Origin of the sequence: Curtobacterium sp. NPDC089689, from assembly GCF_044749145.1 — a bacterium.
Taxonomy (GTDB): domain Bacteria; phylum Actinomycetota; class Actinomycetes; order Actinomycetales; family Microbacteriaceae; genus Curtobacterium.
This window is the reverse complement of sequence record NZ_JBIVHJ010000003.1, coordinates 144680-202350: the sequence shown is the minus strand read 5'-3', so window position 1 is coordinate 202350 and position 57671 is coordinate 144680. Positions and strand designations below refer to the sequence as shown.

Genomic DNA, 57671 nt, shown 5'->3' with positions numbered 1-57671 from the left:
AAGACGCATGCCCCAGCGCACCTCGATCCGTGCCGCGTTCGCCGTGGCGGTGCTCGCCGCCGGCCTCACGATCGTGCCCTTCGGAACCAGCACGCCCGCGGAGGCCGCCGCCGTGAACGCCCCCCGCGGCAACATCGGGAAGTTCAAGCAGACGTTCGTCCAGGAGTTCCGGACGAACGCGGCCGCCGGCGGGCCGTTCGCGAAGAAGTACGCGAGCAGCTGGCAGCCCTACCCCGACGGCATGAGCAACATGTACTGGTCGGGCAAGATGATCAAGGCGCGCAACGGGATCATGGACGTGACCCTGGACGGCAAGCACGGCGCAGCCGGCACGTTCGGCAGCCCGACCGGAGCGTGGGGGCACAAGGGCGGGAAGTTCAGCGTCCGCGCCAAGGCCACCGGCGGCAACGGCAACGGCGCCGCGTTCATGCTCTGGCCGACGTCGAACGTGTGGAGCGACGGCGAGATCGACTACCCGGAGGCCAACTTCGAGGACGCCCCCATGGCACACCACCACTCCATGAAGCCGGGCAACGAGGTGAACGCCATCAGCACGTCCACGAGGGTCTCGTGGCGGGACTGGCACGTCTACTCGGTCGAGTGGGTCCCCGGGAAGTCCGTCAAGTACCTCCTCGACGGCAAGGTCATCTCGACCGTCACCCGCGACGTCCCGCGGACCGCACACCGCTACATGTTCCAGGTCGGGAACTGGGGCAAGCCGGGACACCTCTTCATCGACTGGGTCGCCACCTACCGCTACACCGGCTGACCAGCGGTCGGACCGACGGACGGGAGGCACGTGGCGACATCGCCCCGGGCCTCCCATCCGTCGTCTGGTCGCGTCGCTACCGCAGCGTCGCTCCGGAACCGCTGGCAACGGCACGGAATCCACGATGGAGGAGTTCGATGGGTCGATGCAGCAGGACCCCGTCGCCGGAGCCGCCGACCGCCGAGGCTGGTGGCACCGCAAGTTCGCCCCGCAGGTCCGTACGGTGGGCCGGGTCGAGCGGGCCGTCCTGCTCCGTGCCGCCGTCGTGCTCGCGATCGCAGGAACGGTCGTCTTCGGGGCCATGCTCGTCGGCGTTCTGACGCACACCGGCTTCCAGCGACTCGACCGTCCCGTCGACGAGTGGTTCGACACGCAGCGCGACGCCGACCGCACGAACGTGATGGTCGTGCTCGCGACCGTGTTCGGGCCGATCGGCATGCCGATCGTGGTCCTCGTCGTCACCGTCGCCTGGGCGTTCCTGGCGCGCCACGCGTGGCGACCGCTCGTCCTCGCGTGCGGGATGGTGCTCGGCGTGATGACCGCTCAGACACTCGCACCGCTCGTCCGACACCCACGTCCGCCGGTCGCGGAGATGCTGCTCGGCCCCGACCACTCGTTCTCGTTCCCGTCGGGACACGTCCTCGGCGCGAGCGACTTCTTCCTCATCGGGGCGTTCCTGATCGCGTAGCGCACGCACCGACGCTTGATCACGGTCGGCCTGTTCGCACTCGCGGCGCTCATGATCGCGTCCCAGGTCATCAGCCGGCTCTACCTCGGCTACCACTGGCTGACGGACACGCTGTCGTCCGTCGGACTCTCGATGATGATCACCGCACTCACGATCGCGGTCGACACCCACCTCACGGCACGCGTCCCCGAGCTCGCGCAGGACCCGGGACCGACGACGGCGACCGGCGACCTCGTCCGGTGACCGGACTCGAGGTCGTCGCGAGTGCGGTCGGCGGGCTCCTGCTCGCGTGGCTCGTCGTCGACCGCACCGTACGGGTCAGCGTTCGGGCCTGGCTCGTCATCCCCCTGGCGTACCTGCTCTCGCCGATCGACCTCGTGCCCGACTTCGTCCCGGTCCTCGGGTGGCTCGACGACGCGCTGGTCGTCGTGATCGCGCTCCGGTTCGTGGTGCGGAGCGCCGGAGCGGACGCACTCCTGCGGCACTGGCTCGGGAGCCCGGGTGGCCTGCGAGCCCTCTGCCGCGTCGCCGGCGTGACCCTGCCCAGCCGAGCGCCCCAGAGCGTCGCACCAGGCCGGTGACCCGCCGAGCCGGTGGCGTAGGACGCGTCGCGCACCGCCGTACTGTCGGTCGGACCGGCACGGGCGGCAGCCTGGGCCACCGACGGAGCGCCAGGACCACCGGGCGACGCGGTCCAGCACCGGCGCTGCGCCGGGACGACACCACGAGACGCGGAGGAGCCGCCTTGCCCGACCGGACACGTTCCGCTGACCGCCGTGGGGGCACCTGGAAGACCATCGCCGCGGGCGCCGGTTTCCTCGCCGCGTTCATCCTCGCGCCGCTGTTCGGCGGCGTGTTCGTCCTCGGCGCGGTCGCCGGCTTCATCGCGGACGGCTACCGGGCGCACCAGGACGACGAACTCCGCGCGGTGGCGATCAGCACGACCGGGACCATCGACGCCATCGACGTCCGCCACTTCACGGAGAACTTCGGCCCGGGCAGGACCGAGTGCGTGCCGCAGGTCTCGGGGACCGCGAACGGAGAGCCACACACGTGGGACCTGGTGGACTACGCGGCGTGCGGCGGCGCGTACGAGGTCGGCCAGCGGCTGCAGGTCATGTACGACCCGTCCGACGTCGACCGGGCGCTGCTCGCCGACCGGGACGCAGGGGGCGTCCGCGCGCGCAGCACCGGGGTGCACGTGCAGCTGCTCGTGGTCGGCGTGGGCCTCGCCGCGGTCGGGACCGGTTGCTGGCTGTGGGTGGTCCGGAGCGGGCGCGGGCGGCGGGAGCAGCAGCCGTCGTCCTGAGCCGTCGCGGTCGGGCCCGGATCAGTGTCCGTTCGGTACGGTCGACCGGTGGGGGAAGCGCGTGAGGAACGCCCGGTGACGGTCCGCGGGAACCGGTTCAGGCCGGCGGCGTGGGCGGCGCTGGGAGCCGGCGTCGTCGCGGCCGGGGCCTGGACGGCGTGCAGCCCGGAAATGTTCGGGTCCGCCCGGTTCACCCAGGTGTGGACGAGTGGCTTCCTGCTCGTCGTCGGCGCGCTGACCGTGTCCCTGGCCGTCGGCGTGCTCCGCACCCGCGTGGAGGTGTTCCCCGACCGTCTCGAGGCGACCCGAGGGCTCCGCCGGACACAGGTCATCGGTCCCGGGGAGCTCGTGTCCTTCCGGGCCTCCGGGAAGGGCAACACCGTGATCAGCGCCGCCACTGCTCGGCGCCGGGGGTTCTCCACGAACCGGTTCCACCGGCACCACGACGCCCTCGTGGAGTGGCTCGACCGGAACACCGGCGAGGAGTGGACGGCGTTCCGGGACTTCTTCGGCAAGCTCACCGTGCAACGGGACCGGTCGCCGGTCCGGGAGTCGCTGTCGATCCTCCTCGTCGTCGGGGTGTTCCTCGCCACGCTCCTGACGTTCCCCGGTCTGTTCATCGGCAACGCGTACGACGCGGCGCACCGGGAACAGGTGACGTGCACCGTCACCGCCGCGGAGGCGATCACCGTCTCCAGCCGGTCCACCAGGGGCATCGGCTCCTCCCGAGCCGGTGTCGGGGTCGAAACGTCGGACTGCGGGCGCCTCACCATGACGCGCGGCGTCACCAGCGACAGCCGGGACGACATCGCGCGCGAGCTGAACCGCACGAAGGGCCCGCACACCTTCACCGTCGGCGGCGGGTCCTTCTGGCTGCGCAAGCACACCCCCGTCACGATCCCGGCGCCGACCGTGTACAGCATCGACGACCTCAGCGCCCGCTGACGATCGAGCCGGGCCGGGCTCGAGCTACCCGTCCGCGGTCTCGATCATCGCCACGATGTGCGGCGTGCTCCACCGGAGGAGCGCCGAGGACGGTGGCGCGTCGAGTTCCTCGCCCCAGACGGCGACCGCCGCACCCGACATCGGCGTGGACAGCCGCGATCCCGAGTCCCCGTCTGACGACCGCAGCGTCCAGTGCCGGCGGAGGTCAGCAGCGCTGTACGCGGCGTCCGCCGGGTCGAGGTCCGTCGGGACCTCGTAGAGGTAGTACGAGTCGTAGTTGAGCAGGTCGGTCCCCGCCCCGGCGAGGTCGCTCGCCCGCGCGCGGTGCTGCCGGCGTTCCCGGCGCTCCGTCGCGTCCTCGGTGTCGCCGTCGAGGCTCCAGTACGTGACACGGATGCGCGGGTCGAGGCGCCGGACCACGGGACGATCGATCCCGTCGTTCCACGCCCACACCGATCGGGTGCCGACCGCGGCCGCCATCGTGTTCAACCAGGTGACCCGATCACCGGCGCTGACGTCCTCACCCCACTCATCGCCGCCGATGTGGACGGCTCGACTGTGCGGGAACGTCCGTGTCACCTCGGCGAGCAGGTCCTTCGCCAAGGCGACGCTGCCGGGCGCCGACGGGTCGAGTTCGCTCTCGCCGCTGCGGATGCGGTCCACCCACCGCTTCCCGTGTCGCGCCTCGAGCAGCGCGAACGTCGCGGCCATGTGCCCCGGGGTGTCGATCTCGGGGACGATCGCGATCCGCTGCTTCTCGGCGTACGCCGCGATCGCCCTCGCCTGGGCGGCGCTGAGGAACGGGCGGCCCGTGACCCGGCTCGTGTACACACCGTCGCGCAGGTCGGCGTTCCCCGGCGTCTGCCCGAGGACCGCGCTCTCGATCCCGACGTTCTGGTCGTCGGTGAGGTGCAGGTGGAGGAAGCGGCCTCCGTGTGCAGCGAGGAGGTCGATGTACCGCTCGATGAGCGCCGGGCGGTAGTAGGCACGGGCGACGTCGAGCATCACGCCGGTCTCCGGCCTCGCCGGGGTGACGTGCCCGGTGCGCACCGTCGACGTCGACGTGCGGCAGGTCGACGCGGAGTACACGCCCGTGCAGGCGACGACCGCGTACTTCCCGGCGGGCACCCGGGACGCTGTGGTCAGCGTCGCACCGACGGTCGCCGTCCTGCCCGCAGCCAGCGCCCGGACCGGCACGTGCCCGAGCGCGTAGCGCCCGCTGCTCGACGCGAGGTACAGCCACGCTGGGAGCGCGGACGTTGCCACCTTCCCGGTGTTGCGCACGGTGACACTGGTCCGGACGGCCGTCCGGGTCGGCGAGCTGGTGCTGCTGGCACCGACCGCCGTGATCGTGGGTCCCGGCGTGGTCGGGGACGCGGCTGCCGCCTGCTGATCGCGGGGGTCGACGGCCCCGGCGACGGCGCCGATGCCGCCCACGACAGCTGCTGCACCGGCGATCGCGATGCCGAGCGCGACGACCCGTCGGACGGTCCGTCTCCGGCCCTCGCGGGCGCTCACCGTCCCGCTCCCCGGGTGACGTCGAGGGCGTCGAACAACGACCGCCCTGAGCGGTCCGTCGTCGAGGCGTCGAGGGTGATCCCGTCGCTGCCCGCCGGGACGTCGATCGGGATCCGGCTCGAGGTCCCGCAGGTGATGTCGGCCTGCCCGAGGAGTGCACTCGGTCCGTCATCGTCGACGGTGAGTTCGGTGATGCGCAGGTGCACCGTCTCCTTCGACCGGCGGACCGCCAGCACGTCGTACGGGCCGTGGAGGTCGTACTCGAGCGACACGAGTGCGCGGGCCGTCCTGCCGCCGTCCTCGGCGATCAGTCCCCCACCCCCTCCCCCGTGGTTCGCCGCGCCGTCCACGCCGAGCTGCGCGGAGGCCAGGCTCATCCACTGGGCGGAGTCCTCCGAGAGGGCCTCTCTGTGGTCGCCGCCGGAGCAGCCGACGAGCACCGACGCTCCCACGACGCCGATGACGAGCGCGCTGACGGAGTGACGACGGAGCGGGTGCACGTGACGATCCTGCCGTGTGCCACCGCCGTCCGGGAACCCCGCCATCGCGGGGTAGCCGTGAGCGGCGTAGTCTCACCGTCGTCAGCACGCTCCTCGACGACGAGAGCAGGTCACACCGTGCGCCGATCCCTGCAGGCGGTCCTCACGATCGCGACGGTCGCGGCACTCGCGACCACGTTCCTCCAGGCCGGCGCCGAGGCGCCACCCGCGCTGGCCGCCGGTGTCACGTCCGCACGCGGCCAGGCCGCGCCGACCCACCAGAACCCCATGACGCTGTCGCTGCCGGACGGGCAGACGGCCGCGAGCTGTGCGGACCCGACCGTCGTGCACGGGGTCGGGCGGGACCGCGACTGGTACCTCTACTGCACGAGTGACGCCCTCACCGCGACCGAGGAGGACCCCGAAGGGTCGCTGGTCCAGCACGTCGTCCCCACCTACCGTTCGACGGACCTCACGCACTGGGCGTACGTCGGCGACGCCTTCACGGCCAAGCCGGCCTGGGTCGGCGAGGCGAACGGCATCTGGGCCCCCGACGTCGTGCACCGGAACGGGCGCTGGTACCTGTACTACGCCGCGTCGGACACCCCGACGGCGACCTCGCCGACCGGTGGCGGATCGGCCGTCGGTGTGGCGACGAGCGCGAGCCCGACCGGTCCCTGGAAGGACTCGGGCGGCCCCGTCGTCGCACCGCAGGCCGCACCGAACGGTTCCGGACAGCGCTGGGAGTTCGACCCCGAGGTCATCACCGACCACGGCGCCACCTACCTGTACTTCGGCAGCTACTTCGGCGGGGTGAACGTCCGACGCCTGACTCCGGACGGGCTGCGTTCGGTGCCGTCCAGCGAGCGCCGGATCGCCATCGACAACCGGTACGAGGGCACCTACCTCATGCGCCACGACGGCTGGTGGTACTTCATGGGGTCCGCGACGAACTGCTGCAACGGCGCGCTCACCGGGTACGGCGTCTTCGTCGCGCGCTCCCGCAGCCCGCTCGGGCCCTTCACCGACCGGAACGGCGTGGCGATCACGGCGACCCGCGTGGGCGGTACCCCGATGCTCGCGCAGAACGGCAACCGCTGGGTCGGGACCGGGCACAACACGGTCGTGACGGACCTCGCCGGTGAGGACTGGATCGTGTACCACGCGGTCGACCGTGACGACCCGTACTACGCCGGTCAGGGCACCTACACGAAGCGCCCGGTGCTCATCGACCCGCTCGACTGGGTCGGTGGCTGGCCCGTCGTCCGGGGCGGAGCAGGTCCGTCCGACTCGGTGCAGCCCGGACCCGTCGCCCAGCCCGGCGAACGCCCGACGTACCGTCCGACCAGGACCCCGGTCGACGTCCCCGGGCGACTGCTCCGCTCTGCCTCGACCTCGTTCGACGGGTCGACGCTGCCGGCATCGCTCAGCTGGATCCGTGAACCCGATCCGTCGACGTGGACGGTCAGCGGCGGCGCCCTCCGCTGGCAGACCCAGGACGCGGACATCCACCCACCGGCGACGCCACTGGCTTCCGTGCTCGCCGAACCCGCACCGCGCGGCGACTACGTCGTCGAGACGACGGTCGCGCTGGACACCCCGGCCACCGGCGACGGTGTGAACTACGTCCAGGGCGGACTCATCGTGTACGGCGACGACGGCAACTACGTCCGTCTGACCTCCAACTCGATCTTCGACACCCGGCAGACGGAGTTCGGCAAGGAGGTGTCGCCGCAGCCGGCGGGAGCACCGAACTACGGGAACATGGTCGTCGGGCCGGTGGGAGACCGCACCACGCTGCGGATCGTGCACCGTCTCGTCGACGGGCTCGACCAGTACACGGCGTCCACGAGCGACGACGGCCGGCACTTCGTCCGGGGCGGCACCTGGACGGCTGATCTCGGCGCGCACCCACGCATCGGGCTGATCTCGCTCGGTGGCACCGGCTTCACGAGCACCTTCGACGGCCTCCGCGTCAGCACGGTCCGGAGCGTGCGCGGCTGATCCCGATCCTCCGGCGTCAGCGCGGCATCCGGAGATGCGAATCCAGGTCTCCGCCGGGCCAGGTCTCGAGGGACCGTCGATCGAGGCCGGTGCCATGTCACGACGATCGTGCTGCCACTTCCTACGCCGGGCCGCTCTACGCAAGGCCTTCGGAGTGAGCAAGGGGCGTCACCGCTCGAGGGTCACCTCCGGGAGCGCGGCGGAGAGTCGGTCCCGGTCCCACACGCGGGTGCCGGCGGGGATGAGTCCGAGTCGAGTGCGTTCCGCGGGCGTCGGTTTCCGCAGCGCCCCTTCAGCGTTGAGCCACCTCCACAGCTGCCCGGCGAAGTCGTCGTACATGCCCTTGTAGGTGGCGTTGTACCAGCGAAGGAATCGGGCACGCGTCTCGGTGCTGACCTCCTCGCTCCCCGCGATGTGTCGAAGCCGGTCGATCGTGTCGTCGAGGAGCCAACCTCGTTCAGGTGCTCCAGCGTTCGTCTCCGGCCGGGACGCCCAAGAGATGATGCGGTCGCGGACGTCGGCGGGCAGCGGGCGGAAGTACCGGTTGAACCGGCCCATCGTCTCCTCGAAACGGTCCACGTCCGTCACCTCCCAGATGCGGTTCTCCGACAGCGGCTTCGGGAGCTCCCTGCCGCGCTGCACGGCCCAGCGGGCGCTCCTCCGTTCGAGCGCGCCGATGGCTGAGGACCGGAGTCGGGTGATGGCTCCGACATCGAGGAGTGCCTGCCGGATGACTGCGAGCGCCGGGTCCGGGTTCCCGCCGTGCCAGGTGTCCACCGCCTGGTACCCGACATCGAACTCGTCCAGGTGCGGTGGGACATCGTCTCCGACGCCCCGCAGGAGCTCGCGGGCCCAGCCATCGGCGACGACGTCGAGGCTCTCCGCAGCGGGAGGGTCGTACGGGTCCACGGTCGTCATGTTGCCAGAGGATGCGGGATCCGACGGTGAGTGAGCTGATGTCGTTGCAGGAGATCCGGGCGTCCGGTACGAACGTCCCCCGGCAGGTGGAGGTCCACGACATCGACCGGTTCCACGAGGTGTTCCCGGAGTGCGACGAGCTGGGCTCCCCGCGGCGCATGCAATCGTCCCGGCGAGAACCGTCGGCGTCCCGTGCAGTGTGAGCAGCGTCGCCTCCTCGGCATCGGGCGAGACGCTGGGCGGCGGAAGCGTTCGCTGATCGTGCCAGAAGCGTGCCACTGCACCTGATCCGAGCGCCGGACAGTGCCGGTAGAAACAGGAAAACCCCCGGATCCCCGGGGGTTTTCGTCTTGTGGGCGATACTGGGATCGAACCAGTGACCTCTTCCGTGTCAGGGAAGCGCGCTACCGCTGCGCCAATCGCCCAGAGGAGTGTGGAGCTGGAGGTGGGGACGGGATTCGAACCCGCGTGGACGGCTTTGCAGGCCGCTGCCTAGCCTCTCGGCCACCCCACCATCGAGGTTCACGTCTCCGTGAGTACCCGAACGGTGGGATACCCTCTGGTGAGTCGTCGCGACCCGGAGGTCGAGACACTCGAGCGGATGACGAGATTCGAACTCGCGACCCTCACCTTGGCAAGGTGATGCGCTACCACTGCGCCACATCCGCATGTCGCTGCTCGGCTGGCCCTTCGTGCTGGCCTGCCGTCTCGGCGACGTCGTAAACTCTATACGAACCCTGGCGCATCCGCCAAAATCCTTCCGGTTCACCGGGCGTGTCCCCCGTGTTCACGCGGATGCACGGGCATCGAAGCGCCGCGCCACACCCGGGCGGCACGTCGTGTTCGGCACCGGCTCGCGCATCCGCTACTATCGACTGGCACGACAAGTGCAGCGGGCGATTGGCGCAGTTGGTAGCGCGCTTCGTTCACACCGAAGAGGTCATCAGTTCGAGTCTGGTATCGCCCACCCGCTGTGTCGCTTGACGACACGACCGAGAGCCCGACGCAGCACGCGTCGGGCTCTCGTCGTTCCGGCAAGCAGACGACGCACGCCGACTCCAGCAATCCGACACCAGCAGAACGATCCACAGGGGCACATGACCGACGTCGACCTCGAGTTCGCCCGCGTCCGCGCCGTCCTCGACCGTCCGACCCTCCGGCTCCTCTCGCGTCCGACCAGCGCCGCGGTCGTGGCCGTGTTCCGCGCGGTGTTCGACCGCGACGTCCAGTACGTCCCCGCCGACCGGATGCACCTCCAGGTCGAGGAGCACGTCGCCCGGCTCCAGGCGATGGGCGCCCGGGTGCCCGCGAGCGAGCAGGGCGGCGACGTCGAGGAGACACGACCGAACGGCCGGGCGCTCTGTCGCGAGTGGGTCGCCGCACAGTGGCTCGTGCGGTCGAACTCCCCCGACGGCGACGAGCAGTACTCCCTGACGAGCCACGCCCTCGAGGCGCTGAGCCTCGTGGACGCCCTGAGCGCGGACCGGGCCCTCATCAGCGAGAGCCGCCTCGCGATGATCGTCGACGCCGTGCACCGCTGGGCGGCACGCGCCGAACCCGACCCCGACGTGCAGATCCGCCGCCTCGACGCACAGATCGCCGAGCTCCAGGCGGAGCGGGACCGGTTGGCGAGCGGTGACACGGTCGAGACCGTCGACGACGACCGGATGCGCGACGGGTACACGAACATCTCCGACCTCATCCGCCAGCTGCCGAGCGACTTCAAGCGGGTCGAGGAAGCGGTGGCGACGATGCACCGCTCGATCGTCGAGGACTTCCGCAGCGAGGTCCGCCCGATCGGCGAGATCCTCGACGACTACCTCGCCCGCACCGACAACCTCATGCAGTCGACGCCGGAGGGCCGCGCGTTCGAGGGTGCGTTCGAGCTCCTCCGCGACGACGCGCTCCTGCTCCGACTCCGTGACGACATCGGCACGATCCTCACGCACCCGTTCGCCTCGACACTCGAGCCGGGTGAGCGCCGCGCGTTCCGGAACACGGTCAGCATCCTGCGGCAGGGCATCGAGGACGTCCTCGCCCGTCGACGACAGCTCACCGCGACCCTCCGCGACCAGATCGTCGCGCACGACGTCGTCCGCGACCGCGAGCTCGACGCGGTCCTCCGTTCGGTCAACCGCGGGCTCGCGGCCTGGATCGAGCGGGGATCGGCACGGGACCGCGTCCCGCTCGGCCTCCTGCCGGAGCCGGCCGAGGTCGAGACCCTCCGCGAACGCTTCTACGACCCGGACAACGAGTCGGTGCCGCCACCGATCGAGGAGCCCGACGACGACGTCTTCGACGACCTCGACGTCGACACGCTCCGGCGCCACGGCGGCCCGCTCCTCGCCGAGCTGCGCGACGCACTCCGGTCCGCGGTCGACACGACCAGCGCCGCCGCCTTCCACGGCCTGCCCGACGAGCACCGCCGACCCGTCGAGCTCTTCGGCCTCGCACACCTGCTCACGGGCCGACCGGACTTCGAGGAGGCCCGGCACGTGGTCGCCCACCACACGGTCCGGCCCGACGGCAGCGCGGTCACCTTCCACATGCCGACCGCCGCCCTCGCCGACGGCGACGCCACGGCCGAGCAGGACGCAGCGCACGACCCAGCACCCACAGCACCACACGCACAGGAGGCACGGTGAGCGACACCACGCCGGCACCGGTCGACGACACGGCCGGGTTCGAGGGCCTCGACACGGTCCCGCAGGACGAGGACCGCGACGAGACGAGCTTCGCCCTCTTCGAGGGCGACGAGGGTCGTCTCGACGAGCCGCAGCGACGCGCGCTGGTCGCGCTGCTCCGGCACACCTACGTGAGCGCCCGGACGCACGCCGACGAGTGGCGAGCGGTCCTCGACGCCGAGGGGCAGCTCCGGTCGCGCCTCAACGACCTCTTCCTCGAGCTCCACGTCGACCGGGACCGCGAGGTCGCCTGGAAGCGCCAGGCCCGCTCGGAGAGCCAGCGCCGGGCCTTCCCGACCCTGCTCCGCGACGTCCCGTACACGCGCGAGGAGACGATCGTCCTCGTCTACCTGCGCATGCGCCTCCGCGCCGACACCCGCCCCGGCCCCGACCAGGTCGTCGTCGACCGTTCGGAGATCCTCGGGCACGTGGCCGGCTTCCTCCCAGCGGGCTCCACCGACCGCACGCGCGACGAGGCCCGCGTCGCGAGCGCCGTGGAGCGGCTGGTCCGCGCCCGGATCCTGCTCCGCACCACCGACCCGGACCGCTTCCGCGTGGCGAGCGTCGTCGAGGTGCTCCTGCCCCTCGAACGGCTGCTCGAGCTCGACACCTGGCTCCGCACCGCGACCAGCGGAGACGGCGAGGCGACCGCCGGAGCCGAGCCGGGCCTCCAGGCCGAGCCGACCGACACCGACGACGAAGGCGAGCCGGCAGCATGACCGACACCGCGACCGGCACGACCGCGTACGAGGAGTACGCGATGCCCGCCCTCTTCGACACGGTGGCGCAGTGGCGTGCCGAGTCGATGCAGGTCGTGAACTGGGGCGGCTTCCACGGCCACCGCCAGGTGGAGCTGTCCGGTACCGCGACCCTCATCTCGGGCGCGTCCGGTACCGGCAAGTCGACGCTGATGGACGCGTACCTCGCGGTGATGATGCCGTCCGACGTGCCCTTCAACGGTGCGTCCAACGACACCACGACCGGTCGGGCACGCGGCGCGGACCAGCGGAACCTGCTCACGTACCTCCGCGGCAAGGTCGACACCCAGCGCGACCCGGAGACCGGCGCGCTCCGCGACGTCAACCTGCGCGGCGACGACCAGACGACGTGGGGTGCCGTCGCGGTGACCTTCCGGAACGACGACGAGCGTCGCTTCACCGTGCTGCGCGCGTACATCGTGCCGAAGCGGGCGCGCGGCGTCGGCGACATCCAGATGACGATGGCGACGGTCGACGACACGTTCGACCTGCGCCGGCTCGAGGAGTTCGTGCCCTCGCGCTTCCACCACCTCGAGCTGACCGGCCGCGTGCCCGGGCTCGTGATCCGCGACACCTACCAGGAGCTCGCGTACACCCTGCAGACCCGGCTCGGCATCGGTGACTCCGGCGGCGGCAACCGGGCGATGCGCCTGCTCGCCCGCATCCAGGCCGGTCAGCACCTCCCGACGGTCGACGCCCTCTACAAGTCGCTCGTCCTCGAGACGCCCGCCACCTACGAGGCGGCCGACCGTGCCCTCGCGCACTTCTCGGCCCTCGACGAGGCGTACGAGGCGATGGACACCGAGGAGCGCAAGGTCCGCATCCTCTCGCCCATCGTCGACCTCCACGCCGAGATCGCCCGGTCGAAGGCGGCTGCCGCGGCGCTCGACGGCATCGCCACCGGCGCCGAGGTCTCCCCGTTCGCACACTGGACGGCCTCCCGGAAGCGCGCGCTCCTCGACGACGAGGTCGCCCGGAACACCCGCGAGCGCACGGCCGCACGCGCGGAGGTCGCCGCCGCGTCCGCTCGGCACGCGGCCGTCGAGATCGAGCTCCGGGACGCCGAGGCCCGGCTCCGCGACCAGGGCGGCAACGCGCTCGCGCAGCTCGAGGACCGCATCGACCGCCGCACGCGCGAGCGTGACGCAGCGGCCCGGTCCCGCGCCGTGTTCGAGGAGCGCACCGCCGTCCTCGAGACCACGGTCGACTCCGAGACCGGGTTCTCCGCGGCGCAGCGGGCGTCGCACGACTTCCTCGGGACGTACGCCACCGCTCGGCAGGAACTCGACCAGCGCCGCGACGCCCTGACCCGCGAGGAGTACCCGCTCCTCGACCGCGAACGCACCCTGCGCCAGGAACGGCAGTCGCTCGAGCACCGCCAGGGCGCCATGCCGCTGCCGATGCACGAGGCCCGGGTCGCGATGGCCCGCGCCGCTGGCACCGACCCCGCCGACCTGCCCTTCGTGGCGGAACTCCTCGACGTGCTCCCGGGCGAGGAAGCCTGGCGGACGGCGATCGAGTCCGTGCTCGCGCCCGTCGCCCGCACGCTCCTGGTCGACCAGGACCACCTCGCGGCCTTCAGCGAGGCCATCGACTCCCTCCGGCTGCCCGTGCGGGTCCAGTTCGAGGGCGTCCCCACCGGGCCGCACATCGACCTCGACGGCGACCCGTCGATGGTGTCCGGCAAGCTCGCGATCAAGCCGTCCCCGTTCAGCACCTGGGTGCGCGAACGCATCGAGTCGGACCGCACCGACGCCCGCTGCGTCGAGGACGCGGGCGACCTCGGCGGCGGGGGCCGTCGCGTGACGCGGTCCGGGCAGCTCCGCGACGGTCGACGTGGCGCACACGGCGACCGGCGCCAGGCGAACGTCATCGGGTTCACGAACGAGGCCAGGGTCACCGCGGTCGAGCAGGAGCTCGCCTCCATCGCCGAGGACCTCGCGACGCTCGAGGCCCGGCGCACCGACGTCGCGCAGGACATCGCCGCGCTCGACGCCCTCCGCACCGCGCACCAGCACGTGGTCGACGCGAGCTGGGACGGCATCGACGTCGCGGGTCTGGACGAGTCGCTCGCGCAGCTCGACGCCGAACGCCAGGCGCTGCTCGCCGCCGACGACGGTCTCCGGACGCTCCGGGCGACGGTCGCTCGGCTCCGGGCCGCCCTCGACGAGGCCTCCGACCGCCGGTCCGCGGCGCGCTTGTCGGTCTCGCGACTCGAGGAGCGTCACGGCGTCCTCGTCGACGGGCAGGACGCCGCCGCCGAGATCCTCGCACGCTTCGACGACGCCCCGGACTCGCTGCCGGACGACGAACAGGCGCAGCTGCTGTCCGAGACGTTCGAGGAGGTCGGTGCTCCCGACGGCATCGACGGCTTCGACGACGCCACCCGTCGGCTGCGACGACGGCTCGACGAGCGGCTGTCGCAGGCGCTCGACGGTGCCGCTTCGGCCTCGAACGCCCTGACCCTGACGTTCCAGCGGTACCAGGACGCCTGGCCGGACCCGAACCTCGGCACCGGGGTCGCCTCCTACGAGGACTACCACGCGATCCTCGAGCAGATCCTCGCAACCGGCCTCCACGCCCGTCGGACCGAGTGGCGCCGCCGACTCTCGCAGTGGAGCGGCGAGGACCTCGTGCCGCTCGCAGGAGCCTTCGACCGGGCCGTCGTCGAGATCGAGGAGCGCCTGGAGCCGGTCAACGAGATCCTCCGCGAGCTGCCGTTCGGCGCGAACCGGGACCGGCTGAAGATCGTCATCCGCCGCGTCACCCGCGAAGAGGTCGCGTCGTTCCGCAAGGAGCTCCGCGCGCTGTCGGCCTCGGTGGACACCGAGCTGACCGACGACGTGCTCGAGACCCGGTTCCGTCGCCTCCGCCGGTTCATGGCGATCATCCGGCCGGACTCCGCCGCACCACGTGGCCGCACCACCGCCCGGGACGCCGTGCTCGACGTCCGGCGGCACATGGAGATCACCGCGGTCCGGTACGACGTCGACGGGAACGACCTCGGCGTGTACTCGTCGCTCGGCGACAAGTCCGGCGGCGAGACGCAGGAGCTCGTGGCGTTCATCGTCGGCGCCGCGCTCCGGTACCAGCTCGGTGACGAGACACGGCCGCGGCCCCGGTTCGCGCCGGTGTTCCTCGACGAGGCGTTCATCAAGGCGGACTCGGAGTTCGCCGGGCGTGCGGTGACGGCGTGGCTCCGGCTCGGCTTCCAGCTCGTGGTGAGCGCGCCGCTCGACAAGGTGACGGCGCTCGAACCGTCCATGGAGCGGCTGCTCTCCATGCGGAAGCACCCCGACACGGGCCACTCGTCCATCACCGAGATCGCGCGGGTCGCGCCCGGCGCCGAGTCCGCGTAGCCTGCGGGCGCCGCGACACGGGGCGCGAATGGTCGCGACACCCCGCCGACATCCGGCCAGGGGTCACGAACGGTCGGCCCGGCCGAGCCCGAACGACGCATCGTGACCGGCCAGCACGTCGCACGCGGGGAGTCGTGACCGCCGTCGCCGAAACAACCTCCGGCAGGCGACGGACAGTACGGTGGGCGGGTGCTCGGACGCCGCTCCCCCAGTCCTCGCCCCGACGACCGCCCCGGCCTCGGGATCGGGGCGCTCGTCCAGGTGGTCGACCCGGGCCAGCAGGGCGGCGAGCACTGGGCCGACGAACCGATCGGCGTCATCGTCGCACCGGGTGGGAGCCAACTCAGTGGGACGCAGCGGACGTGGACCGTCGCGTTCGACGAGCCCGCGTACACGACGGACGGCCGCGGCCCCTTCGAGCGCGCGACCGTCCTGAGTCGTCAACTGGTGCCGGTCGAGCCGGCAGCGGCCACCGGGGCCGGCGAGCGGGCCTAGTACTCCTCGGAGCCGCTCTTCATCATGGCCGCCGTGGCCATGCAGAGCCCGACGCCGCCGAGCACGCAGATCCCGATGATGACGCCTGCGATGACTTCGAGCATGTCCTGACTCCTTGGTTCCGGGGGGCGATCTGGCGACACCAGCCTACCCGGTGCGACCGCCCGCCGTGGCCGGGCGCGCTGGTCAGCGGACGCCGCGCATCAGGCGGAGGACCGGCTTCGCGAACACGAGCAGCAGGACGCCGACCACGACCGCCGCGAGGCCGAGCACGGTGAAGTACGGCGCCTCGTTCGCCGGGTCGTAGTAGCGCGAGAGCACGCCGGTGGCCGCGGTGCCGAGCGACACCGACAGGAAGAACAGCGCCACCATCTGCGTCTGGAACTTCGCGGGTGCGAGCTTCGTCGCGACGGACTGCCCGACGGGCGACAGGAGCAGCTCGGCGATGGTGAAGACGAGCAGGATGCCGACGAGTGCGAGCAGCGGCGTGCCGTTCTCGCCGGAGCGCACGAACGGCAGGAAGAGCAGGAACGCGACGCCCATGATGCCCGTGCCGAGGGCGAACTTCGTCGGGGTCGAGGGCTGACGGTCGCCGAGCTTCGTCCAGATCGCGGCGAACACGCCGGAGAGCACGATGATGAACACCGGGTTGATCGACTGGACCCACGACACCGGCATCTCCCACCCGAACAGCGAGCGGTCGAGCCGCTGGTCCGCGTAGACCGTGACGACCGTGAACTGCTGCTGGTAGAGCGACCAGAACACGGCGCTCGCGATGAAGAGCGGGATGAACGCGAACACGCGCGAGCGTTCCTCGGCGCTGATGCCGCTGCCGAGGATCACGACGAAGTACCCGATGGTGGCGAGGACCACGATCGCGACGACCACGGTCGGGAGGTTGCCGACGTTGAGGAGCCCGGTGAGGACCGCGGCGACGATCACCACGAGCGCCACCACGACCAGGACGGCCACGAGCGGCAGGCGTCGACGGTCGACCGGGTTGGTGACCTGCCGGACGACCTCGGGCAGGTGGCGGCGACGGATGGCGTACTGCACGAGACCCGCGGCCATGCCGACGGCGGCGAGGCCGAAGCCGAAGTGGAACCCGAGCGTGCTCTGCAGCAGCCCGGTCAGGAGCGGGCCGAAGAACGCGCCCAGGTTCACGCCGAGGTAGTACAGCGAGAAGCCCGCGTCACGGCGCGGGTCGTCCTTCGTGTAGAGACCGCCGACGATCGTGGTGGCGGTCGCCTTCAGCCCGCCCGAGCCGAGGGCGATGAGGACCAGTCCGACGCCGACGCCGGTGACGCCCGGCAGGACGGCGAGCGCGATGTGGCCGAGCATGACGACGACGGCACTGCCGAACAGCGTCCGGTCCGCGCCGACGAGCCGGTCGGCGACCCAGGCGCCGATGATCGTGAACAGGTACACCGCGCCGCCGTAGGCGCCCATGATCCCGCTCGCGATGCCCTTGTCGATGCCCAACCCGCCCTGCGTCAGCGAGTAGTACATGTAGATCAGGACGATGCCCTGCATGCCGTAGAACGAGAACCGCTCCCACAGCTCGACCGCGAACGGCGTGGACAGTTCGAACGGCTGTCCGAAGAACGTGCGCTTCGTGCTGGGCTCGTGACCCGGAGCGGTGGTACCTGACATGCCGCACAGTCTGCCCCGGACGAGGCGCGGCGGCACAATCGTCGACGGGTGCTCACAAAACTGTGCGGTGTCCGGTTGGAGGGTTCCCACGAGGACGAGCGGCCTGCCCCGACCGTGGTTTGTCCTGCCTGCACGGCGTTCACGTCACGAGCAGGCGGAATGCATAGCGTGGGTTCTGCAACACCGGACACCGCAGTTCAGGAGGACTCCCGACCATGGTCGACACCGCGCCCGTGCACAGCACCAGCACCCCGAAGGCCAGCACCCCGAAGGCCGACGCCGCCGGTGACCCCGCCGCGGGCACCCCCGTCGGGTCCACCGCTGCCGACGTGCACATCGACGTGGACCTGGTCGCCGAACTCCTGCTCGGCCGGTGGGCCGAGGACCGGCGGATCTCCCGTCGCCTCGCGCTCGACCCGGCGATGCACAAGATCGAGGGCATGCCCTACGCCGACGCCCGGTCGCGCACGCTCGACCAACTGCGCATCCTCGTCGAGGCCGGTGCGATCCAGCGGCCGTACCCGCCGGAGTTCGGCGGCCAGGACAACCACGGCGGGAACCTCGCGGCGTTCGAGGAGCTCACGACGGCCGACCCGTCGATGCAGATCAAGGCGGGCGTGCAGTGGGGCCTCTTCGGTTCCGCCGTGCACCACCTCGGCACCGAGCGGAACCACCGCGAGTTCCTCCCCGGCATCGTCTCGTTCGAGGTCCCGGGGTGCTTCGCCATGACCGAGACCGGGCACGGGTCGGACGTGCAGAGCATCGCCACGAGCGCCACGTACGACCCGGACACGCAGGAGTTCGTCATCCACACGCCCTTCCGCGGTGCGTGGAAGGACTACATCGGCAACGCCGCCCTGCACGGCAAGGCCGCCGTGGTGTTCGCGAAACTGGTGACGCAGGGCGTCGACCACGGCGTCCACGCGTTCTACGTCCCGATCCGCGACGACGAGGGCACGTTCCTGCCCGGCGTCGGCGGGGAGGACGACGGCTACAAGGGCGGCCTGAACGGCATCGACAACGGTCGACTGCACTTCGACCACGTGCGCGTGCCCCGGACGAACCTCCTGAACCGCTACGGCGACGTCGCCGAGGACGGCACCTACAGCTCCCCCATCGCGTCGCCCGGCCGTCGGTTCTTCACGATGCTCGGCACGCTCGTGCAGGGCCGGGTCTCGCTCGACGGTGCGGCGGTCGTGGCGCAGAAGATCGGTCTGCAGATCGCCCTGACCTACGCGATGGAGCGACGGCAGTTCCCCACCGGCGACGGCACCGAGGGCGTCCTGCTCGACTACGGCCGGCACCAGCGCCGGCTGATCCCGCGGCTCGCGACCGTGTTCGCGCAGTCGTTCGCGCACGAGAAGCTGCTCCGGACCTTCGACGACGTGTTCAGCGGACGTGAGGACACGCCGCAGCGCCGCGAGGACCTCGAGACGCAGGCAGCCGCGTTCAAGGCGATGTCGACGTGGTCGGCGCTCGACACGCTCCAGGAGTGCCGCGAGGCCTGCGGCGGTGCCGGGTTCCTCGCGGAGAACCGCCTCACCGGCCTCCGCGCCGACCTCGACGTCTACGTGACGTTCGAGGGCGACAACACCGTCCTGCTCCAGCTCGTCGGCAAGCGGCTGCTCACCGAGTTCCGCGCGCGGGCACCGAAGGACGCGGCGGCGACCGCGCGCTTCGTCGCGGGTACGGCAGCGTCGAAGCTCGCCGACGCCATGGGGATCCGGCGGCTCGAGCAGACCCTCGCCGACCGCGGCTCCCTCGCCGCGAGCGTGACGGACCTCCAGGACCCGACGACCCAGCGCGAACTCCTCGCCGGCCGCGTCGACACGATGGTGACCGAGATCGGCATACGGCTCGCCGGCGCGGGGAAGGACCGGGACCGCGCGGCGCTGCTCCTGAACCGCTCGCAGCACGAACTCATCGAGGCGTCGAAGGCGCACGCCGAGCTCATGCAGTGGGACGCTTTCACCGAGGCCCTCGACGAGGTCCCCGAGGGTGACACCCGGCGGGTGCTCGTCTGGCTCCGCGACATGTTCGCCCTCGGCCTGCTCGAGCAGCACCTCGGCTGGTACCTCGTGCACGGGCGTCTGACCGCTCAGCGCGCCCGGGCCGTGTCCGCGTACATCGACCGACTGGTCGCCCGGGTCCGCCCGGTCGTGCCGCAGCTGCTCGAGACGTTCGGGTACGAGCCCGGACACGTGCGGGCACCGATCGCGCTCGGTGCCGAGCGGGAGCGACAGGACGAGGCGCGCGCCTGGTTCGCCGCCGAGGCCGCCGCGGGGCGCCTGCCCGAGCAGGAGAAGAAGCCGCGCCCGTGATCTGTCCCAGGCGATCAACCTTGTGGGGTTGATTGTGCGTTTGTCAACCTTGTAGGGTTGACGCCGGGAGGGATCATGATCGTCATCACGGCGGACCAGATCGACAGCCGAGCGGGATCAGACCGGGTCGAGGCGGCACTGCGGCGAGTGTCCGACGTCCTCGGAGGCGCCGCGGTGCTGCCGCCGGAACGCACCGCGGGCGACGAGTTCCAGGTGCTCGTGTCCTCCGGGGGCGCGGCGGTCGACGTCGTCCGAGCGCTGACGCGGCAGGGTGGCTGGAGCATCGGTGTCGGCGTCGGAGCCGTCGAGTCACCCCTGCCGACGTCCACCCGTGCAGCCACCGGCCCGGCGTTCTACGCGGCGCGGGCGGCCGTCGAGCGTGCGAAGTCCACGCCGGAGCGCTTCGCGCTCGAGGTGGCACCGGGTGCCTCGCGCGACACGTCCGAGGTGGAGCCGCTCGTCGCACAGACCGTCCGCGCCCTCGGCCGCCGCTCCGCCGAAGGGTGGGAACTGGCCGACCTGCTCGACGCCGGCCTGTCCCGGACCGAGGCCGCGGCCCGCCTCGACATCACACCGCAGGCGGTCGCGAAGCGGTACGCGTCGGCCGAGCTCCGGAGCGACGCCCCGGTGCGCGCCGCGCTGGCCGCCCTGCTGGAGTCGGCCGACCGATCCACCGACGAGGAGCCCACACCGTGACCGCCGCACTCTGGACCACCGCCTCCGTCGTCGTGCTCGCCGCCGCCGTCTGGAGCACCGTCCGTCCCCTGCCCCCGGTCGTCCGGGCCGCACCGCCGGTGGTCGTGCTCCTGGCCCTCCTCACGATCCGCCTCGCGACCGGGACCATCGGCACCGGCACGAGCACAGGAACCGGCACCGGCACCGGCACCGCCGTGGTCGGCCTCGCAGCGACCGCCCCGGACCCCGTGGTCGGCACCGTCCTGGCCGCAGCGGTCTGCCTCCTCGGCATCCTCGCCGGCAGCGCCGTCACCGGGGCCGTCCTCGGCGTCGCGATGCGGAGCGACCTGCGCCGCGGCGACGTCCGCCGGGGCACGCACGGCGGCATCCTCGTGAGCACGACGGACGAACCGCTGGGGAACGCCACGGTCCCGCCGCCCTCGGAGGTCCTCCGCGGCGGCGCGGTCATCGGGTTCCTCGAGCGCTTCGCCATCGTCGGCGCCGCCCTCGTGGGCCACCTCGAGATCGTCGCCGCGGTGATCGCGGTCAAGGGCCTCGGCCGGTTCTCCGAGCTCGACTCCCCCGCGGCGCGCGAACGCTTCATCGTCGGCACCCTGACGAGCACCTGCTGGGCGGGTCTCGCCGCAGCGGTCGTCCTCCTCTAGGAAGAGCGGCGGACGGTCAGGACCCGGCGGACGGACCACCCTGGTCGCCCAGCGCACGGCGGAGCCGGGCCTCGGCGTCGTCGTCGGCAGCACCCGCGGCGGCGGCGGCTTCGGCGTTCGCCTCGATGACCGCCCGGACGACCTCCTCGCGCTGGATCTTCACACCGCGCGGGGCGTCGATGCCGATGCGCACCCCGTCGCCACGGCCGTCGAGCACCGTGATGACGATGTCGTCACCGACGAGGATCCGCTCGCCGACCTTCCGCGTGAGTACCAGCACCCCGTCAGCCTAGCGACAGGACCGGCACTCCCAGCAGGTGCACCGACTCCGGCGTGGCGGTCTCCGCGGAACCGATCGCGACCACGCCCGCGACGGTCGCACGCGCCGCCACCGCCCGGAGCATCGCAGCGGCGTCCTCCGTCTTCCGTCCCGCGTCGACGACGAGCCAGACCTGGTCGGCACCGAGTGCCTCGATCGTCGCCGCGTCGTCCCACGCGGCGACCGCGAGCACCGTCGCGCCGTCGCGGACGCCGTCGGCCCGCGCGAGGATCCCGGAGCGCCGGTCCGCGGCCGCGGTCGGCCGCAGCGCGTGCCGGGTGGCGAACAGCCCGGCGACCGCGTCGACGTCGCCCGCACGGCCGACGAGCAGGACGAGGTCGCCGTCCGCGGAGCGGACCGACGGCACGACCGGGCGCACCGGCGACGCGACGGCGACGGTGGGGACGACCTCGTCGAGGACCGCCGGGTCGTCGAGGAGGCGCGCCGCGCCTCCAGGCAGGGTGTCGGTGACGGCCTGGAGGCGCGACCCGCCCTGGTCGGGCAGGCTGCGGACCACCGGTGCGGACGCCGGTGCGATGCCGTCCGCGACGAACCCGTCGAGGACCGACGCGAACGCGTCGGCGCGGGTCGCGCCGGTGCCGTCGGCTGCGATGATGCGTGCCTCGGCGGCCTCCGCGTCGGCGAGGAGCGCCGCGATGCCCGCGCGCTGCACGGGCCCGTCGGCGATCGCCACCACGGCGGTGGGCGCCTCGTCCGGCGACGGGACCTCGACGGTGGCCTCGACGTGGGCCCTGCGGAACAGTCCGGCGATGCCCGGCGTCGTCACCCGTTCGGCGGCGACGATCCGGGCGGCGGGGCCGAACTCCTCGCGGACGGCGTCGCGCACCGCCTCGAGGGTGGCTCCGTCACGCTGCAACCGCGTCGGTGACACGGACCACCCCCACGGTCTCGATGGTGGAGCCCGCGGCCGTGGCCTCCTGGTACGACAGGACCGGCAGGCCGTTCGACTGCGCGGCGACCATGCGGTGCACGGCGGGCCGAAGCTGCGGCGCGCAGACGAGGACGGCGGAGAGTCCCTGGTCCTCGACCGACCGGACGGCGTCGCGGACCGAGCCGAGGACCTGCTCGATGCGGTGCGCGTCGAGGACGATCTGGCTGCCCTGCTCCGAGGGGCGGAGCCCCTCGAGCATCGTCTGCTCGAGCAGCGGGTCGATCATGATGACGCGGAGCACACCGGCGTCGGTGTGCCGGGCGACGAGCGCGGGACCGAGGGCCGCACGGGCGGACTCGACGAGCCCCTCGGGGTCGGTCGACACCTTCGCGCGGAGGGTCAGTGCCACGCAGATGCGGCCGAGGTCGTTGATCGGGACGCGCTCGGCGAGGAGCCCCTGCAGGACGCGCTGGAGCTCGGCCATCGACAGCATGCCGGGGACGAGTTCGTCGACCGCGGCGGGGTTGACCTGCTTGACGCCCTCGGTGAGGACCTTGACGTCCTCGCGGGTGAGCAGGCGCGCGGCGTTGTCGCCGATCACGGCCTGCAGGTGCGTGACGAGCACGGACACCCGGTCGATGACCGTCGCCCCGGTCATCTCGGCGGCGTGCCGGAGCTCGGCGGGGACCCACTTGCCGGCGAGGCCGAACACCGGCTCGACGGTGGCGGCGCCCGGGAGTCCGTCGAGCTGGTCGCCGAGGGCGAGGACGCTGCGGGACGGTGCGGTCCCCCGGCCGGCCTCGACGCCGGCGATCCGGATCGCGTACGTCGACGGCGGCAGGTCGATGCTGTCCCGCGTGCGCACCGGGGGCACCACGATGCCCATGTCGACCGCGATCTTCCGGCGCAGTGCCCGCACCCGGCCGAGCAGGTCGTCCGAGGCGCCGGACACCATGTCGACGAGGTCGGGGGCGAGCAGGATCTCGAGCGCGTGCACGCGCATCTGCTCGATGAGGTCCTCCGGGGTGTCGGCGGCGGGTGCCGCCGCCTCGAGCGCCTGTGCCTGCGGCGCCGCCGCGGCCTCGCGCTTCGCGTTCTGCCCGATGCGCCACCCGGTGAACAGCAGGAGCCCGCCGACGATGAGGAAGGCGACGATCGGCATGCCGGGGATGAAGCCCATGGCGATCGCGGCGACCCCGGCGATCGTGAGGGCGTTCCGCGACTGGCCGAGCTGGGCGGCGGCGCTCGACCCCATCTCGGTCTCGGCACCGGAGCGGGTGACGATCATGCCGGTCGAGACCGCCATGAGGAGTGCGGGGATCTGCGTGACGAGGCCGTCGCCGATGGTCAGGATGCCGTACTTGCCGAGGGCGTCGGTGATCGAGAGCCCGTTCTGGGTCATCCCGATCGCGATGCCGCCGACGAGGTTGATGACGATGATGAGGATGCCCGCGATGGCGTCGCCCTTGACGAACTTCGAGGCACCGTCCATCGCGCCGTAGAAGTCGGCCTCCGCGGAGACCGCTGCGCGGCGCTCCTTCGCCTCGGCGTCCGTGATGAGCCCCGCGTTGAGGTCAGCGTCGATCGCCATCTGCTTGCCGGGCATCGCGTCGAGCGTGAAGCGGGCGCCCACCTCGGCGACGCGCTCGGCACCCTTCGTGACGACCACGAACTGGATCACGACGAGGATGAGGAAGATCACGGCGCCGATGATGATCGACCCGGACACGGCGACGTGCCCGAACGCCTGGATGACGTCGCCCGCGAAACCGTCACCGAGCACGAGGCGCGTCGAGGCGACGTTCAGGCCGAGGCGGAACAGCGTCGCGACGAGCAGCAGCGACGGGAACACCGAGAAGTCGAGCGGCTTCTTGACGAACAGCGTCGTGAGCAGGATGACGAGCGCCAGCAGGATGTTGCAGATGATGAGCACGTCGAGCAGGAACGACGGCACCGGCAGGATCAGCAGCAGGATGATGCCGACGATGAAGACCGGGACGGCGAGCTTCGGCAGGTCCTTGCGGTTCACGCGGGAACCCCTTCCGTGGGAGCGCCTTCGCGCGGGGTCTGAGCAGGGCGCGGGGTGCGGAGCTTGCGGGGCCGGACGTCGCCCGTGAGCGTCGTCGGGTCGAGCACGGTCGCGACCTCTGCCTCGGTCGTCGGACGCGGCGCGGCGTGCGTGCCGGCAGCCGCGCCTCGGGCCGCGAGCTGCATGACGAACGACAGCACGCGGGCGACGGGCGTGTAGAGGTCGACCGGGATCTCCTGCCCGAGCTCGCACGCGGCGTGCAGGGCGCGGGTGAGGGGGACGTCCTGCACGATCGGCACGCGGGCCTCGAGCGCCCTGTCCTTGATCGCCGCGGCGACCGGCCCCGCTCCCTTGGCGACGACTCGCGGTGCGGACTTGCCCGCCTCGTACTTGATCGCGACCGCGTAGTGCGTCGGGTTGGTCATCACGACGTCCGCGTCGCCGATGGCGGAGATCATGCGGTTCCGGCTCAAAGCCATCTGCCGCGAACGACGCTGCGACTTGATCAGCGGGTCGCCGTCGGACTGCTTGTTCTCGTCCTTGACCTCGCGCTTGGTCATCATCGTGCGCTTGCGGTTCCGGCGGACGACCACGAACACGTCCACGGCGGCGAGCAGCAGCCCCGCGGCGATCGCCGCACGGAGCAGTGTGCCGACCCCGTCCCCGGCGGCCGCGAGCACCGCGGTCAGTGGCAGCGAGCCACTCGTCATGAGCACGGGCACGAGTCCCTGCACTGCGAACCAGAGCACGAGCCCGACGACGGTGGTCTTCAGGAGTGCCTTGACGCCGTTCCACAACGCCTGCACGCCGAAGACGCGCTTGAAGCCCTGCACCGGGTCGAAGTGGTCGGGCTGCGGCGCCATCCGGCGGAAGTGCACGCCGCCCTGGGCGACGGCGGCGGCGAGCACGGCGACCGCGGTGACCCCGAGCATCGGGCCGATGATCGTGCCGACGGACGCCATGGCCTCGGCGAACACCCGGTTCATCGTGCCGATCGTCGGGTCCGCGATGACGGTCTGCACCGCCGCGAGCTGGGACTCCCCCGCCGCCGCCGCGTTGCCGACCGCGGCGGGGATCATCAGCGCCGCCGCCGCGATGCCGACCCACGCGCCGAGGTCCTGCGACCGGCCGAGCTGCCCCTTGCGGTGCACCTCGCGCATCCGCTTGTCGGTGGCCTTCTCGGACCGTTCTCCACTGTCGGACACGCCGTCACCCCCTGCCCGTGATCGCCTGGACGGCGTCGCCGGTGAGCGACGACACCACGGAGGGCAGGGCCATCACGAGCGCCCCCGCGAACAGCACGGTGAGGCCGATCTTGATCGGGAAGCCCATCTGGAAGGCGTTGAGCGCCGGGGCGACCCGGGTGAGCAGGCCGAGCCCGACATCGGCGAGGAAGAGCACGACGACGAGCGGCCCGGCGATCTGCAGCGTCGCGAGGAACATCTGCGTCAGGGCGTGCACGAGCACCCCGGCGAAGCCACCGAGTGCGAAGCCGGCCGGGCTGCCGTCCGCGGCGACGAGCGGCACGGCGTCGAACGACCGGACGAGCCCGGCGACGATGAGCTGGTAGCCGCCCGAGGCGAACAGGAGCGCGAGCGCCGTCATCTGGAACAGCCGCGTGAACTGCGCACCGTTCACCTGCGACTGCGGGTCGAACGCCTGCGCGAGCGTGAACCCGCCGAACAGGTCGATGAGCGACCCCGCGGACTGCACGGCTGCGAACACGAGGTACACGAGGAAGCCGAGGGCGAGCCCGACCACGAGCTGCGTGACCAGGGCGACGAGGAAGGCTCCGGTGTCGAGCGTCGCGTACCCGGCGGTCACCCGCGGAGCGACCCCGATGGCGAGGGCGATGCCGAGCGCGACCTTGACGGTGCCCGGGAACGCCTTGTACGCGAACGGCGGTGCGATGACGAAGAACGCCACGAGGCGCACGCCCGCGAGCATGGTCCCCTCGAGGCGCGCGGCATCGATGCTGAGCTCCATCAGGCTGCCCCGAGCAGCTTCGGGATCATGTCGAACGCGGCGTGCGTGAACGCGATCATCTCCGAGATCATCCAGTTGCCGCAGACGACGAGCGCGACCGCGACCGCGACGGCCTTCGGGACGAACGACAGCGTGACCTCCTGGATCTGGGTCACCGACTGGAAGAGCGAGATCGCGAAGCCCACCACGAGCGAGGTCACGAGGACGGGGGCGGCGAGCTTGCCGGCGACGAGGAGCGCCTGGAGCACGAGGTCGAGGACGGCTTGCTGGTCCATCAGTGCACCACCTGGTACGACTCGATGAGCGACTTGATGATGAGTCCCCAGCCGTCCACGAGCACGAACAGCAGGACCTTGAACGGCAGCGAGATCATCACCGGCGGGAGCATCATCATGCCCATCGACATGAGCGCTGCGGAGACCACGAGGTCGATGACGAGGAACGGGATGAAGATGACGAACCCGATGATGAACGCGCTCCGCAGCTCGGAGATGATGAACGCCGGGATCGCCGTCGTCATCGGCACGTCGGACAGGTCCTTCGGGTTCGCCTGACCGGCCGCGCGGGTGATGAGCGCGACGTCCTCCTCGCGCGTCTGGTGCAGCATGAAGGTCCGCAGCGGCTTCGTCCCGACCTCGACCGCCTGGTTGAAGTCGAGGTGCCCCGCGAGGTACGGCTGCAGGGCGTCGTCGTTGATGTGCCCGATGACCGGCGCCATCACGAACAGCGACAGGAAGAGGGCGAGGCCGGCGAGCACCTGGTTCGGCGGGATCGACTGGAGCGCGAGGGCGTTCCTGGTCATCGCGAGGACGACGAAGATCTTCGTGAACGACGTCATCATCAGCATGAGGGCCGGTGCGACGCTGAGCAGCGTGATGCCGATGAGCGTCACGACGGCCGAGGACGGCGTGCCGTCGGGGCCGTTCACGCTGACGCTGAAGTCGCCCGTCGCGGGCGGGGTCGGGGTCGCCGGCGCGGTCGGCTGGACGACGGCCGCGTGCGCGCCGGACGCGGTGAGCAGGAGGAAGCCGGCGACCATCGCCAGCCCGAGCAGGACGAGGGCGATCAGTCGACCGGACCGCAGCGCGGTCACCCGGCTCGCCGGTTCTTCAGGGCCGCGGCGGCCTGCCGCCAGGTGTCCGCGGACAGGATCGAGCCCTGCAGCTGCGCGGCGGTCGGGACCACGGCGCGCTGCGGGCGCCGGTTGCGCGGGCGCATCGGCAGGTCGGTCGGGAGGCCCGGCTCGGCCCCGCTCTGCTGCTCGAGTTCACGACGGAACACGTCGGCCGACGGGGTCGGGGTCGGGTCGGCGGCCGTCGCCTCACGCGTCGGCAGGACGACGGGTCCGGTGACGATGGTCAGTTCCGGAGCGGGCGCCTGGCCGCTCGTCAGCAGCGACACCCCGTGCTCGGTGACCCCGAGCACGAGCCGCTCCCCCTCGACGTCCACGACGACGACGCTCGCCTTGCCGCCGATGCCCTGACGACCGACGACCTCGACCGACGCGGCACGGCGGCCGTGGGCCTTCCCGCCCACGAGCTTCTTCCGGCTGACGCGGTGCAGCACCCACATGAGGGCGAGCACGACGCCGAGCGAGAGCGCGACGCGGAGGACGATGACCGCAGTGTCCACGCTCAGACCGTCTCGGCGACGTCGAGGATCTTCGTGATGCGCACGGCGTAGTCCTGGTCGACGACGACGACCTCGCCGTGCGCGATGAGGCGGCCGTTCAGCAGGACGTCGGCGGGCGCGCCGGCGCTGCGGTCGAGTTCGACGACGGCACCGGGCTCCATGCCGAGGACGTCGCGGACGGACATCCGCGTGCGGCCGATCTCGACGGTGAGGGTCATCTCGACGTTGTTGATCCGGCCGAGGTTCCCGACCGGCGCCGCGACGGTGGGCACGTGCGACGCCGACACGGTGCCGTTCTCCCGCACCCGGATGCCGAACCAGCCCCCGGGCACGCCACCAGCGGTCAGCTCGAACACGGCGGTCTCGGGGTCCGCGAGGAGCGCTGCGCCGGACTCGAGCCGCGCGTCGCCGAGCACCCCGATGCCGAGGACCGACGCCGCCGCCTCGAGCGAGGGGCGCAGCACGTCGGTGACGTCGACGATCCCGTGCTCGGTACCACCCGCCGCCGTGACGGCCGCGAGGTCGGTGAGGACGAGCACGAGGTCGGCCGACAGGCCGCCGACGAAGGACGCGACCACCCCGGTGGCCGCCGCTTCGAGCGCGGCCGGCGTCGCGCCTCCCGGCTGTGCCACCGCGCTGAGCGGCGCCGCCGTCGGCAGGGCGACCACGAGGGAGTCGGCTGCAGTGGCGTGGAGGGTGGTGGTGGCGGTCATGCGGAGGGCTCCGTAGCTGCGGTGGTGGTGACGACGATGCCGGCGAGGCGCGACCCGTTCGCGCCGACGGCCGCGGTGCCGACGGGTTCGCCGTCGACCGCGATGGTGAGGGGGCGGTGCTGCGGGTGCGGCAGCGGCAGGACGTCGCCGACGGCGAGGCCGAGGACCTGTGCCGGCAGCACCGTCGCCGGCGCGAAGCGCAGCGCGACGCCGACCGGCACGTTCGCCAGCTGTTCGTCGAGCAGGTGGCGGGCCTCGGCGGCGGAGACGTGCGTCGCGGTCTCGCCGAGCTGCGGCAGGACCGCCTCGGCCGGGAGCGCGAGCGTCCCCGGCGCGACGCGGTCGCCGACGCGGATCTCGAAGGAGGCGACGATCATCAGGTCGCCCTTCTGTGCGGCCTGGGCGAACTGCGAGTTGAACTGGAACCCACCGGCGGTCACGTCGTGGACGAGGAGCCCGCCGAACGAGTAGCGGAGGTCGTCGAGGGCGTCCTCGACGATCTTGCGGACGAGTGCCTGCTCGATCGGGGTGAACGTGCGTTCGGGCGTCGGGAGCGGCTTGGACGCGCCGAGGGCGTGCGACACCCAGGTCAGCGCGGCGTCGAGCGGGACCTGGAGCACGCCCTTCGGCACCATGTCGGCGATCGGGAGCAGGACCATGCCGGTGAGCGCGGGCAGCGATGCGGCGTACTCGTCGTAGGTCTTCATCTGGACCGACTCGCACGTGACCTGGCTGACGGCGCGCACCTTCGCGGTGAGCTGGGTGCCCCACTGCCGGGCGAAGGTCTCGAAGGCGAGCTCGAGCACCCGCGCGTGCTCCCGGGCGAGGGTGGACGGGCGGGCGAAGTCGTACACGTCGACGGGTGCGTCGGCGGACGGGCCCGTCGCTGCGTCGGTCCGCGCGGGCACGCCGGACGTCGACGGCGGTGCTGCGGCGGTCTCGATCACGGGTGCGTCTATCGGTCCGCTGTGGACCACCCGTCAGCGCTGTGCCCCCTTCTGGGGCGGCGGCGGCGTCGCGCCTCGGTCTGCGCGCTACCCGTGCGTCACGCCCTTCGCGGTGTCCTGGGCCGCGGCGAGGGCAGGCATCAGCGCGCTGACGTCCTGGTCCTGGTTCGACAGCACCACGATGTCGACCCGCCGGTTCAGGGTGAGCGCCTGGTCGGAGTCGCCCTCCGCGAGCGGCCGGCTCGACCCGAAGCCGACGCTCTGCACGTGGGCCGAAGGCATCCCGCCCCGCTCGACGAGGTCCCGCAGCACCCCGGTGGCCCGCGCGGCGCTGAGTTCCCAGTTCGTGGCGTACGGCGCCGTCGAGTTCCGCTGGTCGGCGTGGCCCTCGACGCTGACGTCGTGGTCGCTCGTCTTGAGCACCGGCGCGATCGCGTCCATGATCCGCTTCGCCTGGTCGGACAGGTCGGCGCTGTTCGTGGCGAAGTAGGTCTCGCTGCCGACGAGCCGGACGGTGAGTCCGCGGGCATCGACCGTGAACTGCACGTTCGCGGTCTGGCCCGCCTTCCGCAGGTTCGCCTTGATCGCGCGCTCGATGCCCTGGAGGTCGTCGAGCTCCTGCTTCGCGGCGTCGACGTCGGCCTTCGACGCCGTCTTCGGCACCGCAGTGCTCGTCGGGTCGGCCGTCGCCGTGCCCGGACCGGCCTCGGCGTTGCTGCCCGCGTCGCCGCTCGACGCGCTCGAGTGGTCCGCCTGGGACTTGTCGATCGAGTACCCGGAGCCGTCCTGCACCTGGTCCTTCGTGACGACGGTGCCGGACGCCGTGTCGACCTTCTGCGACTTCACCTCGCCGAACCCGGTCGCGAGCGAGTTCTTCAGGGCGATGTACTTCTGCTGGTCGACCGTCGACATGGCGAAGAGCACGAGGAACATGCACATCAGGACGGTGATCATGTCCATGTAGGACGCCATCCACCGCTCGTCGGGGTGCTCGGCCTCGTCGTGGCCCTTCTTCGCCCGACCACGGCCACGACCCCGGGGGTTGCCGCTCATCGTCAGGCCGCCAGCTGCTGGTCGTCGTCCGCCGCGGTCTGCTTCTTCGCCGACTTCGCGTCCGCGATCCGGGCCGCGGGCGGGACCATGGCCTTGAGGCGCTCACCGAGGAGGCGCGGCTGGCTGCCGGCCTGCACCGCGAGCAGGCCCTCCATGAGGAGCGTCTGCCGGTCGGACTCGAGCTGCGCGAGCTTGCGGAGCTTGCCGCCGATCGGCAGCCAGAGGAAGTTCGCGGTCAGGAGGCCCCACAGCGTCGCGACGAACGCACTGGCGATGAGCGGGCCGAGCTCGTCCGGCTTGCCGAGGTTCGCGAGCACGTGCGTCAGCGACACCACGGTGCCGATGATGCCGACGGTCGGGGCGAACCCGCCGAGGCCCATGAAGAACGCGCTCGCGCTGCGGACCGGTGCGGCGTTCGACTCGATCTCGTCCTCGAGCAGGATCCGGAGCTCGTCGCCGTCGGTGCCGTCCGCGATGTTCTGCAGCGCCTTCTTCATGAACGGGTCGTCGTGCTTGTCGGCCTCCTGCTCGAGGGCGAGGAGCCCGTTCGCCCGTGCGGTCTCGGCGAGCCCGACCACGTCGTCGATGACGGACTGCGGCGGGGTGACCTTGCCCGTGAACGCCTTCGGGACGGCCTTGAACGAGGCGATCGCGTCCTTCAGCGTCGTGCTCGCGATGCCGCAGCCGATCGTGGCACCGAAGACGAGGAGCATCGGGGCCGGCAGGAAGAGTCCGGCGAGTTCGACGTGCTCCATCTCGACCATGCCGAAGAGCGCGCCGAACGCGATGAGGATGCCGATGATCGTCGCGATGTCCACGTCAGCGCCCCCCGTCGTGCGCGTGCAGCGGCGCCACCGGGGCGAGGGTGGGGACGGGGCCGGTCGCGTGGCGGTTCGCCTGCCCGTCGGTGCCGTACGCCATCCCGACGATGCGGGCGCGGTACGCGGCGATGAGGTCGATGACCTCCTCCATGGACTCCCGCACGATGTACTTCGCGCCGTCGACCATGATGAGGGTGGTGTCCGGCGTCTCCTGGATGCGCTCCACGAGGTCCGGGTTCACAGCGAAACCGCTGCCGTTGAGTCGTGTGACGACGATCATGGCCCGTCCTGGTTCTCGATCGTCCCGCCGCCGTCCGTGGGGCGGGATGCCGCCCTTCCGTGGGCGTGCACCGAGTGCTATCGGCCCGGAGCGCCCGCACGTAAGCACCGGGCGCCCAGCGACGTCGTCGGGGTACGGAACGGGGGACAGATCCGTGAGCGAACCCCCAGCAACCGAGCGCAACCGGAACGCCGGAACCGTCGGTAGTACCTGCGAGACGTCGAGGACGACGTCGAACCGACCGGCCCGACCCGGGCCAGAGAAGGAGACGACAACGATGCGCAAGAAGACCCTCGCCGCCGGGCTCGCGTCCGGTGCGCTGCTCGCCGCGACCGCCGCCGTGCTGCCCGCCACGACCGCCACGGCCGCGTCCGGCGACGCCACCCTCTCCGTCCTGCACGCCGTCCCGTCCGTCACCGTCGACGTCTACCTCGACGGCAAGCGCGCCCTCGACGACTTCACGCCGGGCACCCTCGCCGGCCCGATGACGGTCCCCGCCGGAGCACACACGATCGCGATCACCGCCGGTGACGCGACCGACGACTCGAAGCCGATCATCGGCCCGGTGGACGTCTCGCTCGACGCCGGCGGCAACTACACCGCGGTCGCGCACGACGACACCAGCGGCAAGCCGACCGCCACGCTCTTCACGAACGACACCTCGGCCACCCCGGCCGGTCAGGGCCGCCTCATCGTCCGCCACGTCGCAGCCGCCCCCGCGGTCGACGTGCTCGCCGGCGGGAAGGCCGTGGTCTCCGGGCTGACGAACCCCGACGAGAAGGCGCTCGAGCTCCCCGCGGGCACCGTGTCGGCCTCGGTCGCCGCAGCGGGCACCACCACCCCGGTGATCGGCCCGGCGGACGTCTCCGTGAAGGCCGGAACCGACACGATCGTCTACGCGTGGGGCAGCCTCGAGGACAAGGACCTCGCCCTCGCCACGCAGACGATCTCCGGGCTCGGGGGCACCCCGAACGGCGTCCCCGCCGGCAACGCTGGTCTCGTCGCAACGAACCAGCCCGACGTCGCGCCGTGGATCGGAGCCGCTGCCGCACTCCTCGCGGCCGCCACGCTCGGCACCGTCGTGGTCCGTCGGCGTCGCACCGCGGACGCCGGTCGGCAGGACGCCGGTCGCTGATCGTGCACCGCACGGTGCGGCCGTCCGTGGCGGCGCTCGCCGTCGCCACGGCGGCCGTCGCCGTCCTGACCGGGTGCTCGCCGGCTGGCTCCCTCCCCGGCGGGCACCCCTCCCTCGCCCCCTCGAGCACGCCGACGCCTCCCCCGGCGGCGTTCTCGACGGCGGTGCCGCAGCAACGAGCGACCGTCCCCCCGGTCGCCCCGGCCGCCGCGGCACCCGCCCGGGTCGCCGTCGACTGGGCCGGTGTCACCGCGCCGGTCCGCCCCGAGGGCGTCGACGACCAGGGCGCGATGGCGCTCCCGCCGGACCCGGCCGTCGCCGGCTGGTACCGGTACGGCGCCGCACCGGCTGCGACCCAGGGCACGGTGGTCCTCGCCGCCCACGTCGACGCGGTCGGCTACGGCATCGGCCCGTTCGCCCACCTGCGGGACGTGCCGGAGGGCCGCACCATCACCGTCACCGACACCGCCGGAGCCGAGACCCGATGGCGGATCGACTCGGTGTCGCTGCTCGAGAAGCGCGGCCTCCCCTGGGACCGCATCTTCCGGACCGACGGCGACCGGCGGCTCGTGCTCGTCACCTGCGGCGGCGTGTTCGACGAGCAGACCCACCACTACGAGAGCAACCTCGTCATCACCGCGACACCGGTGTCATGACCCGGGAGACACGACCGTGTGCCCGCCGTACCCCGCCGCCCCGCCGCCCGTACGATCGACACACGGTCAGTGCCGACCGCCCCGACGACAGGACCACGTGACGACCACCCTCCCCGACGACGGCGAGCTCTCCGACGCGTTCAGCGCCGGGAGCGAGGCAGCCCTGCGTGCCGTGTACGACCGGTGGTCCCCGCTCGTGCACACCCTCGCGCTCCGGGCACTGCGCGACCCGATGGCCGCGGAGGACGTCACCCAGCAGGTGTTCGTCAAGGCCTGGCGCAGGTCCGGCTCCTTCGACCCGGCACGTGGACCGCTCGGCGCGTGGCTCGTCGGCATCACCCGGAACTGCATCGCCGACGCACTGACCGAACGCGCCCGTCAGGCACCGACGGCCGACCCGACCGTCGTCGAGGAGACCGCCGTGGCACCGGAGTCGCCGTTCGACCTGGCGGAACGGGCACTCGTCGCCGGGGAGCTCGACCGCCTCGACGACGAGCCGCGCCGCGTCATGCGATTGGCCTTCTACGAGGACCTCAGCCATCGTGAGATCGCGGAGCGGCTGCAGATCCCCCTCGGCACCGTCAAGAGCCACATCCATCGGAGTCTGGCTCGGCTCCGAACACGTCTGGAGGTGATCGAGTGAAGCACGTGGACGACGAGACGCTGGCGATGCTCGCGGTCACCGACGTGGTGGCGGACGACGAGGTCGCGGCACACCTCGCTCAGTGCGCCCGGTGCCGCGCGGAGGTCGCGGACCTCCAGCGCGTCGCGGCCGTCACCCGCTCCGCGGCCGACGTCGACCTCGTCTCACCGCCGGAACGGGTGTGGGACCGCATCGCGGCGACCGTGCGTGCCGAGCAGGAGGCGGACGGCCTGGAGGCACGGGTCGACCCCGCCCCGTCGGCGCGGCCGGTCCTCCCCACGCGACCCACCACCGCGGCCGCCCGGCCCGGCAGCCGCCGCGACCCTCGCGGCACCGCCGCCGTCCGGCGCCGGCGACGGACGGTCGCCGGGATCATCGCGGTGGGCATCGGTGTGCTCGCGCTCCTCGTCGGCATCGGTGTCGTCACGGGGGTCGTCCCCGGCGCGGGCAGCGGTGAGACCGTCGTCGCCCGCGCGACCCTCGACGCACTCCCGGCGTGGGGCGGCGCACGCGGCACCGCCGAGCTCGAGCGCGACCGTGACGGACGGCTCACCCTCGTGGTCGACGTCAGCGGTGACCGCGACGGCTCCGACTCGGGCGCGCTCCGGGAGGTCTGGATGATGCAGTCGGACCTCAAGGGCCTCGTGAGCGTCGGGTTCCTCGACGGCGACCGCGGCCGCTTCACGGTACCGGCCGACATGGACCTGGCGAAGTACCCCGTGGTCGACGTCTCCGCCGAGCGCGACGACGGGGACCCGGCGCACTCGGGTGACTCCATCGTCCGGGGCGACCTCCACGACCGGTAGCCTCGGGCCGTGATCACCGCGGCGGACCTGCTCGAGGGCCCGCGTGGCCGACGGTTCATCCTCGAAATCCTCCGGCAGTTGCTCGACGACGAGTCCGGCCCCGGCGAGCACCTCCACCAGGTGCTGTTCTGGGCCGAGTACCACGTCATGTTCGAACGCGGGGACGCACCGACGCTCTTCGGCCCCGGGGCCGACCGCCGGGAGCCGGCACCGAGCGACCAGGAGCTCGTCGACGCACTCCGCGCCGCCGTCGACGTGGCGGACCCGTCGTCCGTGCAACCGGTGCACGTGCTCCGCGCACTGGCCGACACGGCCGCGGCCGCCCGGTACTGGCAGGAACCCGACGGCGAGGACGTCCTGCTGGCCCGCGCAGGCCTGGGCCCGGAGCTCGCACGGCTGGCGCGCGCGTGGGCCGGGGATCTCGCTGTCGGCGCGGTGGTCGCACCGAGCGACACGGCGGTCCCGTGGAGCACCGTCTTCGACGGAGCCCACGGCCCGGAACCGCTCCGCTCGACCGCGCCCGGCGACGCCGCACGTGCGTTGCGGGACTGGCGTCGAGCACTGCAGGCCGCGGTCGACGCCGTCGGGTGGCGGGACCGACGACGACGCGTCGACGCGCGGTACAGCGGCGAGTGGTGGTCGACCCCGCCGTCCGGACTCCTCGTGACGACCCCGTCCGTCCCGTCGCACGGGCCCCTCGGGGTGTGGGCGGTCGAGGACGACATGGGCTGGGAGCGGGCGACCGTCACCCCGGTCGTCCCGAGGGAAGGCGCGCGCGAGCTCGTCCTCGACGACGCGGACGACTGGGCAGCGCTCTGTCGCCGTTGGCCGATCGACGTCAGCTGGACCACCCGTCGGCACGACTGGTACCGGACGACCGGACGCGACGGCGGGTGGGTCACGCCCGACTGGGAGGGCGTCGCCGAGGCGTACGACGCGGTCTGCCTCACCGTGCGGTGCTGGCTGCGCGCCGCGGGCACGGCGATCCCGGTCGGCGCCGACACCGCAAGCGTCATCGCGGGATGGACGCCGGGGAGCACCGTCTGGCTCCGCGACCCGGTGCCCCCGGCCGACGCGCCACGGGCTGTCGACCTGGTGTTCGACAACGACCGACTGCAGTGGCACCGGAGCGATTGACTTCTCACAGACGGTGTATTCCCGATCCGTTCCTGTGAGTTCGGGCGCGGATGTCACCCGTTTTATCTCACGAGCGTGTTAGCGTGCCCCTCATGACCGACACCACCCTCGTCGCTCCCCAGACCACCGCAGCACCCCTCCGCGAGGTCGGCGCGCTGATCCGCGGTGCCCGCAAGGGCCGCGGCATGACCCAGGCGCAGCTCGCCGAACGCGTCGGCACGAGCCAGAGCGCGATCAACCGCATCGAGCAGGGCGGGCAGAACCTCAGCCTCGAGATGCTCACCCGGATCAGTGACGCGCTGGACCAGCAGATCGTGTCGATCGGCGGCGCCCCGCAGCGCGCGCACCTCCGCGTCCAGGGCGGACGGAAGCTCAGCGGGTCGATCGCGGTCAACTCGTCGAAGAACGCCGCCGTCGCGCTCCTCTGCGCCTCGCTCCTCAACCGCGGAGTCACGCGCCTGCACAAGGTCGCGCGCATCGTCGAGGTCGACCGGATCATCGACGTCCTCCGCAGCCTCGGCGCCAGCGTCACGTGGTCGGAGGACGGCGAGGTGCTCGAGATCGTCGCCCCGTCGGACCTCCGCCTCGACGCGATCGACGCCGACGCCGCCCGCCGCACCCGCAGCGTGCTCATGTTCCTCGGCCCGCTGAGCGGTCGGTTCGACGCGTTCCGCCTGCCCTACGCCGGCGGGTGCGACCTCGGCACGCGCACGGTCGAGCCGCACCTCATCGCGCTCCGCCCGTTCGGGGTCGACGTCGAGGCCACGAACGGCTGGTACGAGGTCGACGTCGCGAACAAGGACGTCCCGACGAAGTCCATCGTGCTCACCGAGCGCGGTGACACCGTGACCGAGAACGCCATCCTCGCCGCCGCTGCCCGCGACGGCGTGACGACGATCCGCAACGCCAGCCCGAACTACATGGTGCAGGACCTCTGCTTCTTCCTCGAGCTCCTGGGCGTGCAGGTCGAGGGCATCGGCACGACCACCCTCCGCATCACCGGCCGCAGCGTCATCGACGAGGTCGTGGACTACTGGCCGAGCGAGGACCCGGTCGAGGCGATGAGCCTCCTGACCGCGGGCATCGTCACCGGCTCCACGCTCACCGTGACGCGAGCGCCGATCGAGTTCCTCGAGATCGAGCTCGCGACCCTCGCCGAGATGGGCCTCCGCTTCGACGTCTCCGAGGAGTACGACGCCGCGAACGGTCGCACCCGACTCGTCGACATCACGGTGCACCCGTCCGAGCTGCACGCCCCGATCGACAAGATCCACGCGATGCCGTTCCCGGGGCTCAACATCGACAACCTGCCCTTCTTCGTCGTCATCGCGGCCTGCGCGAACGGCACGACGCTCGTCCACGACTGGGTGTACGAGGGCCGGGCGATCCACCTGCTCGACCTCACCCGGCTCGGCGCGAACGTCACGCTGCGCGACCCGCACCGCCTCGACGTCACCGGGCCGACGCACTTCTCCGGCGCCGAGGTCAGCTGCCCGCCGGCGCTCCGCCCCGCGGTCGTCATCCTGCTCGCCATGCTCGCCGCGAAGGGCGAGAGCGTCCTCCGCAACGTCGGCATCATCGCCCGCGGCTACGAGGGCCTGCAGGAGCGGCTCAACTCGCTCGGCGCGTCGATCGAGACGTTCCACGACTGAGCCGCCAACGCTGCAGTCGCTGGCGTGACCAGGTGACGGACTGGAGGCCCGTGGCGGATCCGCCACGGGCCTCCAGTCGGTCAGCCGCGTCCGACGAACGGCATGGCGGTCGGCATCACGGTGAGGGCCGGGACGTTCGTGCCGGCCGGCAGGCCGGCCATGTACGCGACCGCCCGACCGGTCTCGGCGACGTCCATCGTCGGCTCGCTGCGGGTGGTCCCGTCGGCCTGGAGGGTGCCGGACGCTGCGCCGGACCCCATCGACGTGGCCGCGTTGCCGATGTCGATCTGCCCGCAGGCGATGCCGAACGGGCGGCCGTCGAGCTGGAGCTGCTTCGTCAGCCCGGCGATGCCGTGCTTCGCGACCGTGTACGGCGCGGACAGCGGCCGGGGTGCGTGCGCGGAGATCGACCCGTTGTTGATGATCCGACCGCCCTGCGGGGTCTGCGTCCGCATCACCCGGAACGCCTCGCGGGCGCAGAGGAACGCGCCGGTGAGGGTCACGGACATGACCGAGGACCACGTGTCGAGCGTCAGTTCGTCGAACGGCGTCGCTGGCGCGCCGGTGCCGGCGTTGTTGAACAGCAGGTCGACGCGGCCGAAGCGGTCCACGGTCTCGTCGAACAGTCGTCGCACGTCGGCCTCCACCGACACGTCGGCGACCACGGGGACGATGCGCGACGACTGCGCGGCGACCTCCGCGAGCGGCTCGGGCCGGCGTCCGGCGACCACGACCGTCCAGCCGTCGGCGGCCAGCGCCAGGGCTGCTGCTCGGCCGATCCCGCTCCCGCCCCCGGTGACGATCGCGGTGCGCTCGGGACGTTCGGTGGTGGCGTCGTCGCTCATGCCCGCACGCTACCGCGCCGCCGTCAGATGTCGAGGACGCCGTCGGCCGCGGCGCTGCGTGGCGGGATGTGGCCGGTGGCGACCTCCTCCTCGAGGTACACCGTCACGTACCCGTGGTCGACGGGCCGGCCGGTGTCGTCGAAGACGCGGTAGCGGCGGCGGAGTCGGAGGAACGGGACGGCCGTGTGCTCGAACGACACCACGACCTCGGTGTCCGGGAACGCGCCCTCGACCTCAACCCGCACGTCCCGGTAGTCGCTCCGGATCCGCCGCGGACCGTCCGCCCCGCGCGACCAGCCGATCACCGGGTCACCGAGGTGCGTGAACTCCTCCACCAGACGGGCGACGCTGCGCTCACGGCCCACGGCGCCCGCGTCCCAGCGTGGCCACCGCGTGCCGTCGACACCGCTGAGGTCGAGCCGGTCGATCCAGGGTGTCCGTCGGGCCTCGCGCTCCTCGACCGAGCGCTCCCACGCGGCGTCCGCGGCGTCGGCGTCGTACTCGGCCGGGTCCTCGACAGGGACCGAGTCGAGGGTGTCGGTGTCGATCCTGGTCGGCAGGCCGTCGGACACGTCGACGACGACCTCGCGCGGGCGGTAGACCACGTCCTGAGACCCGTACGCGCCGGGGACGAGCTCCGGGCCGGTGCGGTGGAACCGCAGCGTCAGCCGGTCTCCTCGGACGGACACACCCTCGACGAGGTGGTCGACGCGGATCGTCGTCCGGGTCCCGTCGGGCGCGATGCGGACGAGGTCGGTGGGCGGGGTCGGCGAGGGCGGCCCGGGATCACCGCGATCGGGTGCGTCGCACTCGTCAGCGTCGTCGCTGAACCCGATGGACCACTGGTACGCGGTGGCGACGACGTGCCCGTCGTCCGCGCCGGGTTCATCGTCGGCGTCGGGTTCATCGTCGACGTCGGTGTCGACGTCCGGCTGCCAGTCGTCGTCGTTCGGCTCGGACCAGGTCGCGGGGTCGGGCCAGAACGGCTCCGACTCGGCCCACGGCAGGTCGGCGGACCCGAGCCCGGCGAGCTCGTCCTCGTCGGCGCCGTCCTCGTCGTCCTCGCTCCCGTCCCGGGCCATCCAGGCCGACGCGTCACGGGGATCGGCGAGCCACAGCCCACCCGGCTCCGCCTCGATGACACGCCGATCGGTGAGGTCCACCGCCGCGCCGACGCGGTCCGCGTCGAGGTGCACGGCCGTCCGCGTGACCCCGTCGATGCCGTCGGAGCGGTAGACGACCCACACCCCGGAACCGGTGGGCCAGGCCTCGACCTCCTCGACCGCCCGGTCGGGCAGCGGCGCCGACGGCCACGTCAGCCACCGCACCACGGCGCCGTCCTCGACGACCGCGGCGACCGGCCGGTGCAGGTCCGGGACGACGGACCGGCGCCCGACCGAGATGACATCGAGCGGGACGAGGTGGTCGGCAGCGGGTACGTCGGTCACGCGGGCGAGGCTACCGCGTCAGGCTCGACCGACACCGCCGTCAGCCACCAGCGGGTTGACTGGGACGTCGGTCATCGGAGGAGGGACGCGTGCTCGGACCCGAACTGGTGGTGGTGCTCGGCCTCGCGATCGCGGTGACGGCGGGCGTCGCCGACCGCATCCGGATCGCGCCGCCCGTGCTGCTGCTCGTGATCGGTGCGGGCCTCGCGCTCGTCCCCGAGTTCTCGGACCTGCAACTCCCCGCGGACGCCGTCCTCCTGCTGTTCCTGCCGGCGCTGCTGTACTGGGAGAGCCTCACTACCTCGCTCCGGGAGATCCGCAAGAACCTCCGCGGAATCGTCCTCATGGGGACGCTCCTCGTGGTGGTCACCGCGGGCGCGGTGGCCGCGCTCCTGCACCTGCTCGGTGTCCCGTGGGGGCCGGCGTGGGTGCTCGGTGCCGCGGTCGCCCCGACCGACGCCACGGCCGTCGGGGTCCTCACGCGCATGCTGCCGCGGCGCAACGTGACCGTGCTCCGCGCGGAGAGCCTCGTGAACGACGGCACCACCCTCGTCGTGTACGGCATCGCGGTCGCCGTCACGGTCGGGACGCAGGAGCTCACGTTCTGGGGCGTGTCGGGCATGCTCGTGCTGTCGTACGTCGGCGGGGTGGCGGCCGGGCTCGCCGCGGCGTGGCTCGGGACGCTGGTGCTCCGCCGGGTCGATTCGGTCGTGCTGCAGAACCTGCTGACGCTGCTCGTGCCGTTCGTCGCGTTCCTCGGCGCTGAGGCGATCGATGCCTCCGGGGTGCTCGCGGTCGTCACCGCCGGCATCGTCGTGAGTCAGGTGGCGCCGAAGCTCGACCGCGCCGAGACCCGGCAGCAGGTCCGGGCGTTCTGGTCGTTCCTCACGTACCTGCTCAACGGCGCGCTGTTCGTGCTGGTCGGCATCGAGGCGATGATCGCCGCACGTGCCCTCGACTCCGGTGAACTGCTCCGTGCGACGGGTCTCATCGTGGCGGTCGCCGTGCTGCTCGTCGTCGTCCGGTTCGCCTTCCTGGGGGCTGCGGGCGGTACGGTCTGGCTCGTGACGCGTCGGACCGGCGGCGAGCCACGCGAGGGACACCGCGACCGGCTGGTCAGCGGGTTCGCCGGGTTCCGCGGCGCGGTGTCGCTGGCGATGGCCGTCGCCGTGCCGCGGACGCTCGAGTCCGGGGGCGCCTTCCCGGACCGCGACCTCATCGTGTTCGTCACCGCCGGCGTGGTCGTGCTCACGGTCGTCGGGCAGGCGCTCGTGCTGCCGGCGGTCCTCCGACGTGCGGCACTGCCCGAGGACGAGTCGGTCGGCGAAGAACGCCGGTACGCCGAGCGCACCGCGATCGAGGAGGCGCTCGACGCACTCCCCCGGCTCGCGCGCGCCGCGGGTGCCGACCGGTCGATCGTCGAACGGGTGCGGAAGGACTACGAGGCGCACCTGGACGTCATCCAGGCACGGGAGGAGGCCGAGGACGACGACCACCCCACGCTCCAGCGACACGACGCCGCGGTGGCGCTCGAACTCGCCCTCGTGCAGCACAAGGCGGCGACGCTCCTCCGGCTGCGGGACGCCGACGAGATCGACGACCTCGTCCTCCGCCAGGTCCGGGCCGGGTACGACGCCGAGGAGGCACGCCTCGAGGGGTCGACACCCCCGTGACCGTCGACCTCGGCACGCTCCTCTGGACCCTGGTCGGAGTCGTGGCGCTGGTGGCGATCGCCACGGCGGCACTGATCCTCACCCGGGCCCCGTCGCCGTGGGCCCCCGCGCTCGCGGTCCTGCGCGGCACCGTCCAGCTCGCGGTGCTCAGCGTGGTCCTGACCGGGGTCATCCGCGACCCGGTGTGGATCGCGGTGGCGCTCGTGGTCATGTTCGGCGTCGCGACGACGACCGCCGCCCGCCGCCTCGGGACGCTCCGGACCCGGCTGTTCCCGGTGGCCCTTTCCATGGCGATCGGCATCGGAGCGGCGTTGGTCGTGGTCTTCGCAACCGGCGCGATCGCGTTCTCGCCGCGCTACGTCCTGGCGATGGGCGGCATCGTGATCGGCAACGCGATGACCATCGCCACGCTGTCCGGACGGCGGTTCGTTGAGCTCGTCGACGACCGCTGGGACGACGTCGAAGGGTGGCTCGCGCTCGGTGCCACGCCACGCCGGGCGACCGCCGACCTCGTCGTACGCGCCATCCACGCGGCGATGGTGCCGAGCACCGACCAGACCCGCACCACCGGGCTCGTGACGCTGCCGGGAGCCTTCGTCGGTGCGGTGTTCGGCGGGGTCTCGCCGCTCGAGGCGGGGCGGTTCCAGGTCGTCGTCCTCGCGGCGATCATCGCCGCAGGAGCGCTCGTCGCGGTCACCCTGACGCACCTGCTCGCGCCGGTACGGACGCGCCCGGTGCACGCGGACTGACGCCGATGACGACGACGTGACGAAGCCCGCTAGCCTGTCGCCGTGGGGAACGTGGACGGTGACGGAAACCCGACCGGTCCGGTTCGAAGCATCCGCGATGCGGCGCGACGCACACTGACCGCGGTCCTCGTCGTCGTCGCGGCGCTGACGTTGCTCCGGTACGGCGCGCTGTCCCTGGGCGCGACCGAGGGCGACGTTCCGGCCGCCTCCGTCGTCGAGCTCCCCTCGGGATCGGAAGTGGTCGATGACGACGTCGAATGCGCCTCCGGTGGGTGCTGGCGGCTCCTGACGGTCCGGCCACCGTCCGGATCGACCGCGAACGACCTGGCAGACACGCTCAGCGACCGTGTCGATGGCACCCTGTGGGATCCCCGCGTCGTCAACCTGTCGTCCGAGATCGACGAGGGGTTCCTGGTCGTACGCGCCGACTACTGGTCACAGTCCACCGGACCCCGGGCATGAACGCAGGTCCCCCGCGCCGACGGCATCGGGCACGGTCGCCCGATCCGTCAGCGGTGCGAGCAGCCTCGGTGCGCAACGACTGACGTGGCGTCGGTGGCGCGGCCCCCTAGGATCGGGTGATGCACGCTCACGTCCGCCAGGTCGCCACCGGTGACCAGTGGTCCGTCCTCTACGCGGGCTACCGCTCGTTCTACGCACTGCCGGAGGACTCCGGTGTCGTCGCCACCACCTGGGAGTGGGTCTCTGCGGGCGCGCACGGACTCGTCGGTCTCGTCGCGACGGACCCGGACGGCACCCTGCTCGGCCTCGCCAACCTCAGGCGCTTCGCACGTCCCTCTACCGCCGGGTTCGGCCTCTACCTCGACGATCTGTTCACCTCGCCGGACGCCCGGGGGCAGGGCGTCGCCACCGCCCTGTTGCGTCAGGCCGGGAAGCTTGCTTCGGAGGAGGGTGCGAACGTCGTCCGGTGGATCACCGCGACCGACAACCGGGCCGCACGCCGCGTGTACGACGAGGTCGCGAGCGCAACACCGTGGGTGACGTACGACATGGCGCCCGCGCAGCAGCAGGAGGCGCACCGGCCGGGGTGAGCTCGCTGACGCGCTCGTCGCAGCACCCGCTGACGGCATCCGTCGACCCGAGCCGCGGTCCGGCTCAGAGCCGGTCCTGGAATCGCGCCGCCGTGGCGGAGGTGCGCCGCGCCTCCCGGCCGGGGTGCGTCACCGCGTCACTGCGTCACTCGACGGTGACCTGTGACCGCACCATCCGCTCAGCCCCGGGTGTCGCCCAGACCGCGCCGTCCACGTCGAACGCGAGGACGTCCACCGCGCCGTCGGCGGTGATGCCCCGCAGGTCGTCGGCGTCCCCCGCCACGATCGCCGTCGCGAGGACGTCGGCCGTGACGATGTCGTCCGCGACCACCGTCGCCTGGACGAACGTCGGCGTCGACCGTCGCCAGACGTGCTCGCCGCGCTCCGCGGTGCCCGAGGTGGCGACGGCACGACGAGGTGCCTCGAGGGCCGCGACCCCGAGGACGACGTCGCGGTGTGCCGGGTCGACGACGCCGACGCTCCACGGTGCCACGCCGCGGTGGAGACCACGCACGAGGACGTCCCCACCGGCGTTCAGCAACCAGTCCTCGGACACCTCGTCGAGCACCGCACCCGCGTCACGGATCGCGAGCGCCTTCACCACGCCGGACAGGTCGACGACCCCGTCGGGGCGGTGCGGCGTGAACGCACCGCCGGTGCGGTCGCGCCACTCGAGGGCGAGGGCGTAGGTGTCGAGGACCTCCTGCGGGGCTTCCGACAGTCGGAGGTCACCACGGACGATCCGGCTCAGGACCGACGACGGGTCGTACAGGCTGTAGCGGTGGTCGTAGCCCGCGAACACCCGACGGGCCTCGGCCGCTGCGGACGGACCGGCACCGCGGATGCTGACGACCGTGCCCATCGTCTCGAAGGTCGCGACGCTCACAGGCCGGCCTCGTCCAGCGCGGATTGGAGGGATGTGACGTAGCCCTCGCTGGTGTAGGTCGCGCCGCTCACCGCTTGGATCTTCGCGGACTGGGCTTGCAGGGCCTCCTGCCGGAGGACGGGGGCGGCCTGCTGGCTGATCTGCACGGACCGACCACCGTCGTTCGTCAGCTGGAGTACGGCGACGTCGGTCAGCTTGCCGCCGGAGACCGTGATCTGAACCTGGACCGGCCCGTACTGGGTCTGCGCGGTCTGGCCCGCGAACGTGCCGTCCTTGACCGAGCCGGAGCCGCCCGCGCTGGTGCCGGTGCCAGCGCTGGTCGAGCCGGTGCTGCTGCCGCCGGTGGTCCCGCTGCCGCCGGTGCTCGTGCCCACGCTGCCCGTCCCGCTGGTCGTCCCACCCGAGGTCGTCGCCTGCTGCTGCGATGCCGTCAGCGCCGGCTGCGCGCCGACCTGCCACCCGATGACCAGGATCGCCGCCGAGGAGACGATGCCCCCGGCGAGCACACGCCCGCGCATCACTCGAACCGTTCCTGGTGGATCTGGTGCTCCGGGACGCCGGCGAGCCGTGCCTCCCGGACGACCAGGTCGGACCAGGCCTTCGGCCCGCAGACGTACAGGTCGGACTCCAGCAGGCGCGGGAACACCGAGCGCAGGGTGACGCCGCGTCGGACGTCGTCCTCGGTCATCCAGCTCTCCCGCGAGTGTGCTCGACGTCCGACCATCGCGAACAGGGCGCTCCCGGTACGTGCGGCGAGCTCGGCGGTCTCGTCCCAGAGGTACTGCTGATCGGTGTCGGTCCCGCGCAGGAGCACGGTGGCCTCGCCCGGGCGGAGGTCGGTGTCCTCGAGGAGCGACCGGATGGGGGTGATGCCGATGCCGGAGGCCACGAGCGCGAGGTACGGGGCGGTGCGGGCTCGGCTCGTGAACAGTCCGTACGGACCCTCGAGCGACACCAGGGCACCCGGCGTGATGCGGCCGAGCCTGGCCGAACCGGCGCCGAGGTCGCGGACCGTGATGCGGGCGTGTCCGCTGCCGGGGACCGCCGAGAACGACACGGGGTGCGCGTGCCACCAGGTCCGCGCCGTCCAGAAGCGCCACACCCCGTACTGCCCGCCCTGCACGCCGAGGCGGTCGAGGTCGCGGCCGCTGAGGTGGATCGACACGACCCCGGGCGCGATCGGCTCGACGGCCGTGACGCGGATGCGGTGCCGGAGGGTCACGACGAGCGGGAGGACGAACCGGTAGAGCGCGATGAGGCCGAGCGCCAGGGCGTAGAGCGCGATCCAGTAGACGCGCTGCCACGAGCCGTTCGACAGGACCCCGCCGACGCTGAGCATGTGCGGCAGCGCGACGAGCACCGCGGCGTAGCTGAGCAGGTGGATGACGTGCCAGGCCTCGTAGGGCAGGCGGCGCCGGACTGCGACGAGCGAGGACACGACCACCGTGACGAACAGCCCGAGCGCGAGGTACGCGAGCGGCATGTCCGGGGTCGAGAACAGCACGATGGTCTCGGCGACCGGACTGGTCGCCGACTCGGCGGAGTAACCGAGCGTGAGCAGTGCCCCGTGGGCGAGGAGCAGGTACAGCACGGGCTTCCCGAGCGCCCGGTGCACCGCGATCGCGTTGTCCTGCCCGAACACGCGGTCGATGAGCGGGACGCGCGCGGCGAGCACGAGCATCACGAGGGTGAGGTCCGTGCCGACCAGTCCGGCGATGATGCCCGCATCGGTCAGGACGCTGCCGACACCGGTGATGGTGCGCGACGGCGGCGTGACGAGCCACAGCGCGACCGCGAACGCGGCCGAACTCCAGGCGAGCACGCCGAGCAGGTCCGCCATCGCCGTCCGGGCGCGTCGCGCACGCCGACGCCGTCGCGCGGCTGCGGCGAGCGGTTCGGAGGGCGCGGGACGGAGCGGGGGTCGGCTCGTCGCGGCGGATCGGGCAGGGGGGCGGGTGGCAGGGCCGGCGGTGTCGATCATCGTCGTGGTCCTCTCCAGCAGCTGATCGGGTGACACCCAGCATCTGCATCGGAACCATGAGCGAACCCGGAACGGACCCGGTGCTTCGTTCGAGATCTCGAGTGGTGCCCGATCAGCGCCGCGGTAGCCGGACGGTCGCGACCGCTCCCCCGTCGACGCCGTTGCGGAGCGACGCCGAGCCACCGGCCCGTTCGGCGGTGCCCCGGACCAGGGCGAGCCCGAGCCCGCTCCCGCCGAGCCTCGTCCGCGACTCGTCCGCACGGGTGAACCGGTCGAACGCCTGCGGCAGGAAGGACTCCGGGACCCCGCGCCCGTCGTCGACCACCACGAGCTCGAGGTCCTGCTGCGGATCCTGCCGCAGCGCCACCCGCACCCAACCGCCCGCGCTGCCCGCGGCGATGGCGTTGGCGACGAGGTTGTCGACGACCCTCGCGAACGCGGCCGCGCCGATTCCGTACCGGACGTCCGGCACACCGACATCGACGGTGAAGTCGACGTCGCGCGGTCCGACGACGTCGATCGCCCGGGCCCGGTCGATCGACGCCATGAGCTCCGACACGAGGTCCGACGCGGTGGTTGAGGGCGTCGGCCCCTCCTCGTCGAGGCGGCTCAGCTCGAGCATCGTGTTCGCGAGCGCGACGAGCCGTGCGGCGTCCGACTCGGCTGCGGTCAGCTCGCGTTCGAGAGCCGCCGCGTCCCCGGAGGACCGGTGCGCGAGCTCCAGGCGTGCGGTGAGCGCGGCGAGCGGCGTCCGGAGCTCGTGGCTCGCGTCCGACACCATCCGCCGCTCGCGCTCGGCGTTCTCGCGCTGCCGGTCGAGGAACGCGTTCAGGGTCCGGGCGAGGCCGGCCAGCTCGTCGTCGGTCCGGCCCACCGGCAGGTGGGCGTCCGAGGACCCGGCGCTGATGGCCTCGGCTGTCCGACGCATCCGTCCGACCGGTCGGAGCGCCAGGGTGGAAAGCAGCCACGCCGTCCCGCCGAAGGCGACGAGGGCGAGGAGGGTGCCGATGACGAGCGACCGGTCGACGCGCTCGAGCGTCTCGTGTCCGGCGCGGCCGTCCTGCGCCGCCCAGACGACGTACGAGCCGGTGTCGTTGCGGACCGGGACCCCGACGACGGTGTTCCGGTGGCCGTGCACGTCGAGCCGGAGCGTCGTCTCGTGCTCCACGGTCCGCGGCAGGGCGTCGCGCAGGCCGTCGGGCAGCCGGTCGAGGATCCACGAGCCCGAGGACGACCGGATGCCGATGAGCAGTCCCTCGGTCGGCCGGTCGGGCGCCTCCCCCGGGTTCGACCGGAGGTCCGCGACGAACGGTGCCGCGTCGCTCATCGCCAGGGAGCGGTCGGTCTCGAGGGACGCGCGGTCGATCTGCACGTGCAGGGCGACGGCACTCGCGAGGAGCACGACCGCGCCGACGAGCACGCTGCCGAGCGTGATCCGCGCCCGGATCGACAGGCGCCGCAGCAGCCTCACGTCGACACGCCCGCCACGACGACCGAGGCGGTCACGAGGCCACGACGTCGAGTGCGTACCCGACGCCCCGCACGGTGCGGATCGCCACGTCGGCGTCCGCGACCTGCAGCTTCTTCCGCACGTAGCTGACGTACTGGTCGACGATCGTCGGGTCGAAGTGCTCCGCACTCCCCCAGACCTCGTCGAGCACCTCGCTGCGCGACCGCGTCCGTCCGACGCCCTGCACGAGGAACCGCAGCAGGGAGAACTCCTTCACGCTCAGCGGCAGGTCACGGCCGCGGACGGTGGCGCGGACGGCCACGGTGTCGAGCCGGACCGCGCCGGCCTCGACCACGGTCGGCGTACCGGCGGCACGGCGGCGGAGGTGCGCGCGGATGCGGGCGTTGAGCTCCGCGATCGCGAACGGCTTCGTGAGGTAGTCGTCGGCTCCGGAGTCGAGCCCGAACACCCGGTCGTCGACGGCGTCCCGGGCGGTGACGAGCACGACCGGGAAGTCCTGCCCCATCTCCCGCAGGCGACGGCACACCTCGAACCCGGTCATCTCGGGCAGCATGACGTCGATCGCCGCCGCGTCGAACGCACCGGACCGTGCCGCGACGAGCGCCGCGACCCCGTCGGTGACGAGCGTGACCGCGTGCCCCTCGTCACGCAGCCCGCGTTCGACCAGCGCACCCATCTCCGGGTCGTCCTCGACCACCAGGATCTCCGCCATGCACCGTCCCTTCCACCCACATCGTGCCCCATCCGACGGCCGTCGCGCTGGGCGGGTGGTCCGGAGACGACCGCCTGGAGGCCCGGTGCCGGTCCGGCGGACCCGCACCGGGCCTCCAGGCTGGCACCGTGTGTGCGCAGGTCAGGCGACGCCCGTCGTCCCGAGCAGCGAGCCGATGAGGAACGTGGCGGCGAGGGCGATCGCGCCGCCGACGACGACGCGGACGGTGGCACGTGGGACGGAGCCGCCGCCGATCCGCGCGCTCGTCGCTCCGGTGAGGGCGAGCGCAAGGAGCACGACGACGAACGTGACCGGGATGCGGGTGCCGTCCGGCGGCAGGAGGATCGCGAGGAGCGGGAGGAGCGCACCGACCGAGAAGGACGCGGCGGAAGCGAATGCCGCGTGCCACGGACTGACCACCTCGTCCTCGTCGATCCCGAGTTCGGTCGACAGGTGCGCCGCGAGGGCGTCGCGGTCGGTGAGCTCGGTGGCGACCCGCTCGGCCGTGTCCCGCTGCAGTCCGCGGGCCTCCCACAGCCGGGTGAGTTCCTCGAGCTCGGTCTCCGGGTCGTCCGCGAGCTCCTTGCGCTCCTTCTCGATGAGCGCCTTCTGGCTGTCGCTCTGGCTGCTCACCGAGACGTACTCGCCGAGCGCCATCGACACCGCGCCACCGACGAGTGCCGCGACCCCCGCGGTGGCGATCGCCGGCACGGAGGTCGACGCGCCCGCGACGCCCACGACGATCGAGGCGGTGGAGACGATGCCGTCGTTGGCACCGAGCACCGCGGCGCGGAGCCAGTTGAGCTTCGAGGACAGGCCGCCGGCGTGCGGCTCGCCGTCGTGGTGTTCGGTGTCGGTTCCGGTGTCGGTCACGCCGGCCAGACAACCACGCGGTGGGCGACCCGTTCGTGTGTGTTCTCGAACGATGTCCGAGTGCGGTGACCGGCCTGCGCACGGGCGGGCGGCCCGTCGAGCGGGTTCAGTTGTCGGTGGACGCCGAGGCCGCTCGGCGCGGAACCTGGAAGGGCTCGCGATGAACTGGCAGTACGGGGGCATCCCGCTCCACCCACTGTTCGTCCACCTCACCTCCGTCGCAGTACCGGTCGCCGCGCTGACGGCCATCGCGGTCGCCGCCTGGCCGGCGGCACGACGGTGGCTCGCGGTCGGCGCCCCGATCATCGGTCTCGTCGCACTCGTGTCGGTGCCGCTCGCGACCCAGTCGGGCGAGTGGCTGGAGGAGCACGAGAAGGAGACCGCGCTGCTCGAACGCCACACACACCTCGCCGACGGACTGCTGCCGTGGTCCGTCGCGGTCTTCGCGCTGCTCACCCTCTGGTGGGCGTGGCAACGCTTCGGTGTCGCCCGGGTCGACGGCCGCGGGGTCGCCCGCGTCGTCGGCATCGTGGGCCCGGTCCTCCTGATCGCAGCCGGCATCGGCTCGCTCATCGAGGTCGTCGTCATCGGACACGCAGGGGCCGTGTCCGTCTGGAAGGGATAGGGAACAGGATCGATGGAACACGACGAGACGAACACTTGCAGCTACCACATGGGCGGATCGCTGCCGGCGGGCGGTGACCACCTCGGTGGGGCGTTCGGGCAGTCGCCGACGCTCGAGCACTGGTACCCCCAGCGGCTCCGCGTCGACGCGCTGCACCGGAACGGGGTGGACGCCGACCCGCTCGGCGCGGACTTCGACTACGCGGCGGCCTTCGCGACGATCGACCTCGAGGAGCTCAAGCGGGACATCAAGACCCTGCTCACCACGAGCGTCGACTGGTGGCCCGCCGACTACGGCAACTACGGCCCGCAGATGATCCGCATGGCCTGGCACGCCGCCGGCACCTACCGGATCGCCGACGGACGGGGCGGTGCGGGCACGGCCATGCAGCGGTTCGCGCCGATCGGCAGCTGGTGGGACAACGGCAACACCGACAAGTCGCGGCGACTCCTCCAGCCGATCAAGCACAAGTACGGGAACGCCCTGAGCTGGGCCGACCTCATGGTGCTGACCGGCAACTGCTCGCTCGAGCTGATGGGCCTGCCGACCTACGGGTTCGCCGGTGGCCGCCTCGACGCGTGGGAGCCGGACGACGGCACGTGGTGGGGGCCGGAGGTGTGGAACCCGCACGAGGTGCACAGCATGGACGAGATGGTCTCCCGTGACGAGCGGTGGCACGGGCAGAACGGCGACGAGGACTACGACCTCCAGAGCCCGCTCGCCGCCTCGCACCAAGCCCTCATCTACGTCAACCCCGAGGGGCCGTACGCGAACGGCGACCCGATGGGGTCCGCCCGGGACATCCGGATCACCTTCACCCGGATGGCGATGAACGACGAGGAGACCGTCGCCCTCATCGCCGGTGGCCACGCGTTCGGCAAGAGCCACGGGCAGGTTGCGGCGACCGAGATCGGTCCCTCCCCCGAGCTCGCCCCGATCGAGCAGATGGGCCTCGGGTGGCACAACCCGGTCGGGACCGGCAACGCCGAGTACACCTCGACGAACGGCATCGAGGGCAGCTGGACCCAGGACCCGACCCGCTGGGACAACAGCTACCTCGAGAACCTGTTCGGGCACGAGTGGGAGCAGACGAAGAGCCCCGCCGGCGCGCTGCAGTGGACGCCGAAGGACCCGGACGCGCCGCGCACGCCCGACGCCCACGTGCCCGGCAAGGACCACGCCCTGATGATGATGACGTCGGACATCGCACTGAAGGTCGACCCCGAGTACCGGAAGGTGTGCGAGAAGTTCCTCGCCGACTTCGACACCTTCACGCTGGCGTTCTCGAAGGCCTGGTACAAGCTCACCCACCGCGACATGGGTCCGAAGTACCGGTACCTCGGCCCCGAGGTCACGATCCAGGACGACCTCCTCTGGCAGGACCCCCTGCCCGACGCCGAGGGCGCCCCGATCGGCGACGCGGACGTCGAGGCGCTGAAGGCCGCGGTCCGCTCCGCCCAGATCAGCGCCTCCGACCTCGTGTTCACCGCCTACTCGGCCGCGTCGACCTACCGCGACAGCGACAAGCGCGGCGGCGCGAACGGCGGCCGGATCGCCCTGTCCCCGCAGAAGGACTGGGCGGTGAACGGTCGGACGGTACCGGTGGTCGAGGCACTCCAGCGGATCAGGGAGCAGCACCCGTCGGTGTCGCTCGCCGACCTCGTCGTGCTCGCGGGCTGCGTCGGGGTCGAGGACGCCGCGCGCGACGCCGGCGTCGAGGTCACCGTGCCGTTCACGCCCGGTCGGGTGGACACCACGCAGGAGCTCACCGACATCGAGATGTTCGAGTGGCTCCGGCCGATCGCGGACGGCTTCCGGAACTTCCGCTCCGAGCGGTTCGAGCAGTTCGCCCCGGGCGTCGCGCTCGAGCAGGTGTTCCTCGACCGGGCGAACCTGATGACGCTGACCGCGCCGGAGTGGACCGTGCTCACCGGTGGCATGCGCGTGCTCGGGACGAACTGGGACGGCTCGGACGTCGGCGTCCTGACCGGACGCGTCGGCACGCTGTCGACCGACTGGTTCGTCAACCTGACGGACACCGACCTGGTGTGGACGAAGACCGACGACACCGAGACGGTCTTCGCCGGCACCGTGCAGGCGACGGGCGAGCAGCGCTGGATCGCGTCGCGGCACGACCTCGTGTTCGGGTCGAACGCGCAGCTACGGTCGATCGTCGACGTCTACGCCGGCAGCGACGGCCAGGAACGCTTCGTGCGGGACTTCGTCGCCGCGTGGGACAAGCTCATGATGCTCGACCGGTACGACGTCAAGGGTGCGAAGCGGTACGGCCCGATGGCCGCCTGACACCCTTCCGGACGCGGCGCCCGCTCTGCCACCATGGTGGTGGAGCGGGCGCCGTCGTCCGCGCGGTTCGAAGGAGACCACCATGACCGTCCGACTCAACCCGTACCTCGGCTTCCGCGACTCGGCGCGCGAGGCGCTCGAGTTCTACCATTCGGTCTTCGGCGGCTCGCTCACCGTCGGCACCTTCTCCGAGATGGGCATGGAGGTCGACGCCGCCGACCGCGACAAGGTCATGCACGGGCAGCTCGAGGGCGAGAACGGTCTGCTCCTCATGGCCTCCGACTCCCCCTCCGGCATGCGCGCCGACACCGGCAGCAGCATCTCGGTGTCGCTCAGCGGCGACGACCTCGACGCGCTCACCCGCTACTGGGAGGGACTGTCCGACGGCGCCACGATCATCGAGCCGTTCACGCAGGCCCCCTGGGGCGACACGTTCGGCATGCTGACCGACCGCTTCGGCACGACCTGGCTGGTCAACGCGAGCGCACCCGCGGCGTGACCCACGGTCGGACTGGAGGCCCATGGCGGCGCCCGCCACGGGCCTCCAGTCCGCCCCGCGAGGGGTCGCGACGCGGCCCGCGCCGCCTCCGTAGGCTCGGCACCATGTCCTACACCGCGGCGGACGACCGCTACGACTCCATGCCCTACCGCCGAACCGGCCGCTCCGGCCTCGACCTGCCCCTGCTCTCGCTCGGGTACTGGCACAACTTCGGCGACGACAAGCCGTTCGAGACGCAGCGGGCGATCAGCCGCCGCGCGTTCGACCTCGGCATCACGCACCACGACCTCGCGAACAACTACGGCCCGCCCTACGGCGCCGCCGAGGTCAACTTCGGCCGGCTCATGCGCGAGGACTTCCGGCCGTACCGCGACGAGATGGTGATCTCGACGAAGGCCGGCTGGGACATGTGGCCCGGGCCGTACGGCCAGGGCGGCGGCTCGCGGAAGTACGTGCTCGCCTCCCTCGACCAGTCGCTCCAGCGGATGGGCCTCGAGTACGTCGACGTCTTCTACTCCCACCGGCTCGACGCCTCGACGCCGCTCGAGGAGACCATGGGTGCGCTGCACACCGCCGTCCAGCAGGGCAAGGCGCTGTACGTCGGGATCTCGTCGTACGACGCCGAGCGCTCCCGGCAGGCCGCGGCGATCCTCCGCGACCTCGGCACCCCGCTCCTCATCCACCAGCCGTCGTACTCGATGCTCAACCGGTGGATCGAGGACGAGGGGCTGCTCGACGCGGCCGGCGAGCTCGGCTTCGGCGTGATCGGCTTCACCGCGCTCGCGCAGGGGCTGCTGACGGGGCGGTACCTCGACGGGGTGCCGGCCGACTCGCGTGCGGCAGCGGGCAAGTCGCTCGACGCCGGGTCCCTCACCCCGGAGGTCGTCGAGCACCTGCGGGCACTGAACGACGTCGCGGCGGCGCGCGGGCAGAGCCTGGCGCAGCTCGCGCTCGCCTGGGCGCTGCGCGACGAGCGGGTGACCTCGCTCGTGATCGGGGCGTCGCGGGTGGAGCAGCTCGAGCAGAACGTCGCGGCGCTCGGCAACCTGACCTTCACGGACGACGAGCTCCGGACGATCGACGAGCACTCCGTCGGTGTCCTCGACGTGGACCTGTGGTCCGGCGCGCGATCGGGCGAAGTGAACTGAGGGGCCGACTGCCCGGTGCACAACCAAAGTCGTCCCGAACCACGCCTTCCCGCGGTTCGGGACGACTTTGGTTGTGCGAACCTCAGCCCGGGATCACACCGGGAGCGCGACGGGCACCGCAGCCGACAACGCCGTCGCCGTCGCCGGGAGCGTCAGCGCCCGGTGCCCGCTCATCGTCTCGAGCACCCGCACGACCTGCCGGCTGTACCCGTACTCGTTGTCGTACCAGACGTAGACCACCACCTGCCGGCCGCCGTCGGCGATCGTCGCGAGCCCGTCGACGACCCCGGCCTTCCGCGAACCGAGGAAGTCGCTCGACACGACCTCCGGCGACTCGACGTAGTCGACCTGGCGGCGGAGGGCCGAGCGCAGCGAGACCTCGCGGAGGTGCGCGTTGAGCTCCTCGCGGGTCACGCCGCGACCGAGCGTCAACGTCAGGACCGCGATCGACACGTCCGGCGTCGGGACCCGGATCGCGCTCCCGGTGAGCTTCCCCGCGAGCGGCGGGTACGCCTTCGCCACGGCCTTCGCGGCACCGGTCTTCGTCGGCACCATGTTGAGCGCCGCGGACCGACCACGCCGGGGCCCGGGATGGTGGTTGTCGGTGAGGTTCTGGTCGTTCGTGAACGAGTGCACCGTCTCCACGTGTCCGTGCTCGATGCCGTACTCGGCCTCGAGCGCGGCGAGCACCGGCGTGATCGCGTTCGTCGTGCAGGACGCCGCCGCGACGATCGGCTCGTCCCCGATCATCGCGTCGTTGACCCCGTGCACGACGTTCGGCACGCCGCCGGAGGCCGGGGCGGTCAGCAGGACACGGGACACCCCTGGTGCCGCGAGGTGCGCCGACAGCGACTCCCGGTCGGTCCGGACCCCGGTGCTGTCGACGACGACGGCGGCGTCGATGCCGTACGCGGCGTAGTCGACGTCGGACGGCGACGCCGCACCGATGAACCGGATGACGGTCCCGTTCGCGGTGATCGTCTGCTCCTCATGGTCGACGGTGATCGTCCCGTCGAAGGGTCCGTGCACGGAGTCCCGACGCAACAGGCTCGCCCGCTTGACCAGGTCCTCCGGACCCGTGGAGCGCAGGACGACCGCGCGGAGGCGGAGTCCGTACGCGCCTCCCGACCGGGCCAGGAGGATCCGCGCGACGAGCCGGCCGATCCGTCCGAACCCGTGGATGACGACGTCGCGCGGCGGCGCCGCGTACTGACCGGTGCCGACCGCTTCGGCGAGGACGTGCCGGAGGTAGTCGTCGAGCTCGAGCGCGTCCTGCCTGCGGAAGCCGGCGTTGCAGTCGGCGACGTCGACCACCGACGGACCGAGGTCGAGGGTCGTCAGCGCGTGCAGGACCGGCAGGACCTCGTGCGGGGACAGTTCGACGCCGTCCACGTGCCGCGCGAACCGGTGCAGCTTGAGGATCTCGTGCACCGACCGACCGACGAGCCGGCGACCGTGGATCGTCGTCACGACGTCGTGCCGTCGGTGGAGTCCGTCGACGATCGGGACCATCGCGGCGGCGACCGACGCCCGGTCGACCCACTCGTCGAGGACCCGGTCGGTGTCCGCGCGGTTCACGCCGCGACCTCGACGCGCGCCGGCGTCGTGCCCCCGGCCGCTGCGGGTGCTGCTGCCGCCGCCTCGAGCCGAGCCCGCAGTGCCCGGAGCTCTGCCCGCACCGCGGCCGGGACGGTCCCACCGAGCGACTCGAAGAACTCCTCGGTCCGGTCCGCCTCGTCGAGCCAGCTGGCGGGGTCGACGTCGAACAGGGCCTGGAGGCTCGTCCCCGACACCCCGAGACCGCGCACGTCGAGCGCGCCCTCCGCGGGGACCGCGCCGAGTGGCGTCGCGCGCGTGGTCGGCGCGTCCGGGTCCGCGACCCGGTCCGCGATCCACGCGAGGACGCGGGCGTTCTCCCCGAAGCCGGGCCAGAGGAACGCGCCGTCCTCGCCCTTCCGGAACCAGTTGACCTGGAAGACCTTCGGAGCACCCGCGCCGAGCTCTTCGCCGACGTCGAGCCAGTGCTGCCAGTGCGACCCCATGTCGTAGCCGACGAACGGGAGCATGCCGAAGGGGTCCCGGCGGAGTTCGCCGACCGTGCCCTCCTGCGCCGCGGTGCGTTCGCTCGACACCGTCGCGCCGACGAAGACGCCCTGCGCCCAGCTCTCCGTCTCGACGACGAGCGGCACGTTCGTCGCCCGGCGCCCGCCGAAGAGGATCGCGTCGACCGGGACGCCGTCCTGCTCGTGCCAGTCGTCCGCGAGGGTCCGGCACTGCTCGATCGGGCTCGTGAACCGGGCGTTCGGGTGCGCCGCCGGCGTGCCCTTCGCCGGTGTCCAGTGCTCGCCCCGCCAGTCGATGAGGTGTGCCGGCGGCTCGTCGGTCAGCCCCTCCCACCAGACGTCCCCGTCCTCGGTCAGGGCGACGTTCGTGAAGATCGTCCGCTTCCGCATCGTGTCCATCGCGACGGGGTTCGTCGACACCGACGTCCCCGGAGCCACGCCGAAGATGCCGGCCTCGGGGTTGATCGCGTACAGCCGTCCGTCCGCGCCCGGCCGGAGCCAGGCGATGTCGTCGCCGATCGTCTCGACGCGCCAGCCCGGAAGCGTGGGCTGGAGCATCGCGAGGTTCGTCTTGCCGCACGCGCTCGGGAAGGCCGCGGCGACGTGGAACGCACGGCCGGCCGGGTCGGTGAGCTTGAGCAGGAGCATGTGCTCGGCGAGCCACCCCTCGTCGCGGGCGATCGTCGAACCGATCCGGAGCGCGAAGCACTTCTTCGACAGCAGCGCGTTGCCGCCGTAGCCGGAGCCGAACGACCAGATCGCCCGCTCCTCCGGGAAGTGCGAGATGTACTTCGTCGGGTTGCTCGGCCACGCGACGTCCGGGCGCCGGGTGCCGTCGGCGTTCCGGAGCGGGTAGCCGACGCTGTGCACGCCCGCGACCCACTGCGTGTCGGGTCCGATGCGTTCGAGCGCGTCGTCGCCCACCCGAGCCATCAGCGCGAGCGAGACGGCGGCGTAGGCGGAGTCGGTGACCTGCACGCCCAGCTGCGAGATCGCGCCGCCGACCGGCCCCATCGAGTACGGGACGACGTACATCGTCCGGCCGCGCATGGACTCCGCGAACAGGCCGTTGAGCTCGGCGTGCATCGACCGCGGGTCGCGCCAGTTGTTCGTCGGGCCGGCGTCGGCGGGGTCGCTCGTGCAGATGAAGGTGCGGTCTTCCATCCGGGCGACGTCGTCCGGGGTGCTCCGGGCCAGGAAGCTGTCCGGCCGCAGCCCCGGGTCGAGGCGGATGAGTGCGCCTTCTTCCACCATGCGGTCGGTCAGGCGGGTCCACTCGGGGTCCGAACCGTCGCACCAGACGACCTCGTCCGGTCGGGTCAGCAGCGCCGTGCGCACGACCCAGTCCGCGAGTGCGCGGTTCGCCAGTCCGTGCCGGTACGCACCGTCCGGCACCTCGGC

At 72.1% G+C, this 57671-nt stretch carries 55 protein-coding genes and 4 tRNA genes (1 of these 59 cut by a window edge); 29 read left to right on the top strand and 30 right to left on the bottom strand.

The window, feature by feature from the left end; translation table 11 throughout:
- The first annotated feature begins 7 nt into the window (after nt 1–7).
- The 6 genes from ACIPYW_RS12595 to ACIPYW_RS12570 all read left to right on the top strand — a co-directional run bounded on the left by ACIPYW_RS12595 (nt 8) and on the right by ACIPYW_RS12570 (nt 3711).
- Entirely contained in the window at nt 8–769 is a 762-nt protein-coding gene (locus tag ACIPYW_RS12595) for a glycoside hydrolase family 16 protein (protein ID WP_400414029.1), read from the top strand.
- A 124-nt stretch (nt 770–893) separates the two neighbouring features.
- On the top strand, nt 894–1457 hold the full coding sequence (locus tag ACIPYW_RS12590) for a hypothetical protein (RefSeq protein WP_400414027.1): 564 nt from the start codon (nt 894–896) through the stop codon (nt 1455–1457).
- Nucleotides 1458–1472: 15 nt separating this feature from the next.
- Nucleotides 1473–1700, top strand: a complete 228-nt coding sequence (locus tag ACIPYW_RS12585) for a phosphatase PAP2 family protein (RefSeq protein WP_400414025.1) — start codon at nt 1473–1475, stop codon at nt 1698–1700.
- A complete protein-coding gene (locus ACIPYW_RS12580) occupies nt 1697–2038 on the top strand; it encodes a YkvA family protein (protein WP_400414023.1) in 342 nt (113 codons plus the stop codon). Before ACIPYW_RS12585 ends, ACIPYW_RS12580 begins: the two co-directional genes overlap by 4 nt.
- Nucleotides 2039–2202: 164 nt before the next feature.
- Nucleotides 2203–2766, top strand: coding sequence for a hypothetical protein (locus ACIPYW_RS12575; protein WP_400414021.1), 564 nt, complete (start codon nt 2203–2205; stop codon nt 2764–2766).
- A gap of 48 nt (nt 2767–2814) precedes the next feature.
- Nucleotides 2815–3711, top strand: a complete 897-nt coding sequence (locus tag ACIPYW_RS12570; protein WP_400414018.1) for a hypothetical protein — start codon at nt 2815–2817, stop codon at nt 3709–3711.
- Nucleotides 3712–3735: 24 nt separating this feature from the next.
- Here the strand turns inward: ACIPYW_RS12570 and ACIPYW_RS12565 are convergent, their stop codons facing one another.
- Together ACIPYW_RS12565 and ACIPYW_RS12560 are read right to left on the bottom strand one after the other, a co-directional pair.
- Nucleotides 3736–5229 carry a family 20 glycosylhydrolase gene (locus ACIPYW_RS12565; RefSeq protein WP_400414016.1) on the bottom strand — a complete coding sequence of 498 codons (1494 nt, stop codon included), beginning with the start codon at nt 5227–5229 and terminating at the stop codon, nt 3736–3738.
- The gene (locus tag ACIPYW_RS12560; RefSeq protein WP_400414013.1) at nt 5226–5729 is read right to left on the bottom strand and encodes a hypothetical protein; all 504 of its coding nucleotides are present in this window, start codon (nt 5727–5729) and stop codon (nt 5226–5228) included. The genes ACIPYW_RS12565 and ACIPYW_RS12560 overlap by 4 nt, the downstream gene beginning before the upstream one ends.
- 117 nt (nt 5730–5846) lie before the next feature.
- On the opposite strand from ACIPYW_RS12560, the gene ACIPYW_RS12555 reads away from it, so the two are divergent.
- Nucleotides 5847–7712: a family 43 glycosylhydrolase gene (locus ACIPYW_RS12555; protein WP_400414011.1), complete on the top strand. Its 1866-nt coding sequence runs from the start codon at nt 5847–5849 to the stop codon at nt 7710–7712.
- A 168-nt stretch (nt 7713–7880) separates the two neighbouring features.
- Here ACIPYW_RS12555 and ACIPYW_RS12550 read toward each other — a convergent pair whose 3' ends face one another.
- From ACIPYW_RS12550 to ACIPYW_RS12535, 4 genes are all read right to left on the bottom strand, one after another.
- Entirely contained in the window at nt 7881–8630 is a 750-nt protein-coding gene (locus ACIPYW_RS12550; RefSeq protein WP_400414008.1) for a hypothetical protein, read from the bottom strand.
- Nucleotides 8631–8983: 353 nt separating this feature from the next.
- Nucleotides 8984–9055, bottom strand: a tRNA-Val gene (locus tag ACIPYW_RS12545).
- Between the two features lie 15 nt (nt 9056–9070).
- Nucleotides 9071–9144 (bottom strand) — tRNA-Cys (locus tag ACIPYW_RS12540).
- Between the two features lie 82 nt (nt 9145–9226).
- Nucleotides 9227–9298 (bottom strand) — tRNA-Gly (locus ACIPYW_RS12535).
- A 226-nt stretch (nt 9299–9524) separates the two neighbouring features.
- On the opposite strand from ACIPYW_RS12535, the gene ACIPYW_RS12530 reads away from it, so the two are divergent.
- From ACIPYW_RS12530 to ACIPYW_RS12510, 5 genes are all read left to right on the top strand, one after another.
- Nucleotides 9525–9597: transfer RNA gene (locus ACIPYW_RS12530), tRNA-Val, on the top strand.
- A 130-nt stretch (nt 9598–9727) separates the two neighbouring features.
- Nucleotides 9728–11275: a DUF3375 family protein gene (locus ACIPYW_RS12525; protein ID WP_400414006.1), complete on the top strand. Its 1548-nt coding sequence runs from the start codon at nt 9728–9730 to the stop codon at nt 11273–11275.
- Nucleotides 11272–12033, top strand: coding sequence for a DUF4194 domain-containing protein (locus ACIPYW_RS12520; protein WP_290131804.1), 762 nt, complete (start codon nt 11272–11274; stop codon nt 12031–12033). Before ACIPYW_RS12525 ends, ACIPYW_RS12520 begins: the two co-directional genes overlap by 4 nt.
- Nucleotides 12030–15431 (top strand): ATP-binding protein, encoded by a 3402-nt coding sequence (locus ACIPYW_RS12515; RefSeq protein WP_400414004.1) that lies wholly within the window; start codon nt 12030–12032, stop codon nt 15429–15431. The genes ACIPYW_RS12520 and ACIPYW_RS12515 overlap by 4 nt, the downstream gene beginning before the upstream one ends.
- A 189-nt stretch (nt 15432–15620) precedes the next feature.
- Nucleotides 15621–15926 carry a hypothetical protein gene (locus tag ACIPYW_RS12510; RefSeq protein WP_400414001.1) on the top strand — a complete coding sequence of 102 codons (306 nt, stop codon included), beginning with the start codon at nt 15621–15623 and terminating at the stop codon, nt 15924–15926.
- Nucleotides 15927–16112: 186 nt separating this feature from the next.
- On the opposite strand, the gene ACIPYW_RS12505 is transcribed toward ACIPYW_RS12510, so the two are convergent.
- Entirely contained in the window at nt 16113–17579 is a 1467-nt protein-coding gene (locus ACIPYW_RS12505) for a peptide MFS transporter (protein ID WP_400413998.1), read from the bottom strand.
- 215 nt (nt 17580–17794) lie between these two features.
- On the opposite strand from ACIPYW_RS12505, the gene ACIPYW_RS12500 reads away from it, so the two are divergent.
- The 3 genes from ACIPYW_RS12500 (at nt 17795) to ACIPYW_RS12490 (ending at nt 21240) form a co-directional block, all read left to right on the top strand.
- A complete protein-coding gene (locus ACIPYW_RS12500; protein WP_400413996.1) occupies nt 17795–19900 on the top strand; it encodes an acyl-CoA dehydrogenase in 2106 nt (701 codons plus the stop codon).
- A gap of 75 nt (nt 19901–19975) precedes the next feature.
- Nucleotides 19976–20596, top strand: a complete 621-nt coding sequence (locus ACIPYW_RS12495) for a DNA-binding protein (protein WP_400413994.1) — start codon at nt 19976–19978, stop codon at nt 20594–20596.
- Nucleotides 20593–21240, top strand: coding sequence for a hypothetical protein (locus ACIPYW_RS12490; protein ID WP_400413991.1), 648 nt, complete (start codon nt 20593–20595; stop codon nt 21238–21240). Before ACIPYW_RS12495 ends, ACIPYW_RS12490 begins: the two co-directional genes overlap by 4 nt.
- A 16-nt stretch (nt 21241–21256) precedes the next feature.
- Here the strand turns inward: ACIPYW_RS12490 and csrA are convergent, their stop codons facing one another.
- The 13 genes from csrA to ACIPYW_RS12425 all read right to left on the bottom strand — a co-directional run bounded on the left by csrA (nt 21257) and on the right by ACIPYW_RS12425 (nt 31912).
- A complete protein-coding gene (csrA, locus tag ACIPYW_RS12485; RefSeq protein ID WP_058726010.1) occupies nt 21257–21520 on the bottom strand; it encodes a carbon storage regulator CsrA in 264 nt (87 codons plus the stop codon).
- A gap of 4 nt (nt 21521–21524) precedes the next feature.
- Nucleotides 21525–22406 carry a hypothetical protein gene (locus tag ACIPYW_RS12480; RefSeq protein WP_400413989.1) on the bottom strand — a complete coding sequence of 294 codons (882 nt, stop codon included), beginning with the start codon at nt 22404–22406 and terminating at the stop codon, nt 21525–21527.
- A 19-nt stretch (nt 22407–22425) separates the two neighbouring features.
- A complete protein-coding gene (locus ACIPYW_RS12475) occupies nt 22426–24480 on the bottom strand; it encodes a flagellar biosynthesis protein FlhA (protein WP_400413987.1) in 2055 nt (684 codons plus the stop codon).
- Entirely contained in the window at nt 24477–25685 is a 1209-nt protein-coding gene (locus ACIPYW_RS12470; RefSeq protein WP_400413984.1) for a flagellar biosynthesis protein FlhB, read from the bottom strand. Before ACIPYW_RS12470 ends, ACIPYW_RS12475 begins: the two co-directional genes overlap by 4 nt.
- Before the next feature lie 4 nt (nt 25686–25689).
- On the bottom strand, nt 25690–26466 hold the full coding sequence (locus ACIPYW_RS12465; protein ID WP_290131814.1) for a flagellar biosynthetic protein FliR: 777 nt from the start codon (nt 26464–26466) through the stop codon (nt 25690–25692).
- Entirely contained in the window at nt 26466–26741 is a 276-nt protein-coding gene (gene fliQ, locus ACIPYW_RS12460) for a flagellar biosynthesis protein FliQ (protein ID WP_400413982.1), read from the bottom strand. Before fliQ ends, ACIPYW_RS12465 begins: the two co-directional genes overlap by 1 nt.
- A complete protein-coding gene (gene fliP, locus ACIPYW_RS12455; RefSeq protein ID WP_400414800.1) occupies nt 26741–27505 on the bottom strand; it encodes a flagellar type III secretion system pore protein FliP in 765 nt (254 codons plus the stop codon). Before fliP ends, fliQ begins: the two co-directional genes overlap by 1 nt.
- 50 nt (nt 27506–27555) lie before the next feature.
- The gene (locus ACIPYW_RS12450; RefSeq protein WP_400413979.1) at nt 27556–28098 is read right to left on the bottom strand and encodes a FliO/MopB family protein; all 543 of its coding nucleotides are present in this window, start codon (nt 28096–28098) and stop codon (nt 27556–27558) included.
- 2 nt (nt 28099–28100) lie between these two features.
- Nucleotides 28101–28811: a flagellar motor switch protein FliN gene (fliN, locus tag ACIPYW_RS12445; RefSeq protein ID WP_400413977.1), complete on the bottom strand. Its 711-nt coding sequence runs from the start codon at nt 28809–28811 to the stop codon at nt 28101–28103.
- Nucleotides 28808–29758, bottom strand: a complete 951-nt coding sequence (locus ACIPYW_RS12440; protein WP_400413974.1) for a flagellar motor switch protein FliM — start codon at nt 29756–29758, stop codon at nt 28808–28810. The genes fliN and ACIPYW_RS12440 overlap by 4 nt, the downstream gene beginning before the upstream one ends.
- Nucleotides 29759–29845: 87 nt before the next feature.
- The gene (locus tag ACIPYW_RS12435) at nt 29846–30811 is read right to left on the bottom strand and encodes a flagellar motor protein MotB (protein ID WP_400413971.1); all 966 of its coding nucleotides are present in this window, start codon (nt 30809–30811) and stop codon (nt 29846–29848) included.
- A gap of 2 nt (nt 30812–30813) precedes the next feature.
- Nucleotides 30814–31629, bottom strand: a complete 816-nt coding sequence (locus tag ACIPYW_RS12430; protein WP_400413970.1) for a motility protein A — start codon at nt 31627–31629, stop codon at nt 30814–30816.
- Nucleotide 31630: 1 nt separating this feature from the next.
- Nucleotides 31631–31912 (bottom strand): flagellar FlbD family protein, encoded by a 282-nt coding sequence (locus tag ACIPYW_RS12425; RefSeq protein ID WP_400413968.1) that lies wholly within the window; start codon nt 31910–31912, stop codon nt 31631–31633.
- A 277-nt stretch (nt 31913–32189) separates the two neighbouring features.
- On the opposite strand from ACIPYW_RS12425, the gene ACIPYW_RS12420 reads away from it, so the two are divergent.
- From ACIPYW_RS12420 to ACIPYW_RS12395, 6 genes are all read left to right on the top strand, one after another.
- Nucleotides 32190–33047: a DUF4397 domain-containing protein gene (locus ACIPYW_RS12420; protein ID WP_400413966.1), complete on the top strand. Its 858-nt coding sequence runs from the start codon at nt 32190–32192 to the stop codon at nt 33045–33047.
- A gap of 26 nt (nt 33048–33073) precedes the next feature.
- Nucleotides 33074–33703 carry a class F sortase gene (locus tag ACIPYW_RS12415; RefSeq protein WP_290131822.1) on the top strand — a complete coding sequence of 210 codons (630 nt, stop codon included), beginning with the start codon at nt 33074–33076 and terminating at the stop codon, nt 33701–33703.
- A 97-nt stretch (nt 33704–33800) separates the two neighbouring features.
- The gene (locus ACIPYW_RS12410; protein ID WP_400413964.1) at nt 33801–34346 is read left to right on the top strand and encodes an RNA polymerase sigma factor; all 546 of its coding nucleotides are present in this window, start codon (nt 33801–33803) and stop codon (nt 34344–34346) included.
- Nucleotides 34347–34351: 5 nt separating this feature from the next.
- Complete coding sequence (locus tag ACIPYW_RS12405; protein WP_400413962.1) at nt 34352–35152, top strand: anti-sigma factor domain-containing protein; 801 nt, start codon at nt 34352–34354, stop codon at nt 35150–35152.
- A gap of 9 nt (nt 35153–35161) precedes the next feature.
- Entirely contained in the window at nt 35162–36289 is a 1128-nt protein-coding gene (locus ACIPYW_RS12400; protein ID WP_400413960.1) for a hypothetical protein, read from the top strand.
- A 92-nt stretch (nt 36290–36381) separates the two neighbouring features.
- Nucleotides 36382–37941, top strand: coding sequence for a UDP-N-acetylglucosamine 1-carboxyvinyltransferase (locus ACIPYW_RS12395; RefSeq protein ID WP_290131826.1), 1560 nt, complete (start codon nt 36382–36384; stop codon nt 37939–37941).
- An 80-nt stretch (nt 37942–38021) separates the two neighbouring features.
- On the opposite strand, the gene ACIPYW_RS12390 is transcribed toward ACIPYW_RS12395, so the two are convergent.
- Entirely contained in the window at nt 38022–38786 is a 765-nt protein-coding gene (locus ACIPYW_RS12390) for an SDR family oxidoreductase (protein WP_400413957.1), read from the bottom strand.
- A 23-nt stretch (nt 38787–38809) separates the two neighbouring features.
- Nucleotides 38810–40234 carry a hypothetical protein gene (locus tag ACIPYW_RS12385; RefSeq protein WP_400413955.1) on the bottom strand — a complete coding sequence of 475 codons (1425 nt, stop codon included), beginning with the start codon at nt 40232–40234 and terminating at the stop codon, nt 38810–38812.
- An 89-nt stretch (nt 40235–40323) separates the two neighbouring features.
- On the opposite strand from ACIPYW_RS12385, the gene ACIPYW_RS12380 reads away from it, so the two are divergent.
- The 4 genes from ACIPYW_RS12380 to ACIPYW_RS12365 all read left to right on the top strand — a co-directional run bounded on the left by ACIPYW_RS12380 (nt 40324) and on the right by ACIPYW_RS12365 (nt 43708).
- Nucleotides 40324–41907, top strand: a complete 1584-nt coding sequence (locus tag ACIPYW_RS12380) for a Na+/H+ antiporter (protein WP_400413952.1) — start codon at nt 40324–40326, stop codon at nt 41905–41907.
- Nucleotides 41904–42656 (top strand): ABC transporter permease, encoded by a 753-nt coding sequence (locus ACIPYW_RS12375; RefSeq protein ID WP_400413950.1) that lies wholly within the window; start codon nt 41904–41906, stop codon nt 42654–42656. Before ACIPYW_RS12380 ends, ACIPYW_RS12375 begins: the two co-directional genes overlap by 4 nt.
- Nucleotides 42657–42698: 42 nt before the next feature.
- The gene (locus ACIPYW_RS12370) at nt 42699–43118 is read left to right on the top strand and encodes a hypothetical protein (protein ID WP_400413947.1); all 420 of its coding nucleotides are present in this window, start codon (nt 42699–42701) and stop codon (nt 43116–43118) included.
- A gap of 119 nt (nt 43119–43237) precedes the next feature.
- A complete protein-coding gene (locus ACIPYW_RS12365) occupies nt 43238–43708 on the top strand; it encodes a GNAT family N-acetyltransferase (RefSeq protein WP_400413945.1) in 471 nt (156 codons plus the stop codon).
- Between the two features lie 145 nt (nt 43709–43853).
- Here ACIPYW_RS12365 and ACIPYW_RS12360 read toward each other — a convergent pair whose 3' ends face one another.
- From ACIPYW_RS12360 to ACIPYW_RS12335, 6 genes are all read right to left on the bottom strand, one after another.
- Entirely contained in the window at nt 43854–44594 is a 741-nt protein-coding gene (locus ACIPYW_RS12360; protein ID WP_400413943.1) for an FAD:protein FMN transferase, read from the bottom strand.
- Nucleotides 44591–45112 carry an FMN-binding protein gene (locus tag ACIPYW_RS12355; RefSeq protein WP_400413941.1) on the bottom strand — a complete coding sequence of 174 codons (522 nt, stop codon included), beginning with the start codon at nt 45110–45112 and terminating at the stop codon, nt 44591–44593. Before ACIPYW_RS12355 ends, ACIPYW_RS12360 begins: the two co-directional genes overlap by 4 nt.
- Nucleotides 45112–46434, bottom strand: a complete 1323-nt coding sequence (locus ACIPYW_RS12350) for a ferric reductase-like transmembrane domain-containing protein (protein ID WP_400413938.1) — start codon at nt 46432–46434, stop codon at nt 45112–45114. The genes ACIPYW_RS12355 and ACIPYW_RS12350 overlap by 1 nt, the downstream gene beginning before the upstream one ends.
- 253 nt (nt 46435–46687) lie before the next feature.
- The gene (locus tag ACIPYW_RS12345; protein WP_400413936.1) at nt 46688–48046 is read right to left on the bottom strand and encodes a sensor histidine kinase; all 1359 of its coding nucleotides are present in this window, start codon (nt 48044–48046) and stop codon (nt 46688–46690) included.
- Nucleotides 48047–48077: 31 nt separating this feature from the next.
- On the bottom strand, nt 48078–48758 hold the full coding sequence (locus ACIPYW_RS12340; RefSeq protein ID WP_400413934.1) for a response regulator transcription factor: 681 nt from the start codon (nt 48756–48758) through the stop codon (nt 48078–48080).
- Between the two features lie 141 nt (nt 48759–48899).
- Entirely contained in the window at nt 48900–49631 is a 732-nt protein-coding gene (locus ACIPYW_RS12335; protein WP_400413931.1) for a VIT family protein, read from the bottom strand.
- Between the two features lie 160 nt (nt 49632–49791).
- On the opposite strand from ACIPYW_RS12335, the gene ACIPYW_RS12330 reads away from it, so the two are divergent.
- From ACIPYW_RS12330 to mgrA, 4 genes are all read left to right on the top strand, one after another.
- On the top strand, nt 49792–50256 hold the full coding sequence (locus tag ACIPYW_RS12330; protein WP_400413928.1) for a hypothetical protein: 465 nt from the start codon (nt 49792–49794) through the stop codon (nt 50254–50256).
- Nucleotides 50257–50268: 12 nt separating this feature from the next.
- Nucleotides 50269–52560 (top strand): catalase/peroxidase HPI, encoded by a 2292-nt coding sequence (katG, locus tag ACIPYW_RS12325; protein WP_400413925.1) that lies wholly within the window; start codon nt 50269–50271, stop codon nt 52558–52560.
- An 82-nt stretch (nt 52561–52642) separates the two neighbouring features.
- A complete protein-coding gene (locus ACIPYW_RS12320) occupies nt 52643–53059 on the top strand; it encodes a VOC family protein (protein ID WP_400413923.1) in 417 nt (138 codons plus the stop codon).
- Nucleotides 53060–53163: 104 nt separating this feature from the next.
- A complete protein-coding gene (gene mgrA / locus ACIPYW_RS12315; protein WP_400413921.1) occupies nt 53164–54207 on the top strand; it encodes an L-glyceraldehyde 3-phosphate reductase in 1044 nt (347 codons plus the stop codon).
- 93 nt (nt 54208–54300) lie between these two features.
- On the opposite strand, the gene ACIPYW_RS12310 is transcribed toward mgrA, so the two are convergent.
- Both ACIPYW_RS12310 and ACIPYW_RS12305 read right to left on the bottom strand, forming a co-directional pair.
- Nucleotides 54301–55785 carry a glyceraldehyde-3-phosphate dehydrogenase gene (locus tag ACIPYW_RS12310; protein ID WP_400413918.1) on the bottom strand — a complete coding sequence of 495 codons (1485 nt, stop codon included), beginning with the start codon at nt 55783–55785 and terminating at the stop codon, nt 54301–54303.
- Nucleotides 55782–57671: the 3' portion of a phosphoenolpyruvate carboxykinase (GTP) gene (locus ACIPYW_RS12305; RefSeq protein WP_400414797.1), read on the bottom strand. The gene runs 108 nt beyond the window's last position; 1890 of the gene's 1998 nt are visible here — the last part of the coding sequence; its start codon lies off the right edge, out of view; its stop codon occupies nt 55782–55784. Before ACIPYW_RS12305 ends, ACIPYW_RS12310 begins: the two co-directional genes overlap by 4 nt.

What these genes read in the sequence shown, in the direction of transcription:
- ACIPYW_RS12595 (WP_400414029.1), top strand. Translation starts at nt 8, where the DNA reads ATGCCCCAGCGCACCTCGATCCGTGCCGCGTTCGCCGTGGCGGTGCTC.
- ACIPYW_RS12590 (WP_400414027.1), top strand. Translation starts at nt 894, where the DNA reads ATGGAGGAGTTCGATGGGTCGATGCAGCAGGACCCCGTCGCCGGAGCC.
- ACIPYW_RS12550 (WP_400414008.1), bottom strand. Translation starts at nt 8,630, where the DNA reads ATGACGACCGTGGACCCGTACGACCCTCCCGCTGCGGAGAGCCTCGAC.
- ACIPYW_RS12525 (WP_400414006.1), top strand. Translation starts at nt 9,728, where the DNA reads ATGACCGACGTCGACCTCGAGTTCGCCCGCGTCCGCGCCGTCCTCGAC.
- ACIPYW_RS12515 (WP_400414004.1), top strand. Translation starts at nt 12,030, where the DNA reads ATGACCGACACCGCGACCGGCACGACCGCGTACGAGGAGTACGCGATG.
- ACIPYW_RS12505 (WP_400413998.1), bottom strand. Translation starts at nt 17,579, where the DNA reads ATGTCAGGTACCACCGCTCCGGGTCACGAGCCCAGCACGAAGCGCACG.
- ACIPYW_RS12500 (WP_400413996.1), top strand. Translation starts at nt 17,795, where the DNA reads ATGGTCGACACCGCGCCCGTGCACAGCACCAGCACCCCGAAGGCCAGC.
- ACIPYW_RS12495 (WP_400413994.1), top strand. Translation starts at nt 19,976, where the DNA reads ATGATCGTCATCACGGCGGACCAGATCGACAGCCGAGCGGGATCAGAC.
- ACIPYW_RS12465 (WP_290131814.1), bottom strand. Translation starts at nt 26,466, where the DNA reads ATGGAGCTCAGCATCGATGCCGCGCGCCTCGAGGGGACCATGCTCGCG.
- fliQ (WP_400413982.1), bottom strand. Translation starts at nt 26,741, where the DNA reads ATGGACCAGCAAGCCGTCCTCGACCTCGTGCTCCAGGCGCTCCTCGTC.
- fliP (WP_400414800.1), bottom strand. Translation starts at nt 27,505, where the DNA reads ATGGTCGCCGGCTTCCTCCTGCTCACCGCGTCCGGCGCGCACGCGGCC.
- fliN (WP_400413977.1), bottom strand. Translation starts at nt 28,811, where the DNA reads ATGACCGCCACCACCACCCTCCACGCCACTGCAGCCGACTCCCTCGTG.
- ACIPYW_RS12435 (WP_400413971.1), bottom strand. Translation starts at nt 30,811, where the DNA reads ATGAGCGGCAACCCCCGGGGTCGTGGCCGTGGTCGGGCGAAGAAGGGC.
- ACIPYW_RS12425 (WP_400413968.1), bottom strand. Translation starts at nt 31,912, where the DNA reads ATGATCGTCGTCACACGACTCAACGGCAGCGGTTTCGCTGTGAACCCG.
- ACIPYW_RS12420 (WP_400413966.1), top strand. Translation starts at nt 32,190, where the DNA reads ATGCGCAAGAAGACCCTCGCCGCCGGGCTCGCGTCCGGTGCGCTGCTC.
- ACIPYW_RS12395 (WP_290131826.1), top strand. Translation starts at nt 36,382, where the DNA reads ATGACCGACACCACCCTCGTCGCTCCCCAGACCACCGCAGCACCCCTC.
- ACIPYW_RS12390 (WP_400413957.1), bottom strand. Translation starts at nt 38,786, where the DNA reads ATGAGCGACGACGCCACCACCGAACGTCCCGAGCGCACCGCGATCGTC.
- ACIPYW_RS12365 (WP_400413945.1), top strand. Translation starts at nt 43,238, where the DNA reads ATGCACGCTCACGTCCGCCAGGTCGCCACCGGTGACCAGTGGTCCGTC.
- ACIPYW_RS12355 (WP_400413941.1), bottom strand. Translation starts at nt 45,112, where the DNA reads ATGCGCGGGCGTGTGCTCGCCGGGGGCATCGTCTCCTCGGCGGCGATC.
- ACIPYW_RS12350 (WP_400413938.1), bottom strand. Translation starts at nt 46,434, where the DNA reads ATGGCGGACCTGCTCGGCGTGCTCGCCTGGAGTTCGGCCGCGTTCGCG.
- ACIPYW_RS12340 (WP_400413934.1), bottom strand. Translation starts at nt 48,758, where the DNA reads ATGGCGGAGATCCTGGTGGTCGAGGACGACCCGGAGATGGGTGCGCTG.
- ACIPYW_RS12330 (WP_400413928.1), top strand. Translation starts at nt 49,792, where the DNA reads ATGAACTGGCAGTACGGGGGCATCCCGCTCCACCCACTGTTCGTCCAC.
- katG (WP_400413925.1), top strand. Translation starts at nt 50,269, where the DNA reads ATGGAACACGACGAGACGAACACTTGCAGCTACCACATGGGCGGATCG.
- ACIPYW_RS12320 (WP_400413923.1), top strand. Translation starts at nt 52,643, where the DNA reads ATGACCGTCCGACTCAACCCGTACCTCGGCTTCCGCGACTCGGCGCGC.
- mgrA (WP_400413921.1), top strand. Translation starts at nt 53,164, where the DNA reads ATGTCCTACACCGCGGCGGACGACCGCTACGACTCCATGCCCTACCGC.